General features: G+C 56.2%; 54 protein-coding genes (1 of these 54 cut by a window edge). 14 read left to right on the forward strand and 40 right to left on the reverse strand.

The features are described from left to right. Positions 1 to 47 carry the 5' portion of a phosphoenolpyruvate synthase gene (ppsA, locus tag OKX01_RS10005; RefSeq protein ID WP_094196806.1) on the reverse strand. Its footprint begins 2,320 nt before the window's first position, so 47 of the gene's 2,367 nt are visible here — the first part of the coding sequence; it begins with the start codon at positions 45 to 47; its stop codon lies beyond the left edge, outside the window. A 169-nt stretch (positions 48 to 216) separates the two neighbouring features. On the opposite strand from ppsA, the gene OKX01_RS10010 reads away from it, so the two are divergent. Then, positions 217 to 1,050 carry a pyruvate, water dikinase regulatory protein gene (locus OKX01_RS10010; RefSeq protein ID WP_094196807.1) on the forward strand — a complete coding sequence of 278 codons (834 nt, stop codon included), beginning with the start codon at positions 217 to 219 and terminating at the stop codon, positions 1,048 to 1,050. A 143-nt stretch (positions 1,051 to 1,193) separates the two neighbouring features. On the opposite strand, the gene OKX01_RS10015 is transcribed toward OKX01_RS10010, so the two are convergent. From OKX01_RS10015 to rpsB, 17 genes are all read right to left on the reverse strand, one after another. Then, positions 1,194 to 2,642 carry an amidase gene (locus OKX01_RS10015; protein ID WP_203226755.1) on the reverse strand — a complete coding sequence of 483 codons (1,449 nt, stop codon included), beginning with the start codon at positions 2,640 to 2,642 and terminating at the stop codon, positions 1,194 to 1,196. Positions 2,643 to 2,898: 256 nt separating this feature from the next. After that, positions 2,899 to 3,681 (reverse strand): TrmH family RNA methyltransferase, encoded by a 783-nt coding sequence (locus OKX01_RS10020; RefSeq protein ID WP_094196808.1) that lies wholly within the window; start codon positions 3,679 to 3,681, stop codon positions 2,899 to 2,901. A 10-nt stretch (positions 3,682 to 3,691) separates the two neighbouring features. Continuing rightward, complete coding sequence (rnhB, locus tag OKX01_RS10025) at positions 3,692 to 4,297, reverse strand: ribonuclease HII (protein ID WP_094196809.1); 606 nt, start codon at positions 4,295 to 4,297, stop codon at positions 3,692 to 3,694. Next, positions 4,294 to 5,475 carry a lipid-A-disaccharide synthase gene (gene lpxB / locus OKX01_RS10030; protein WP_238988679.1) on the reverse strand — a complete coding sequence of 394 codons (1,182 nt, stop codon included), beginning with the start codon at positions 5,473 to 5,475 and terminating at the stop codon, positions 4,294 to 4,296. The genes rnhB and lpxB overlap by 4 nt, the downstream gene beginning before the upstream one ends. A 77-nt stretch (positions 5,476 to 5,552) precedes the next feature. Beyond that, complete coding sequence (gene lpxA / locus OKX01_RS10035; RefSeq protein WP_264671709.1) at positions 5,553 to 6,341, reverse strand: acyl-ACP--UDP-N-acetylglucosamine O-acyltransferase; 789 nt, start codon at positions 6,339 to 6,341, stop codon at positions 5,553 to 5,555. A gap of 3 nt (positions 6,342 to 6,344) precedes the next feature. Beyond that, the gene (gene fabZ, locus OKX01_RS10040; protein ID WP_003799758.1) at positions 6,345 to 6,800 is read right to left on the reverse strand and encodes a 3-hydroxyacyl-ACP dehydratase FabZ; all 456 of its coding nucleotides are present in this window, start codon (positions 6,798 to 6,800) and stop codon (positions 6,345 to 6,347) included. A 12-nt stretch (positions 6,801 to 6,812) separates the two neighbouring features. After that, on the reverse strand, positions 6,813 to 7,946 hold the full coding sequence (gene lpxD, locus OKX01_RS10045) for a UDP-3-O-(3-hydroxymyristoyl)glucosamine N-acyltransferase (protein WP_108727528.1): 1,134 nt from the start codon (positions 7,944 to 7,946) through the stop codon (positions 6,813 to 6,815). Positions 7,947 to 7,952: 6 nt separating this feature from the next. Next, on the reverse strand, positions 7,953 to 8,507 hold the full coding sequence (locus tag OKX01_RS10050) for an OmpH family outer membrane protein (RefSeq protein WP_094196813.1): 555 nt from the start codon (positions 8,505 to 8,507) through the stop codon (positions 7,953 to 7,955). Between the two features lie 61 nt (positions 8,508 to 8,568). Then, the gene (gene bamA / locus OKX01_RS10055; protein ID WP_094196814.1) at positions 8,569 to 10,911 is read right to left on the reverse strand and encodes an outer membrane protein assembly factor BamA; all 2,343 of its coding nucleotides are present in this window, start codon (positions 10,909 to 10,911) and stop codon (positions 8,569 to 8,571) included. Between the two features lie 52 nt (positions 10,912 to 10,963). After that, positions 10,964 to 12,286 carry an RIP metalloprotease RseP gene (gene rseP / locus OKX01_RS10060; RefSeq protein WP_264671710.1) on the reverse strand — a complete coding sequence of 441 codons (1,323 nt, stop codon included), beginning with the start codon at positions 12,284 to 12,286 and terminating at the stop codon, positions 10,964 to 10,966. 11 nt (positions 12,287 to 12,297) lie between these two features. Next, on the reverse strand, positions 12,298 to 13,500 hold the full coding sequence (locus OKX01_RS10065) for a 1-deoxy-D-xylulose-5-phosphate reductoisomerase (protein ID WP_264671711.1): 1,203 nt from the start codon (positions 13,498 to 13,500) through the stop codon (positions 12,298 to 12,300). Between the two features lie 39 nt (positions 13,501 to 13,539). Further along, positions 13,540 to 14,394, reverse strand: coding sequence for a phosphatidate cytidylyltransferase (locus OKX01_RS10070; RefSeq protein ID WP_125276767.1), 855 nt, complete (start codon positions 14,392 to 14,394; stop codon positions 13,540 to 13,542). Positions 14,395 to 14,407: 13 nt separating this feature from the next. Further along, entirely contained in the window at positions 14,408 to 15,172 is a 765-nt protein-coding gene (gene uppS / locus OKX01_RS10075) for a polyprenyl diphosphate synthase (RefSeq protein WP_108728713.1), read from the reverse strand. Positions 15,173 to 15,197: 25 nt separating this feature from the next. After that, on the reverse strand, positions 15,198 to 15,758 hold the full coding sequence (gene frr, locus OKX01_RS10080; protein ID WP_094196818.1) for a ribosome recycling factor: 561 nt from the start codon (positions 15,756 to 15,758) through the stop codon (positions 15,198 to 15,200). A gap of 19 nt (positions 15,759 to 15,777) precedes the next feature. Beyond that, positions 15,778 to 16,494 carry a UMP kinase gene (pyrH, locus tag OKX01_RS10085; RefSeq protein WP_094196819.1) on the reverse strand — a complete coding sequence of 239 codons (717 nt, stop codon included), beginning with the start codon at positions 16,492 to 16,494 and terminating at the stop codon, positions 15,778 to 15,780. Positions 16,495 to 16,587: 93 nt separating this feature from the next. Beyond that, on the reverse strand, positions 16,588 to 17,466 hold the full coding sequence (gene tsf, locus OKX01_RS10090; protein ID WP_108727532.1) for a translation elongation factor Ts: 879 nt from the start codon (positions 17,464 to 17,466) through the stop codon (positions 16,588 to 16,590). Between the two features lie 111 nt (positions 17,467 to 17,577). Next, the gene (gene rpsB / locus OKX01_RS10095; protein WP_094196821.1) at positions 17,578 to 18,327 is read right to left on the reverse strand and encodes a 30S ribosomal protein S2; all 750 of its coding nucleotides are present in this window, start codon (positions 18,325 to 18,327) and stop codon (positions 17,578 to 17,580) included. Positions 18,328 to 18,973: 646 nt separating this feature from the next. Between rpsB and map the strand changes: the two genes are divergently transcribed. From map to OKX01_RS10115, 4 genes are read left to right on the forward strand one after another with little or no spacing between them, the layout of a single operon-like run. Continuing rightward, positions 18,974 to 19,777: a type I methionyl aminopeptidase gene (map, locus tag OKX01_RS10100; RefSeq protein ID WP_094196822.1), complete on the forward strand. Its 804-nt coding sequence runs from the start codon at positions 18,974 to 18,976 to the stop codon at positions 19,775 to 19,777. A 3-nt stretch (positions 19,778 to 19,780) separates the two neighbouring features. Then, a complete protein-coding gene (locus tag OKX01_RS10105) occupies positions 19,781 to 22,360 on the forward strand; it encodes a [protein-PII] uridylyltransferase (protein WP_121738969.1) in 2,580 nt (859 codons plus the stop codon). Beyond that, positions 22,360 to 23,073 (forward strand): MarC family protein, encoded by a 714-nt coding sequence (locus OKX01_RS10110; protein WP_094196824.1) that lies wholly within the window; start codon positions 22,360 to 22,362, stop codon positions 23,071 to 23,073. The genes OKX01_RS10105 and OKX01_RS10110 overlap by 1 nt, the downstream gene beginning before the upstream one ends. A 4-nt stretch (positions 23,074 to 23,077) precedes the next feature. After that, positions 23,078 to 23,578 carry a disulfide bond formation protein B gene (locus tag OKX01_RS10115; protein ID WP_094196825.1) on the forward strand — a complete coding sequence of 167 codons (501 nt, stop codon included), beginning with the start codon at positions 23,078 to 23,080 and terminating at the stop codon, positions 23,576 to 23,578. Between the two features lie 78 nt (positions 23,579 to 23,656). Here OKX01_RS10115 and OKX01_RS10120 read toward each other — a convergent pair whose 3' ends face one another. From OKX01_RS10120 to aceE, 8 genes are all read right to left on the reverse strand, one after another. Beyond that, positions 23,657 to 24,169 (reverse strand): ClbS/DfsB family four-helix bundle protein, encoded by a 513-nt coding sequence (locus OKX01_RS10120; protein WP_094196826.1) that lies wholly within the window; start codon positions 24,167 to 24,169, stop codon positions 23,657 to 23,659. A 122-nt stretch (positions 24,170 to 24,291) separates the two neighbouring features. Beyond that, positions 24,292 to 25,776: an amidophosphoribosyltransferase gene (gene purF / locus OKX01_RS10125; RefSeq protein WP_094196827.1), complete on the reverse strand. Its 1,485-nt coding sequence runs from the start codon at positions 25,774 to 25,776 to the stop codon at positions 24,292 to 24,294. 23 nt (positions 25,777 to 25,799) lie between these two features. Further along, the gene (locus OKX01_RS10130; protein ID WP_094196828.1) at positions 25,800 to 26,288 is read right to left on the reverse strand and encodes a CvpA family protein; all 489 of its coding nucleotides are present in this window, start codon (positions 26,286 to 26,288) and stop codon (positions 25,800 to 25,802) included. Further along, entirely contained in the window at positions 26,285 to 27,130 is an 846-nt protein-coding gene (locus OKX01_RS10135; RefSeq protein ID WP_094196829.1) for an SPOR domain-containing protein, read from the reverse strand. The genes OKX01_RS10130 and OKX01_RS10135 overlap by 4 nt, the downstream gene beginning before the upstream one ends. A 38-nt stretch (positions 27,131 to 27,168) precedes the next feature. Next, positions 27,169 to 28,560 (reverse strand): bifunctional tetrahydrofolate synthase/dihydrofolate synthase, encoded by a 1,392-nt coding sequence (folC, locus tag OKX01_RS10140; RefSeq protein ID WP_094196830.1) that lies wholly within the window; start codon positions 28,558 to 28,560, stop codon positions 27,169 to 27,171. Between the two features lie 92 nt (positions 28,561 to 28,652). Further along, positions 28,653 to 30,425, reverse strand: coding sequence for a dihydrolipoyl dehydrogenase (gene lpdA / locus OKX01_RS10145; protein WP_094196831.1), 1,773 nt, complete (start codon positions 30,423 to 30,425; stop codon positions 28,653 to 28,655). Between the two features lie 9 nt (positions 30,426 to 30,434). Next, positions 30,435 to 32,123 carry a dihydrolipoyllysine-residue acetyltransferase gene (aceF, locus tag OKX01_RS10150; RefSeq protein WP_264671712.1) on the reverse strand — a complete coding sequence of 563 codons (1,689 nt, stop codon included), beginning with the start codon at positions 32,121 to 32,123 and terminating at the stop codon, positions 30,435 to 30,437. Positions 32,124 to 32,134: 11 nt separating this feature from the next. Further along, positions 32,135 to 34,843, reverse strand: coding sequence for a pyruvate dehydrogenase (acetyl-transferring), homodimeric type (gene aceE, locus OKX01_RS10155; RefSeq protein WP_094196833.1), 2,709 nt, complete (start codon positions 34,841 to 34,843; stop codon positions 32,135 to 32,137). A gap of 267 nt (positions 34,844 to 35,110) precedes the next feature. Here aceE and OKX01_RS10160 point away from each other — a divergent pair, with 267 nt between their 5' ends. The 5 genes from OKX01_RS10160 to OKX01_RS10180 are packed head-to-tail and all read left to right on the forward strand — an operon-like array spanning position 35,111 to position 41,067. Further along, complete coding sequence (locus tag OKX01_RS10160; RefSeq protein WP_094196834.1) at positions 35,111 to 36,868, forward strand: PAS domain-containing sensor histidine kinase; 1,758 nt, start codon at positions 35,111 to 35,113, stop codon at positions 36,866 to 36,868. Continuing rightward, complete coding sequence (locus OKX01_RS10165) at positions 36,865 to 37,488, forward strand: response regulator transcription factor (protein ID WP_094196835.1); 624 nt, start codon at positions 36,865 to 36,867, stop codon at positions 37,486 to 37,488. The genes OKX01_RS10160 and OKX01_RS10165 overlap by 4 nt, the downstream gene beginning before the upstream one ends. Continuing rightward, complete coding sequence (gene folD / locus OKX01_RS10170; protein ID WP_094196836.1) at positions 37,489 to 38,352, forward strand: bifunctional methylenetetrahydrofolate dehydrogenase/methenyltetrahydrofolate cyclohydrolase FolD; 864 nt, start codon at positions 37,489 to 37,491, stop codon at positions 38,350 to 38,352. 15 nt (positions 38,353 to 38,367) lie between these two features. Beyond that, entirely contained in the window at positions 38,368 to 40,440 is a 2,073-nt protein-coding gene (locus OKX01_RS10175) for a M3 family metallopeptidase (protein ID WP_264671713.1), read from the forward strand. Positions 40,441 to 40,455: 15 nt separating this feature from the next. Further along, complete coding sequence (locus OKX01_RS10180; protein ID WP_094196838.1) at positions 40,456 to 41,067, forward strand: SCO family protein; 612 nt, start codon at positions 40,456 to 40,458, stop codon at positions 41,065 to 41,067. Positions 41,068 to 41,246: 179 nt separating this feature from the next. Here OKX01_RS10180 and fusA read toward each other — a convergent pair whose 3' ends face one another. Then, positions 41,247 to 43,364, reverse strand: coding sequence for an elongation factor G (gene fusA, locus OKX01_RS10185; RefSeq protein WP_264671714.1), 2,118 nt, complete (start codon positions 43,362 to 43,364; stop codon positions 41,247 to 41,249). Between the two features lie 120 nt (positions 43,365 to 43,484). Between fusA and OKX01_RS10190 the strand changes: the two genes are divergently transcribed. From OKX01_RS10190 to OKX01_RS10200, 3 genes are all read left to right on the forward strand, one after another. Next, positions 43,485 to 44,327: an SGNH/GDSL hydrolase family protein gene (locus OKX01_RS10190; protein ID WP_264671715.1), complete on the forward strand. Its 843-nt coding sequence runs from the start codon at positions 43,485 to 43,487 to the stop codon at positions 44,325 to 44,327. Between the two features lie 13 nt (positions 44,328 to 44,340). Further along, on the forward strand, positions 44,341 to 44,700 hold the full coding sequence (locus OKX01_RS18895; protein ID WP_395013829.1) for a hypothetical protein: 360 nt from the start codon (positions 44,341 to 44,343) through the stop codon (positions 44,698 to 44,700). An 83-nt stretch (positions 44,701 to 44,783) separates the two neighbouring features. Then, entirely contained in the window at positions 44,784 to 45,137 is a 354-nt protein-coding gene (locus OKX01_RS10200; RefSeq protein ID WP_094196841.1) for an ArsR/SmtB family transcription factor, read from the forward strand. 133 nt (positions 45,138 to 45,270) lie between these two features. On the opposite strand, the gene OKX01_RS10205 is transcribed toward OKX01_RS10200, so the two are convergent. After that, positions 45,271 to 46,656 carry a dihydrolipoyl dehydrogenase gene (locus OKX01_RS10205; protein WP_264671716.1) on the reverse strand — a complete coding sequence of 462 codons (1,386 nt, stop codon included), beginning with the start codon at positions 46,654 to 46,656 and terminating at the stop codon, positions 45,271 to 45,273. A gap of 129 nt (positions 46,657 to 46,785) precedes the next feature. On the opposite strand from OKX01_RS10205, the gene OKX01_RS10210 reads away from it, so the two are divergent. Next, positions 46,786 to 47,202 (forward strand): MerR family transcriptional regulator, encoded by a 417-nt coding sequence (locus OKX01_RS10210; protein WP_249459341.1) that lies wholly within the window; start codon positions 46,786 to 46,788, stop codon positions 47,200 to 47,202. Positions 47,203 to 47,344: 142 nt separating this feature from the next. Here OKX01_RS10210 and OKX01_RS10215 read toward each other — a convergent pair whose 3' ends face one another. From OKX01_RS10215 to OKX01_RS10270, 12 genes are read right to left on the reverse strand one after another with little or no spacing between them, the layout of a single operon-like run. Further along, positions 47,345 to 48,631, reverse strand: a complete 1,287-nt coding sequence (locus OKX01_RS10215) for a TRAP transporter large permease (RefSeq protein ID WP_094196844.1) — start codon at positions 48,629 to 48,631, stop codon at positions 47,345 to 47,347. 18 nt (positions 48,632 to 48,649) lie between these two features. After that, positions 48,650 to 49,180: a TRAP transporter small permease gene (locus OKX01_RS10220; RefSeq protein ID WP_159063932.1), complete on the reverse strand. Its 531-nt coding sequence runs from the start codon at positions 49,178 to 49,180 to the stop codon at positions 48,650 to 48,652. A gap of 54 nt (positions 49,181 to 49,234) precedes the next feature. Next, a complete protein-coding gene (locus OKX01_RS10225) occupies positions 49,235 to 50,212 on the reverse strand; it encodes a TRAP transporter substrate-binding protein (RefSeq protein WP_159063933.1) in 978 nt (325 codons plus the stop codon). Positions 50,213 to 50,252: 40 nt separating this feature from the next. Next, positions 50,253 to 50,786, reverse strand: coding sequence for a type II 3-dehydroquinate dehydratase (locus OKX01_RS10230; RefSeq protein ID WP_249459343.1), 534 nt, complete (start codon positions 50,784 to 50,786; stop codon positions 50,253 to 50,255). Between the two features lie 27 nt (positions 50,787 to 50,813). After that, on the reverse strand, positions 50,814 to 51,569 hold the full coding sequence (locus OKX01_RS10235) for an SDR family NAD(P)-dependent oxidoreductase (protein ID WP_094196848.1): 756 nt from the start codon (positions 51,567 to 51,569) through the stop codon (positions 50,814 to 50,816). 33 nt (positions 51,570 to 51,602) lie between these two features. Beyond that, positions 51,603 to 52,349: an SDR family NAD(P)-dependent oxidoreductase gene (locus tag OKX01_RS10240; RefSeq protein WP_094196849.1), complete on the reverse strand. Its 747-nt coding sequence runs from the start codon at positions 52,347 to 52,349 to the stop codon at positions 51,603 to 51,605. Between the two features lie 8 nt (positions 52,350 to 52,357). Next, the gene (locus OKX01_RS10245) at positions 52,358 to 53,191 is read right to left on the reverse strand and encodes an alpha/beta fold hydrolase (protein ID WP_094196850.1); all 834 of its coding nucleotides are present in this window, start codon (positions 53,189 to 53,191) and stop codon (positions 52,358 to 52,360) included. Then, positions 53,188 to 54,414, reverse strand: a complete 1,227-nt coding sequence (locus tag OKX01_RS10250; RefSeq protein ID WP_094196851.1) for a CaiB/BaiF CoA transferase family protein — start codon at positions 54,412 to 54,414, stop codon at positions 53,188 to 53,190. Before OKX01_RS10250 ends, OKX01_RS10245 begins: the two co-directional genes overlap by 4 nt. Beyond that, positions 54,411 to 55,217 (reverse strand): IclR family transcriptional regulator, encoded by an 807-nt coding sequence (locus OKX01_RS10255; RefSeq protein WP_080723684.1) that lies wholly within the window; start codon positions 55,215 to 55,217, stop codon positions 54,411 to 54,413. The genes OKX01_RS10250 and OKX01_RS10255 overlap by 4 nt, the downstream gene beginning before the upstream one ends. Next, on the reverse strand, positions 55,214 to 56,359 hold the full coding sequence (locus OKX01_RS10260) for a thiolase family protein (RefSeq protein WP_045929923.1): 1,146 nt from the start codon (positions 56,357 to 56,359) through the stop codon (positions 55,214 to 55,216). The genes OKX01_RS10255 and OKX01_RS10260 overlap by 4 nt, the downstream gene beginning before the upstream one ends. A gap of 1 nt (position 56,360) precedes the next feature. After that, a complete protein-coding gene (locus tag OKX01_RS10265) occupies positions 56,361 to 56,798 on the reverse strand; it encodes a Zn-ribbon domain-containing OB-fold protein (RefSeq protein ID WP_094196853.1) in 438 nt (145 codons plus the stop codon). An 18-nt stretch (positions 56,799 to 56,816) separates the two neighbouring features. Beyond that, positions 56,817 to 57,647 carry an alpha/beta fold hydrolase gene (locus tag OKX01_RS10270; protein ID WP_094196854.1) on the reverse strand — a complete coding sequence of 277 codons (831 nt, stop codon included), beginning with the start codon at positions 57,645 to 57,647 and terminating at the stop codon, positions 56,817 to 56,819. Positions 57,648 to 57,671 lie beyond the last annotated feature (24 nt).

Raw genomic sequence — 57,671 nt, forward strand, 5'->3', positions numbered from 1 at the left:
TCGACGTCCGTCATGCGGAGCTTGTCGAAACTAATTACGTAAGACATAAGTCACCTTGAATAGAAAAAAAAGCGTGTTTGCTTAAGGCAGTGATCCCAACAGCGCTGTCTGTGTGATCTGTCCTAAGCAAACCTGCCTTTCCATACCCCGATCCGAGCGGTAAATGGTAATCTTGCAAATTGTACCGTTTCCCGAGCATTGTGCACGACTTATTCCATGACATCTTCTCCTATTGAGCGTACCGTCTTTGTCGTTTCTGACAGCACGGGCATTACCGCCGAAACTTTCAGCAACTCCGTCCTGTCGCAATTCGCTCAATTCGAATTTCAGGCCGTCCGTATCCCCTTCATCGATACCATCGAGAAAGCCCAAGCTGTCGCTGATCGCATCAACCAATGCGCTCAAGAGCAAGGCCAGCAACCGCTGGTATTCAGCACTTTGGTTGACCCCAAGATGGCGCACATTATTGGCGCGGCCAACTGCACCTTCCTGGATCTGTTTGGTGCCTTTGTACGACACATTGAACGCGCCCTAGGAGTGAAGTCCAGCCGTTCCGTAGGCCGTTCGCACTCCGGTGGCATGTCCAAGCGCTACAACAATCGCATTGAAGCCATCAACTTCAGTCTGGCGCACGACGATGGTCAGTACGTGAATGGTCTGGAACAAGCCGACGTGATTCTGGTGGGTGTATCCCGCTGCGGAAAAACGCCTACCAGCTTGTACTTGGCGATGCAGTACGCCGTCAAGGCCGCCAACTACCCCATCATTCCCGAAGATTTCCAGCGCGGCACCCTGCCCGCCACGCTGGCTCCCTACCGGAAAAAGATTTTTGGTCTGTCCATTCATCCAGACCGTCTGTCTGAAGTGCGTAATGAGCGCCGTCCGGGAAGCAAATACGCCACCATCGAGCAGTGCCGCATGGAAGTGGCTGAGGCGGAACGTTTAATGCGTATGGAAGGCATTCCCTGGCTGTCCACCACCACCAAATCCATCGAGGAAATCTCCACCAAAATTCTGGATGATGTCGGTTTGGACCGCCGCTCTTACTAAGGATCGAACAGCTAGTCCGGGCGATACCCCTACGGGAGTATTCGGACAGCCTCAACATCAAGGCCTGATCTCGGTATCACACCGAACTCAGGCCTGTTTGTTGGCCGCTGCTACGGTGTCAGATCTGCTGCTTTTGTCCGCACTCAATCCAACTTGCCCACCCAAACCTGCGGGTGCTGATCACTCCAGGGCAAGGCTTGCTCCAATTGGCCAGCCAAGCCAAACAAGAGGCATTCCTGGCCATAAGCGGCCGTAAACATCATGCCTATGGGTAAGGAAGTCGCCACATCCTGCCCGGCCGGCACCGACATGGAGGGTGAGCCACTGATATTGGCCAAAGCCGCAAAAGGTGCTTGCTTAAAGACGTGGGCAATCCAGCCCAGGCCATCCACCTGATCCTGTATCTGGTTGTACTCACCCACCCTCATGGGCAGCGCAGGTACGGTGGGAGTCATCAGGACATCATATTTCTGGAAATACGCGCCCAGATTCCGGGAGACCGTATTACGCACGGCGATCGCCCCCAAAAGATCAATTCCGCTAATCTTCTTGCCGTAGGCATAGGCCGCCAACGTGGCCTGTTCCAGATACACCTCATTCACCGGCCGCCCGGTCGCTGCGGCAATGCTGTCTATCCACGCCGCCGTGTTCACATTCCAGAATTGGGCATTGGCGTGTACAAAAGCCTCCCAACTGACGCCGGAATCAAATACCAGGGGTTCGACCTGATGGCCCAGAGACTCCAGCACCGAGGCCATATCAATCGCCTTGCCGGCAATGACAGACTCGGTTTTATCACCGCTGGGCGGGTCCATCATCAACCCGATACGCAAAGCGCCTGGATTTTTCTTCACAGCCGATAGAAAGGTCTGAGGGGGTGCTGCCGTGTAATACGGCTCACCAATACCGGGACGGCTAATCGCATCCAGCAAAGCAGCGCTGTCTCGCACGCTACGACTGACGCCCAGGTGGGCCAGCAAACCGCTCCAGACCTCATCTTGCAGGGGACCGCTAGAGACCCGCCCCCGAGTGGGCTTCAAGCCGAACAAGCCGTTCACAGCCGCCGGGACACGAATAGAGCCACCGCCGTCAGTTGCGTGAGCCACCGGCACCATCCCTGCCGCGACCGCGGCTGCCGAGCCTCCTGTCGAGCCACCGGCATTAAAGGCAGGGTTCCAGGGGTTCAGCGTAGGGCCTACGCAGCGCGCCTCCGTCGTTGTACTGATGGCAAATTCCGAGGTCGTGGTTCGACCCAGGGTGACCAGTCCCGCCTCCTTGTAGAGGCTCATCAAAGTACTGTCCGCATCCATGACCATACCTTGCGCCAGCTTGCTACCCAGCTCGTAGCGTTTGCCCTTCATGGTGATGGCCAGATCTTTAATCAAAAACGGGACACCGTAAAGTACGGAGTCCCGGTCAGCATGGGGGTCAATCTCCCCGTCCCAGCTCTCTACCACCGCATTGATTTTGCTGTTCAATGCATCAACCGCTTTCTTGCCCACCTGACTTAATTCTTGAACACTGATGTGTTTCTTGGCAACCAGCTCAGCCAACGCCAAGGCATCATAGGTCGCGTATTCGCTAAGTTTCATTGTTGACCTCATCTGAAAAAGATTAGGAATCCAACCGGATACAACGATGGAGCGATACAAGGTGACAAAGCGGCCCTCAGGGAGCCGCTAGCAGACAAGCGTCAATGCCCTATGCACTCAATGCTCACGTAGCGATAAGCAGACGCCTTAGTGGATGATTTACTTGATTTTATAAGTGGAGACAAGAGCGACATCAAGAAAGAAGTCACTGACACCGGCTGACTCTTCCCGGTACGGTGCAATCAAGCCGCCAAGACTAGCGGCTGTGCTGACGACGCTGCTCGTACAGACAAAGGGCGGTGGCAATCGCCACGTTCAAGGACTCCACGCCGGGCGCCTGAGGGATGAACAAACACTGATTCGCTTTGGTCAGCAAGGCCGGGCTAACACCTTGCCCTTCATTGCCAAAAACCCAAATTCCCTGGTCGGGCAAGCTGGATTCATACAGGTCCTGGGCATCTGGCCCCAAGGAGGTCACCAGCACCGGCAAGGCAGCTTTTTCAAGCAGAGCCACACCATCGACCTGCTCATGGATTTGAATGGAGAAATGGGCGCCCTGTGCACTACGCAGCACTTTCTGAGACCAGACGCTGGCACAGCCTGGCGTCAGATACACGGCCTCCAACCCCACCGCCACCGCCGTTCGCAAGACGGTGCCCACATTACCCGGGTCTTGAACCTGATCCAGCAAGATGGCACGTTTTGTGGGAGCCGTCCAAACCTGCCCTCGAGGTACGCGAACAATAAAGCCTATGCCCTGCCCCTGACCAACTTGGGATACGGCATTCATCAAGGTTGCATTGAAGGTCACACTGCTATGACCTGGCAAGAAGCGCGCCAGTTCGAGCAACTCGTCCGAGTGGCGGTCCATCTCGAAAACGGCCAGTTCCGGCAAACCTCGGCGCTCCAGCCACATCTGGCATAGATGAATGCCTTCCAACCAAATCAACTGATCGCCCCCGTCCAGCTCGCGTTTATCGTGAGCCAGGCGCTGCACTCGTTTGAACAGCGCATTATCTTTGGATTCAATCAGCCTCATTTTCTTCAACTTACCTAACTAGAGATGCGCGTACCGGCGCGAAACTTCGACGATGCTCGGGGCAAGGCCCGTGCTGAGACAAACGGTCCAAATGCAAGGCCGTCCCGTAGCCTTTGTGCTGATCAAAACCGTATTCAGGATAGTCTCGGTGTAATTCCAGACAGACCGCATCCCGCGCTGTTTTCGCCAAAATGGATGCGGCCGCAATGGCAGCATGGCTGGCGTCACCTTTGATGATGGCTTCTGCCGGGCAGCACAGGCCAGTGGGAATACGATTGCCATCCACCAAGGCTTGCTCAGGTTTGACGCTCAGGCCATTACAGGCTCGTTGCATCGCCAGCATGGCGGCGTGCAAAATATTGATGTCATCAATTTCTGCGACGGTCGCGCTGGCAATTTCCCAGGCCAAAGCCCTTTCCTTGATCAGAACGGCCAAGGCTTCACGCCGTTTGGCGGTCAGCTTCTTGGAGTCGTTCAGGCCTTCAATGGGATTGTTCGGGTCCAGAATCACAGCAGCGGCAAAGACGGGACCGGCCAATGGGCCACGCCCCGCTTCATCCAGCCCCGCCACCAAACCTGCCGAGACATCACTGACCAATAAATCCAGCTGCTTCATGCACGTGCCATATTCAAAATAACCTCGGCCGCCAAAGCAGGCGTGTCCCTGCGCAAGGTCAAATGCATCTCGGTAAAGACTTGCTCGATATGCGCCACATAGCTCTGATCGCTCAAGGCTTTCCAGCACGCTTGCGCCAGTTTCGCTGGCTGGGCATCTTCTTGTAGCAGTTCGGGTACGACAAAATCCCGAGCCAGCACATTGGGCAAACCCACCCAGGGCACATAAGGCCTGTCCTGACCGGACTTCCACCGTATGATGCGCTCCATCATGGGGCTGAGCACATACGAAATAACCATAGGCCGCTTGTACAAGGCAGTTTCCAGGCTGGCAGTACCACTGGCCACCAGCACAGCGTCACTGGCTTCCATCACCGTCCAGGCGGGTGGGCGAACCACGCCTTCCGAATCAGGCTGACGAATACCGACCGTATTGGCATCAATAATGTGTAAATTGCGGATGGGATGCTGAGCCAGCGCTTCCTCAAACTCCTGACGACGCTTGGGATTCACCATAGGCACCAGAATCGTCAGATCCGGATCCTGGTCCTGCAAGATCTGCACGGCCTGCAAAAAGCGCGGTGACAGCATCTTGACCTCGGAGGAGCGGCTGCCAGGCAGCACGCCCAGAATACGACCTGTCTCGGGCAAGCCCAGGCGACAGCGAGCGTCAGCCTTATCCGGCTGCAAGGGAATATTCGCCGCCAAGGGATGGCCCACATAGGTCACCGGAATGCCTTCCTTTTCGTAGATCTCGGTCTCGAAAGGAAACAGTACCAGCATATGGGAAACCGCTTCGCGGATTTTGTGGATGCGCTCGTAGCGCCAGGCCCAGATCGAAGGCCCCACAAAGTGCACCGTCGGCACGCCAGCCTGACGCAAACGATGCTCCAGGCGCAAATTGAAGTCCGGCGCATCAATGCCCACAAACACATCGGGACGCTGACGCAACCATTGATTGCGCATGCCCAAATACGTGGAGACCAGACCCGGAATACGTTTGAGCGCCTCGACGTAACCAAATACCGTCAAGGCGTCCATGGGGTAGTATTGGTGAAATTGCTGGGCGGCCATCTCGGGGCCGCCTATGCCTTCTACCTGCACGCCAGGATTGCCCTGGCGCAGCCCTTGAATGATACGGGCCGCCAGCAAATCGCCAGACGGCTCGCCCGCTACCATTCCTATACACAGATCCCGCTTGGCCCCTGTTTGCCCCGACCCGTCTGAACGTGCCGCTAATGGGCTGGAGGCGCTGCTCATGGTCTGCAAATACCCCGGCTGGAGTCATTCAGAAAGTCGATCATGACCTGTACGGCCGCACGGCACTCAGGCTGCGTTTCCTGCAAGGCTTGCATCTGCTCCACGGCCTGCTCCACCGTCAGCTTGCGACGATACAGCAGCTTGTAGCTTTCCTTCACCGCCGAAATCGCTTCAGCCGGGAAGTTGCGACGGCCCAGGCCTTCGCTATTCACACCGACAGGACGGAAAGGATCGCCTGCACCAATCACGTAAGGAGGAATATCCTGACGCACCGAGCTGGTACCACCAATCATGCTGTGTGCACCGATACGACCGAACTGATGCACAGCCGTCAAACCGCCCAGAATGGCCCAGTCGCCAATATGCACGTGGCCGCCCAGTTGGACGCTGTTGGCGATAATCGTGTGATTGGCAATCTGGCAATCATGTGCAATGTGGGTGTAGGCCATGATCCAGTTATCATTGCCGACACGGGTCACACCGACATCCTGCACCGTACCGGTATTGATGGTGACGTACTCACGAACCATATTGCCATCGCCGATTTCCAGACGAGTCGGTTCACCCGCGTACTTCTTGTCCTGCGGCATGCCACCAATGGAGCAGAAACGGTAGAAATGGTTGTTGCAACCAATCGTGGTCACGCCATCAATCACGCAGTGGGGCCCCACTTTGGTGCCCGCCCCTATCGTGACATTAGGCCCAATGATGCTGTAAGGCCCGACCTCGACATCATCTGCAAGCTGAGCGCCCGCTTCGATGATGGCCGTTTCATGAATACGCATAAACTATTCTTCCAATTGACGGATCGCACACATAATTTTAGCTTCGGCAACCACTTGGCCATCAACCAAGGCACGGCCCGTGTACTTGCACAAGGCGCGGCTGATGCGATCCGCGGTCACTTCCAGACGCAACTGATCGCCTGGCATCACGGGTTTGCGAAAACGCGCGCCATCCACACCAACCAGGTAATAGGCTAGCTTGTTGTCCACTTTGGCGTACGGATCCTCAGGATCGGTAAAAGAGAACAGCGCCGCTGCCTGAGCCATGGCTTCAATGATCAAGACCCCAGGCATAACCGGCATGTGCGGAAAGTGACCCGTAAAAAAGGGTTCATTCATCGACACGTTTTTAATGGCGACGATGCTCTTGCCGGGCACCAGTTCCAAGACGCGATCAACCAGCAGCATCGGGTAACGATGAGGGAGGCGATCCATAATTTGTCGAATGTCGAGTTCCATGTCCTGTCCTGCTTATTTTTGTTTATTGATATGTTCAGATGATTCATTTGCCCCATCAGCCTGCTGACGCTCCAAAGAGCGCAGGCGACGGCGCAAACCGCTCAATTGCCCCAGCACGGCAGCGTTTTTCTGCCAGTCCTGATGCCCAGCAAAGGGATAAACCCCGGTATAACGTCCAGGCTGACTGATATTGGAGGTGACAGCCGTACCGCCAGAGACGTGTACATCGTCACCCAAGACCAGGTGGCCCGAGAGCATCGCTGCCCCAGCGATCGTACAACGCGCCCCGATCTGGGTAGAGCCGGCCACCCCCACACACGCCGCCATGGCCGTGTGCTCGCCAACCTGCACGTTGTGCCCGATCATAATCTGGTTGTCCAGCTTGACGCCGTTGGCCAACACGGTGTCATCCAGTGCACCACGGTCCACCGTGGTATTGGCGCCGATTTCAACATCGTCGCCAATACGCACGTGGCCGATCTGTGCAATCTTGGCCCAGGCACCCTTGCCTTTCACTGGATCCGGCGCAAAACCAAAACCGTCCGCGCCCAGCACTACGCCCGAATGCAAAATGGCGCGAGCACCGATATGCACCTGGTGGTAAAGAGTGACACGCGCATGCAGTAAACAGTCTGGCCCCAAGGTAGAGCCTGCGCCAATCACGCAATGCGCACCCAAACGGGTGCCACGTCCGATCTTGACGCCGGCCTCCACCACGCAAAAGGGCCCGACCGACACGCCCTCGCCCAATTGAGCACTAGGGTCAATCACCGCACTGGGATGGATGCCCTGGGGCAAATCCGCCATGCGCACCTGATCAAAACGCTGAGCCAGCAGCGCATACATTAGATAAGGCTCTGAGCACAAAACCGGAATAAAGGACGGTGTAAAGCCCAGATCCTCGTAGACCTGTGGCGTCAAAATCACCACCGCAGCACGGGTCTGCTCCAGCAGATCCTGCATCTTGGGATTGGACAGAAAGCTGATTTCTTCCGGACCCGCAGAAAGTAAAGAGCCTAGGCCCCGAATCCGGGGCATAGGCTCTTTAATGCCTTCTGGCAGCTTGCAATCCAGTCCGGTCTTGTTGATGGCGTCTATGAGTTCAGACAGCTGTACAGCCTGATCAACGTTCAGCAATACCGGCATAGTGCATCAACCGCCCAGTGCTTTCAGAACTTCCTCGGTGATGTCCACACGTGGGCTAACGGTGACCGCGTCCTGAATGATCAGGTCGTAGCCTTGCGAGTCAGCAATACGCTTGATAGCGGCATCAGCCTGCTCAACGATGGCCGAGAACTCTTCGTTGCGGCGACGATTGAAGTCTTCCTGGAATTCGCGGCGCTTGCGCTGCAAATCGGAATCCAGGTCAGCCAGTTGACGCTGACGCTTCACACGATCGGACTCGGACAAGACAGGAGCATCCTTGTCGAACTTCTGAGCTTGCGAACGCAGGTTGTTGGCCATGCGCTCCAGCTCTTCGTCACGACGCTTGAATTCTGCTTCGATTTTGGTTTGGGCCGCTTTGGCGGGCTTGGAATCACGCAAAATGCGCTCTGTGCTGACAAAACCAATTTTGGTCTGGGCCTGAACAACAGGAGCAGCGGTCATGGCGCCGACACCCAGCGCGGCAGCCAGAACGAGCGCGTTATTGCCACGCGACAAGCTGCGGGCGATGTTTGTAAGTTTTAATGCGATGTTTGACTTCATGAAAAATCTACCTTGCTAATTAGGCTGCAGAATAGTGCAATTGTGCCACTAAACACGAACATCAGAAAGCGGTACCAATCTGGAACTGGAAGGCTTGTTTATCGTCGCCTTCCTTGGCGCGCAGGGCGCGACCATAGGACAACTGCAACGGACCGAGTGGGGACTCCCACGACAAGCCCAGACCTGCAGCGTACTTCCAACCGCATGGATCCTCCGACAAACGGTCAGGACGACCCATTGGGCAACCACCGCTGGTGTTGTCAACTTTACCGGCATCGGCAAAGACGAACCAACGCAACGTACGGTCACGTGAGGCACCGGGGAATGGCAGATACAGTTGAGCGTTGGCAATCATTCGACGCGAACCACCCAGGTAGTCGCCCGTCAAGATATCGCGTCCGCCCAAGGATGCACCTTCGTAGCCACGTACCGACCCGATACCACCGGCGTATACGTTCTTGATCACCGGGAAACTCTTGCCACCGATGCTGCGACCGTAGTCAATCGCCCCGTTCAGAGCCAGCGTGTAAGCACGCCCCAAAGGAATATAGTGCTGATGGCTGGCACGCAGCATGTAATAGCGCAAATCCATCGTACCCATATCAGCCGACAGACTGGTCAAGCTGCCCTTGTTGGGAGCAATCGCGCTGTCGCGAGTATCTTTGGACCAACCCAGGTTGAAAATAAAGGTGTTGGTGCCTTCACCGTACTCGTTTACGTAATCCTGATAGGCACGGGGTGTGTACTGCGGGCTCAGGCGCGAGAGCTTGTTGTGCTCGAAGTTCACGCCCATGAATACACGGTCGTACTCGGAAATAGGCACACCGAAGTTCAAACCGGCACCGATTGCGGTGTTCTGGTAATCACCCCAACCATCATTGGACTGGTAAGGCGTGGTACGACGGTAGTAAATCGAGGTGGTCTTGCTGATGCCGTCACCTGTCCAGAAAGGATTGGTATGGCTGATCACCGCCGCACGGTTCACTTTACTGGTATTGACCTGCAAGGACAGACTGTTACCACTACCGAAGATGTTGTCCTGACTGATACCGGCTGACAGCATCAGCTTGTCAGTCGAACCGTAACCAATACCGAGGTTAACCAAGCCGGTGGGCTTTTCTTTCACGTCCACGTTCACGTCGACCTGGTCAGGCGAACCCGGTACAGGCTTGGTATTCACATCTACTTCATTGAAGTAGCCCAGACGGTCGATACGGTCACGCGAGAACTTGATGGCGTCCGAGTCATACCAGGCCGCTTCCTGCTGACGCATTTCACGACGCACCACTTCATCACGGGTACGGACGTTCCCACCCACCTCAATACGGCGCACATACACGCGACGACCGGGATCGACGTAGAAGGTCAAGTCAGCCGTGTGATTTTCGCGATCCAGCACCGGGTTCGGGTTGGCATTCGCAAAGGCATAACCCAAACCACCCAGATATTCGGTGATCGATTTTACGGTAGCGCTGGTCTTGTCCGAGGAAAACACTTCGCCTTCTTTTTGCTGCACCATCGGCTCGATCTTGTCTTCCAGACCCAGCAGATCACCGGCCAATTTCACGCTGCTCAAGGTGTAGGGCTGGCCCTCGTGAATGGTCAGGGTAATGAAAATGTCTTTGCGATCGGGCGAAATCGATACCTGAGGCGCTTCGGCCGAGTACTCCAGGAAACCACGATTCAGGTAGTAGGAGCGGATACGCTCCATATCCCCTTCCAGTTTTTCGCGGGAGTATTTATCAGTGCCGGTGTACCAGGTCATCATGCCCGAGGTCGTCAGCTCCATCTGATCGAGCAAGTCACCTTGCGAGACGGCTTCCGTACCGACGATGCGGATTTCCTTGATCTTGGCCAAGCCACCCTCAAAGATGTCAAAGCTGACACCGACGCGGTTACGTGGCAAAGGCGTGATGATAGGCGTGATTTCCACACCATACTTGCCCTTGGACAAGTACTGTTGTTTCAGCTCGAATTCAGCACGTTCCAACATGGAACGGTCAAAAACCCGGCCTTCTCCAAAGCCTACCTGGGCCAGGGAGTTGATAATATTCTTGGCGTCGAACTCGCGCATGCCATTAAAAGACACGGAGGCGATGGTTGGACGCTCCTTGACGTTAACGATCAGCACATTGGTGCTGGTGTCAATTTGCACGTCACTGAAAAAACCGGTGGCGTACAAGCGCTGAATCGCGTCTGCCGCCTGCTCTTCCGAGAAGGACTCACCGACCTTGACAGGCAAAGACGAGAACACGGCACCGGGATCGACCCGCTGGATGCCATTGACTTGAATATCGCGCACGACAAACGGTGCAAATGCATTCGCCAAGGCGGGGGCAAGCAGACTTGCCACCAATACGGGCAGAACACGCAACGCAAAAGTAGGTTTCCGGCTAAACGACATCCTGGACAATCCTTGGTCGGTCAAATGGTTGGAAATTGTATGCCACCCGCTCTCAACTGAAAAGACGGGTGATGTCATTAAAAAAAGCAATACTCATCAGCACAGCCAACAAGGCCAAACCCAGCCGTTGACCGACAAGCATCATACGCTCCGAAGCGGGCTTGCCGCGCACGGCTTCGATGGCATAGTACAGTAGATGCCCACCGTCTAGCATAGGTACGGGCAATAAATTCAGTAAACCAATGCTAATACTGATCAAGGCCAAGAAATTCAGGTAGGCAATAAAGCCAATACGCGCTGTCTGACCTGCATAATCCGCAATAGTAACCGGCCCGCTGACATTACGTACAGAGACATCCCCCGTAATCATGCGCCCGATCATCTTCAAAGAGAACCAGAAAGTCTGCCCGGTACGGGTAAATCCGCGCTCCACGCTCTCGATGGGCCCATACCGCACCAAGGTCATGGGCATATCCATAGCCACTTGGGCACCAATACGCCCTTGAGCCTTGGCATCGCTCTGGGGAGTGAGCAGCAGGCGTTGAATTTCACCCTCGCGCAGCACCTCAAGCTCAAGTGTCTTACCCGCAGATTGTTGCACCTTTTGAACGAACGCCGTAATTCCAGGCTCGATCAAATCATCCAGCCGGAGAATAAGGTCGTCTTTTTTCAGACCTGCTTGTTCGGCTGCCGTATCTTTAAACACTTCTTGGACAACGGATCGGGCCGGGCGTAACATCAGCCCAGCCTTGGCCATCAGGTCCTGCCCGTCCGGCAAAATCTCGCCAGCCGGTAATGTCAGGTAACGATTTTCTTCTCGTCCCAGCAGGTCCTTGACTCCCACTTCAAGCTCGCCGCCCGAGGACAAGGCATCCATAAAGGCCCAGCGCGCCTGCAACCAGGAATCCACAGGTTTGCCATCCACCGAGACCAGACGATCCCCAGCCTGGAAACCGGCCTGAGCCGCTGGCGTGCCTTCTGGGACGGGACCGATTTGCGCGACGGGCTCCTGGGCTCCTAACAACCCTACAAAGGCATAAATCACCACCGCCAGAATCAGGTTGGCCATTGGACCAGCCAGCACAATCGCGGCACGCTGTCGCAGGGGCTTGTGATTGAAGGACTCGTCGATCTGTGCCTGCGTTGCATGAGCAGGCGGATCATTTTGCATGGCGACGTAGCCGCCCAAAGGAAGAGCAGAGACAGCCCATTCGGTGCCGTTCTTGTCGAAACGACGGTACAGCACCTTGCCAAAACCGATAGAAAAACGCTCTACACGCACGCCGCAACGACGAGCCACCCAGTAGTGGCCAAGCTCGTGAAAAGTCACCAGCACGCCCAAGGCTACCAAGAAAGCCAGAACCGTGAAGAGCATGTTAATTCCTGTTAAATACGCGCAGAGACTCTGCAGTAATCCAGCGCCAGCGAACGGGTCTCGCTATCCAGCTCCAACACCCCTTCCAGGGCCTCTAAGGCCTGGCTGGCACGGCCATTGAGCCTATCCAGACAATGCTCAATCACCGCCGGAATCTGAGTATAGCCAATCTGCCTTTCCAAGAAGCGGTCTACGGCAATTTCATTGGCGGCATTCAAAGTCACGCAGGCAGCCTGACTGCTGCGCAAAGCATCATAGGCCAATCGCAGACAGGGAAAACGCACAAAATCAGGCTGTTCAAAGTCCAGGCGACCCATTGTGGCCAGATCCAACAAGCCTACGCCGCTGTACAAGCGTTCCGGAAAGCCCAGACCGTAGGCAATCGCCGTGCGCATGTCGGGCTGCCCCAATTGCGCCATCACCGAGCCATCTATGTACTCAACCATGGAGTGAATCACGCTTTGCGGATGCACCACCACATCAATCTGCTCAACGGGCACCGAGAATAACCAATGCGCCTCAATAACTTCCAGGCCTTTATTCAGCATAGTGGCTGAATCTACCGAAATTTTGCGGCCCATGCTCCAGTTGGGATGCGCACAGGCTTGCTCGGGGGTCACCTCATCCAGCTCGGCCAAGCTGCGCGAGCGAAACGGTCCACCGGAAGCTGTCACCAAGAGACGGCGTAGAGCAGCCACAGGCTGACCGGGCTCCGCAGGTAACTCACCGGCCAGACATTGGTAGATGGCGCTGTGTTCGGAGTCGATAGGCATCAATTGCGCCCCGCCCTCTTGCACGGCTTGCATGAAGATACGGCCCGCAGCGACCAGCGCTTCTTTATTGGCCAGCAACACCCGCTTGCCCGCACGAGCCGCAGCCAGGGCCGAAGGCAGACCTGCTGCCCCGATAATCGCGGCCATCACCGTTGTTACGTGTGGGTCTGCCGCCGTATCGGCCAGAGCTTGGGCACCTACCCGGATCTCGGGCAAGACACCACCCTGCCACGCCGCCAGAAAGCGGCTACGCGCGGCTTCATCAGGCACCAGAACAACCCGGGCGGCACTGTCACGAGCTTGCTGGGCCAGCAGCTCCATACGAGTGTGGCCGCTCACGGCATAAACCGCCATCCGCTCCGGATGACGAGCAATCACATCCAGTGTGCTGATACCAATAGAGCCAGTGGCCCCTAACACACAAACATGCTGGAAACTCATGAGTTCTTCCTTGACGCAAACACTTAGTTCCACGCAGGACTAAAAGAGCCATGCCCCACTTAACAGCAAGGCTACGGGAGCAACCGGCAGCAAGGCGTCGATACGGTCGTAGACTCCACCATGGCCGGGCAATAATTGACTGGAATCTTTCACAGCGGCACGGCGCTTGAGCAAAGACTCGAACAAATCACCTACGATCGACAAGGCCGCCAGGGCAACACCCAAAACAGCCGTGGCAACCCACCCCCAACGTTGCTGCACGTCGGCACCAAAGCTGCCTGCCCAATTTGCGCTTATCACCATCCATACCGCCGCAGCGGCCATACCGCCAACCGCTCCAGCCCAGGTCTTGCCGGGACTGACACGCGGGGCCAGTTTGGCCTTACCAAAAGCACGACCCGCGAAGTAGGCCGCGATATCCGCCGCCCAGATCAGAACCAATAGGGAGAGCACATACACAATGCCCTGCGTGTACAAGAAAAGAGACAGGCTGGCCCACGCGACCAAGGGAGCCAGCACACCCATCACACTGAGCAAAACACCTTGAGCTCGTTGTGTGGCCTGACCCTGCAACACCAGCCCTGTCGCACCAACGATCCACCATGCCGCCATTAACGGCACCAGGGCACGGTACACCAGATCAGCCGCCTGCTCTTGTGGACCTGTGTCATACCAGTACACGCTTAGCCACAACATCAAGGCACCGTTAAGCAAGGCCAAGGGCCATGCCCAACGCTGCTGATCCTCAGACAGACTCAGACGCTCCCACTCCCAGCACGCCAACGTACTCATCAGCACAAAGATGGCCAACAAGGGCCAGCGCACGGGGGCAAGCATGGCCGCGCCCAGAATCACCAGCAAGATCAGGGCGGTGATGACTCGTTGTTTCAACATAGATAAGGCTCCGTCAAGGCGCGGGGCTACCCTGCACCTGGGCACTGGTGCGCCCAAAGCGCCGCTCGCGCCCACGATACCACTCGAAGGCTTGTTCCAGCTGCGCCCGGTCAAAATCCGGCCAGTACACGTCTGTAAAGTACAGCTCGGTATAGGCCATCTGCCAGATCAAGAAATTGGAAATGCGACGCTCTCCACCCGTGCGAATGAACAAATCCGGCTCGGGGGCATAAGACATCGCCAAATAGGGGCTGAACATGGCCTCATCCAACTGCTCAGGATGATCGACCAAGTCAGGATTAGCGGCCAGCGCCTTTTGGGTCGCTTGCAAAATATCCCAACGACCGCCGTAATTGGCGGCAATCGTCAAATGCAAGGTGTCGTTATCGCGTGTTTTTTCCTCTGCATCGGCAATCAGCCCACGCAGTTCATCGCTAAATGCGGACAGTTCGCCAATAACATGAAGTCGGACGCCGTTTTTTTTCAGTGTTGCCACTTCTTTTTGCAGCATCTTGACAAATAGCCCCATCAACAGGGAGACCTCCTCGGGAGGACGTCGCCAGTTCTCGGAACTAAAAGCAAACAGGGTCAAATAACGCACGCCGAGCTCACCACAAGCCTCGACAATGCGCCGCACGGTCTGCACACCCCGCAAGTGCCCTGCCGTGCGTGGCAAAAGACGACGGGTCGCCCATCGTCCATTGCCGTCCATGACAATTGCCAGGTGGCCAGGAACCTGACCGTGTTCCGGAATAGTTTGGGTAGAACTGAAAGAAATCACCTAGCCACCTGTGCAAAAGCCGTTAGACCGTCATGATCTCGGCTTCTTTTTGGGCGATCAGCTTGTCGACTTCAGCCACATACTTGTCGGTCAGCTTCTGGATTTCATCCTGGGCGCGACGCTCGTCGTCCTCGGAAATCTCCTTGTCCTTGACTTGCTTTTTGAGCGTGTCATTGGCATCCCGACGCAGGTTGCGGATCGCAACCTTGGCATCTTCACCTTCACCGCGCACCACTTTGGCCAGATCGCGACGGCGCTCTTCGGTCAAGGCAGGCATGGGCACACGAATGCTCTCGCCCATCGAGATGGGGTTCAGGCCCAGCTCGTTGTCGCGAATGGCTTTTTCAATGGGGCCAGCCATATGCTTTTCCCATACCTGCACATTCAAGGTGCGAGCGTCAACCACCGTGATGTTAGCCACTTGGCTGACAGGCACCATGGAACCGTAGTATTCGACCTGAACATGATCCAGCAAGCCTGCCGTAGCGCGGCCAGTACGAATCTTGGCCAGGCCCGTCTTGAGAGACTCCAGGGACTTGCCCATACGGTTATCGGTCGATGCTTTAATCTCGGAAAGACTCATGGACTAAATTCCTATAACTTTAAACGTGAACCAGGGTGCCCTCGTCCTCGCCACAAACCGCACGCGTCAAAGCACCGGGTTTGTTGATCGAAAACACCTTAATCGGCAGTTTCTGATCGCGACACAAGGCGAAGGCCGTGGCGTCCATCACTTCCAGACGACGCACAATGGCCTCGTCAAAGCTGATGCGCGAATAACGGGTCGCACCGGGATCCTTATTGGGATCGGCACTGTAGATGCCGTCAACCTTGGTGGCTTTCAGTACGATTTCCGCCCCCACTTCGGCGCCGCGCAAGGCCGCTGCCGTATCGGTGGTAAAAAACGGATTGCCCGTACCGGCTGCAAAAATAACAACTTTGTTTTCTTCCAGGTAACGCAGTGCCTTGGGACGAATGTAAGGCTCCACAACCTGTTCAATATTCAGGGCAGATTGCACACGGGCATCCAGGCCACGGTGCTTCAAGGCATCTTGCAAGGCCAGCGCGTTCATGACGGTGGCCATCATGCCCATGTAATCGGCTGTCGCACGATCCATGCCCTGGGCACCTGGAGCGATGCCGCGAAAGATATTTCCCCCGCCAATCACGATAGCCAGTTGCACCCCCAACTGGGCAACCTGGGCGATCTCCTCCGTCATGCGAATGATTGTGCTGCGATTAATACCGAACGAGTCCTCACCCATCAGCGCTTCGCCGGAGAGCTTTAACAGGACACGTTTGTAAAGAGGGGTAGTCATGGGTGGGATTCCAAGTGACGAAGACAGAAGAGAGTGTAAAGCAGCAGGGCAGGCACCGCCACTACGGTGCCTGCCCTGAAAAAACCAGCTAGATTAGGCTTGGCCGGCAGCAGCAGCTACCTCAGCGGCGAAATCCTCAACACGCTTTTCAATGCCTTCACCCACAACGTACAGGGTAAAGCCAGCGATCGATGCTTTTTTCTCGTCCAGCATTTGCTGCACGCTTTGCTTGTCGTTCTTGACGAAAGGCTGGCTCAGCAGAGTCACTTCTTTCAGGAACTTGGCAACAGCGCCGTCAACCATTTTGGTGACGATGTCAGCAGGCTTGCCCGATTCAGCCGCTTTCTGAGCCGCCACGGAGCGTTCGGCTTCGATTTCAGCAGCGTCAACACCGGAAGCGTCCATCGCTTTAGGACGAGTCGCAGCAATGTGCATGGCCAGATCCTTGCCCACTTCTTCGTCGCCACCGGCGAAATCAACCAATACGCCGATTTTGCCACCGTGAACGTAGCTGGCCAGTTGGCCGGCTGTTTCGTAGCGCTGGAAGCGACGGATCGAGATGTTTTCACCAATCTTGCCAACCAGAGCAGCGCGCACGGTCTCGACATTGCTGTCGGCCAGTGGCAGTTCAGCCAAAGCGGCCAGATCTGCTGGGTTGTGCTTGGCAACCAGTTGTGCGACGTCGTTGATAAAGCCGATGAAGTCATCGTTCTTGGCAACGAAGTCGGTTTCGCAGTTGACTTCAACAACGGAACCGGTCTTGGCATCGTCAGCAATGTAAACAGAAACCAGGCCTTCAGCGGTAACGCGGGTAGCTGCTTTGCTAGCCTTGCTGCCCAGCTTCACGCGCAAGATTTCTTCAGCACGTGCCATATCGCCGTCGGCTTCGGTCAGTGCTTTTTTGCATTCCATCATGGGCGCGTCGGTTTTCTCGCGCAATTCTTTAACCATCGATGCGGTGATTTGAGCCACGGTTTTCTCCAATTCTGTAGAACGTGCCCCGGCAAGCCGGGGCGATACGAAAGGTCACTGTAGCTGTCTGCCATGACAACTGATGGTGTCTGGCAGACAGCGGTGAACCTGTTACTCCTGGGTGTCAGCCTGAACTTCGACGAATTCTTCGTCAGCGGCGATTTCTTCAACCAGACCGTTCAGGTTCTGTTCGCGGCCAGCCAACACGGCGTCAGCCATGCCACGGGCGTACAGAGCGATAGCCTTGGCCGAGTCATCGTTACCAGGAATCACGTAATCCAGACCTTCTGGCGAGTGGTTGGTATCAACCACGGCCACAACGGGGATACCCAGCGTGCGGGCTTCGGCCACAGCAATCTTGTGGTAGCCGACGTCGATCACGAACAGGGCGTCAGGCAGGTTGTTCATGTCCTTGATACCGCCGATGGCCTTGTTCAGCTTTTCCAGTTCGCGCTCGAACATCAAGGCTTCTTTCTTGCTCATGGTTTCCAGACGGCCTTCAGCCATCTGACCTTCCATTTCTTTCAGACGCTTGATGGAAGTCTTGACCGTTTTGAAGTTGGTCATCATGCCACCCAGCCAGCGGCTGTCAACGTAAGGCATACCGCAACGCTCGGCCTCAGCAGCCACCAGTTCGCGAGCAGCACGCTTGGTACCGACGAACAGCACGTTGCCGCCACGAGCAGCCAGTTGACGCACGAATTTGGTTGCTTCTTCGTACTGAACAACCGTTTTTTCCAGGTTGATGATGTGGATGTTGTTACGCTGGCCGAAGATGAACGGAGCCATCTTGGGGTTCCAGTAACGGGTTTGGTGGCCAAAGTGCACACCAGCTTCCAGCATTTCACGCATTAAAGACATAAAGTTCTCCAAGGGTTTGGTCTTGTAACTGCCCGGTATCCGGTAAGGGCCGCAGCCTGTGCTGCATTCCAGACACCCCGAGACGGACAGTCACGCGATTTACTACATACAACATAAAAAACGTCGCCCGACATGAGCGTACGCCTGCACTGCAACGGACCCGCGCCTTTGAGCAGACAAGAAATCTGCCGTCAAACCCGGGCCTGAAACTTTTCTGGCTACTGCCTGCATGCAGCGCACCGCTTGCAGGTGTATCCTAGGGGATTGCCTGGTCAGCATCTGTTGAACAAGAACCGGGCTGCTGCCCATGTTGCTTTTGCAACGCTTGTAATCGTGCTGACCCTGTATTCGTTGTGAATTCTGCGTGTTTTTGCTGGCTCGCAGCGCCCTGAGGCGTTTTTTTCAATCTTGGAGCAAACTGTCCTGACCCCTTGCTTTACTCATCCGCCCTGAAGATTCAGAAGGCCTGAGAAAAGCCGGTCAAACCAGGAAAACCTAGATTTAATGCGGTAAACAGCGTCTTGCGCTGCCTTACACCACCTTGCTTGGACAGCCGCCAGATCGTCCCAAACGGGACTGTGCGTAACTGCAAAATTCACAAAAGCCTATAATTCTACTATTTTTCAATAGACCTGTTCAAGTTGCTATGAGTATTCTCGTCACAGACCCCACTGATCTCGAAAAAATGCGCACTGCTTGCCAGACGGCGGCATCCATCCTTGACTACCTGACCCCCTTTGTCAAAGCAGGCGTCACGACTGGCGAATTGGACCGCCTGTGCATGGAGCGCATCAATGAACTAGGGGTCAAATCAGCCACCGTGGGTTACGCGCCCCCTGGCTACCCGCCCTTTCCGGGCTCTATCTGCACCTCCGTCAACCACGTCATCTGTCACGGCATTCCTGGCGATAAAGTGTTGAAAAACGGCGATATTCTGAACATGGACGTCACCATTATTCAAGATGGCTGGTTTGGTGACACCAGCCGCATGTTCTACGTGGGTGAACCCAGCATCCTGGCCCGTCGCCTGACTGAAACCACTTACGAATGCATGTGGTTGGGCATCGATCAGGTCAAGCCGGGCGCAACCCTGGGGGATATCGGCCACGCTATTCAGCAACACGCTGAAAAACAAGGCTTTTCCGTGGTACGTGAATATTGCGGACATGGCGTGGGCCAAAAATTCCACCAGGACCCGCAAGTGCTGCACTACGGCAAGCCCGGCACAGGCGTAAAACTGGAAGCCGGCATGATCTTCACCATTGAACCCATGATCAACGCGGGCCGTCGCGAACTGCGCACCCTGGCAGATCAATGGACCGTCGTCACCCGCGACCACAGCCTGTCAGCCCAATGGGAGCACGCCATACTGGTGACCGATACCGGCTATGAAGTACTGACCGTCTCGCCCGGCATGCCTGCCCCTCCAGCCATCATCAACAAGGCCTGAACCATGTCCTTCCTGGCCCAGCTTCGCGACAGAATTGCTTGCCGCCGGGCCCAGGTCTACGAGCGCTTCAGGCAAGACCTGCATTGTGATCGTCTGCTCAAAAGCCTGTGCCAGATTTGTGACCAAGGCCTGCGCGAACTCCTGGACCGTTACCCCCTGCCCCGCCAAGCCAGCTTGGCGGCCTTGGGCGGGTATGGTCGCGGGGAACTGTACCCGCACTCGGATGTGGATCTACTGATTCTGTTGCAGCGTGAACCAAACGCAGAGGACATTGACCGCATCCAGGCATTGGTCGCCGCCTTATGGGATATCGGCCTGGCCCCCAGCCACAATGTGGCCACACCCGCCCAATGCCTGGAACAAGCCAGCCAGGACATCACTACCGAAACCGCCATGCTGGAAAGCCGTTGGTTGGCAGGCTCCAGGTTATTGCTGCGCCATGCCCAACAGCAACTGCAAAGCCAGATGGACCCGCAAGCCTTCTTTCTGGCCAAGCAGGCCGAGCAGCAGCAGCGTCATGCCCATTTGCAAGACACGCCCTACTCCCTGGAGCCCAACTGCAAAGAGTCGCCTGGCGCCTTGCGTGACTTGCAAGTGCTGCTCTGGATGGCCAGGGCAGCCGGTTTGGGGCGCACTTGGCTGGACGTCGCGCAATCCGAGCTGCTGACCGAATCCGAGCTCAATGCCCTGCAACGGGTCGAAGCAGCCTTCAAGCGCCTGCGCATTGAACTTCATCTACTGACAGGCCGCGCCGAAGACAGACTGCTGTTTGATCTGCAACCACGTCTGGCGGAAATCTACGGCTTCCAACCCACGGCCACCCGACGTGCCAGCGAACTGCTGATGCAGCGTTACTACTGGGCCGCCAAGATTGTCAGCCAGCTCAATCTGATCCTGATGCGCAGCATTGAGGAACACCTGTTTCCACAAACCGATCAGGAACCGCTTGTCCTGGATGAACACTTCCAGATTCATCATGGACAGTTGGAATTGCGTCAAGCCAATGGCTTCGAGCAAGACCCCTCTCTGATCTTTGTCGCCATGCTGCATTTGCAGCAACAAGCTAGTTTGCGCGGCCTGAAAGCCGATACGCTGCGCGCCTTGTGGCACGCCCGCCGCCTGATCGATGCCACCTTCCGGGCCGAGCCCCGAAATCGACGTCTGTTTCTGGAAATTCTCCAACAGAACAAAGGCATTGTGCACACTTTGCGCTTGATGAATTTGCTCAACCTGCTGCCCCGCTACCTACCTGTCTTCCGGCGCGTGGTCGGGCAGATGCAGCACGACCTGTTCCATGCCTATACCGTGGACGAGCACACGCTGAAAGTCATACGCAATCTACGCCGCTTCACCATGGCTGAGCACAGCGAGGAGCTGTCCATGGCCAATCAGCTAATGAGCGGTTTTGATCGCCACTGGCTGCTGTATATTGCCGCCCTTTTTCACGACATTGCCAAAGGACGCGGTGGGAATCACTCCGAATTGGGTGCCCAGGACGCATTGGCCTTTTGCCAGGATCACGGCCTGATGCCCGTAGATGCAGAACTGGTGGTGTTTCTGGTCCGAGAACACCTGAGCATGTCTCAGGTCGCACAAAAACGCGATTTGAGCGACCCGAATGTGATTTTCCAGTTCCTACAAACCGTAGGCACCGAACGCCGGCTAACCGCCCTGTACCTGCTCACCGTAGCCGACATTCGTGCCACCAGCCCAACCGTCTGGAACTCCTGGAAAGGCAAGCTACTGGAGGATCTGTACAACCTGACCTTGGCCGCGTTAGGGCGCGACGTCAAGGACGGTGTCTCCGTGCTGGATCAGCGCAAACGTGACGCCGCCGGTGAAATACGTCTGGCCGGTCTGCTGGACGATGCTCGTGAAGACTTTTGGCAGTGGCTGGACAAGCCTTATTTTCTGCGTCATGACGCCAGCGAAATCGCCTGGCACACGATCCAGCTCTACCACCAGTCCCACAGCCTGACTCCTGTTGTGCGCATACGTCCCGCCGGACAAACCGACGCGCTGCAGGTACTGGTCTATACCAAAGACGCCAGCCGTCTGTTTTTACGTATCTGTCGTTACTTTGACAGCCAGGCCGTCAGCATTCAGGACGCACGCATCTACACGACTCGCCACGGCTGGGCACTGGACAGCTTTGTCGTGATGCTGCCCGCCTACGACCATGCCCTGCGGCGTGATCCCTTGCTGATCGAAACCGAGCTGTGCCAGGCACTACAGCAGGACTGGATCCCCAACGAGCATGCTCACGATCCCTATCGCGACATACGTTCGCGCCGGGCCAGAGTATTCCCCATTCAGCCCACCGTGGATCTGCGCCTGGATGAGCAAGGCCAAGACTGGATTTTGACCTTAAGTGCTACAGACCGGCGCGGTTTGTTGTACAGTCTCGCCCAAGTATTCGAGCGCCACGGCGTACGACTGCGCTCAGCCAAAGTCATGACTCTGGGCGACCGCGTGGAAGACGTCTTCATCCTCAGTGGCGCCGCACTGGAACACAACCGTCATCAATTGCGCCTGGAGCGCGATGTACGTTTGGCCCTCTCTCAACAAACCTCCGCGTCTTAATGGAAATCTCCTCTGTCTTTGCCGATGTCAGTCGCAGCTTCTTGTTTGCATTGGCCACACTCTTGCCCATGCTGAACCCGCCTGCGGCCGCCCCCATCTTTCTGACCCTGACCGAAGGGGCCAGCGTGCCCGATCGCGCCCGACTGGCCAAGAAAGTTGCCATCAACATTTTCATCATGCTGGCCATCGCTATGGTGGCAGGCAATATTGTGCTGAATTTCTTTGGCATCTCCCTACCCATCATTCGTATTGGCGGGGGCTTGCTGGTGATTGGCACCGCCTGGCGATTGATCAACGCCTCGGACTTTGATGCGGCACACGCCCAGAACATGGCCGAGTCCTATTCCTGGGAACAAATTCGCTCCAAGGCCTTCTACCCCTTGACCTTCCCCATGCTCTGCGGCCCCGGCTCCTTGTCTGCTGCGCTGACGGTAGGGGCGACCTTGCACGACAACTCGGTCGCCGGCACCATGAGCAAGCTGGCTGGCGCACTGCCCGCTATTGCGGCGGCCAGTTTTATTGTGTTTCTGGCCTTACGTTTTGCATCCCAATTTCTGTACAAACTGGGCAAGAATGGCACCGCTGTCGTGATGCGCCTGTCCGCCTTTATTCTCTTGTGCCTGGGCGTGCAGATTACCTGGGCAGGTTTCCACGAGCTTTTCCTGGGTTTGCTACAGGAAGCCTCTACCTTTCATTCTTTAAGTTCCTCTTGATACCATGGCCGCCTCTTCCCGCCAATCCGCTGCACCCTATTATCTGATCGCCCTGCTCGCCTTCTCAGGCGTAGGCATTGCGCTGCTCTCTCAGCACGTATTCAGCATCCCGCCTTGCGCCTGGTGCGTGCTGCAACGGCTGATTTTCATTGTGCTGGGCGTATTCAGCCTGATCGCAGGTGTGCTGCAGCAACTTGGTCACCCACGCAGCTCCACCATAGCCAGCCTGCTGGGTTTGGCCACAGCGGTAGGCGGTATTGTGGCTGCCTGGTATCAGGTCTCTGTGGCGCAACACCTGTTCAGTTGCGACCAGACCTTTGCTGACCGCTTCATTACCCAATCTGGCCTGGAAAGCGGCCTGCCCTGGTTATTTGGCATCTATGCTTCCTGCATGGACGCCCGTCAACCGCTGCTGGGAATCGAATACGCCTACTGGAGCCTGGCGTTGTTTGTCATTCTGGGCCTGGGCTTGCTGCTGACCTTGTTCAAGCGTCGTGGTGCTTAGCATTGGCGGCCATATGTTTCAGGCATGGCGTGACAGCTCGGCCAGACCGTGCGCCAGCACGCCAAGAACATCGAATTATCAGGTGATGGCGTTCGCTTTCTTCCACTTGCGCAACCGCAACCGTGCATTGGCATAGGGTGACGATGTATTGAACTGGATCATCCGGCCTTGGGTGTACCTCTCATACCAAGGCATGCCATACAGCGAAGCATCGTTTTCCTGCTCGACGAGCGCGACAATGCGAGCATGTACATCCGCAAATAGCCGCAGCAAGTCAGCGTAGGCCACGCCTGCATAGTCGGCATAAAATTTTTGCGCCAGTCTGCCTAACTCGCTCCACGTATAGCCGGTTTCAGGGAAATCGACCGGTCGTCCCTTTGATTTGCCATCACACCATTTCAGCACCAACAGATTCCATCCGATCAAATAAGCCACCAGATCGGACACACTCATCTGTGTGCCTTGTCTATGCCCCGGCAGCGTCGCGTCTCGGGCATGCTCCGCTGGCACACTGGCAAGGTCGGCCATCAGTTTCTGATAGGTGGTACGAATCGCATCCAGCAATTCCTGCTTGTTCTGTGGCACCGCCATACCGATCCTCTTTACGCTACGACGAAACTTCCGATTAAAACACCCCAAAGCTTGGACTGGCGTCCAGCTTTGGGGTGTAGCTCAGAAAAGCAGATTTTCTATTCAACTAAGCGGTTAAGCGATCAATCCGTCACGTCCGGCACTTCACGACCGCTTTTGCGGCCTTCCGCCAGCAAATTCAGATAAGCCTCGTCCACATCACCCGTCACGTACTCGCCACTAAAGCAGGAGGACTCAAAACCGGCAAAACGTGGATTCAAATCGCGCAGGGATTGCTCCAGATCGTGCAGATCCTGGTAGACCAGACCATCCACACCGATTTCCTTGGCAACCTGATCCACATCACGCCCCGTGGCAATCAGCTCGGACACGGTAGGCATATCAATGCCGTATACGTTCGGAAAACGCACAGGTGGCGCTGCCGAGGCAAAGAACACCTTGTTCGCACCGGCAGCACGAGCCATGTCCACGATCTGCCGGCTGGTTGTGCCACGCACGATGGAGTCATCCACCAACAGCACGTTCTTGCCCTGGAACTCCATTGGAATGGCGCTCAGTTTCTGACGCACAGACTTCTTGCGCACTTCCTGGCCGGGCATGATGAAGGTGCGACCTACATAGCGGTTCTTGATGAAACCTTCGCGGTAGTTCAGATTCAGATGAGCCGCCAGCTGCATGGCCGATGGACGGGCCGAGTCAGGAATAGGCATCACCACATCAATATCAGCCAGACGCAGATTCTTGGCAACGTTCTCGGCCAGGTACACACCCATCAACAAACGCGCGTCGTACACCGACACACCATCGACCGTCGAATCGGGACGGGCAAAGTATACGTATTCAAAGACACAGGGATTCAGGCGCGGGTTCTCGGCACACTGGCGGCTGCTGAGATTGCCATCCAGATCAATGATGATGGCCTCGCCGGGCTCCACATCACGAACCAGCTCAAAGCCGCAACCGGTCAAGGCCACGGACTCGGAGGCAACCATCCACTCCTCGCCCTTGGGGGTCACGTTGCGGCCCAGGCACAAAGGACGAATCCCGTTTGGATCGCGAAAGGCAACCAGACCAAAGTTCGCGATTTGTGAAACCACAGCGTAAGCGCCACGAGCACGACGGTGCACGGCGGCCACGGCGTCAAACACCTCGTCCTGAGACAGCTCAGGACCGGTAGCAGCACGTTGCAGTTCGTGCGCGTACACATTCAGCAGAACCTCGGAGTCCGAGTTGGTGTTGATGTGGCGACGGTCAATGGTAAATAGCTCTTCACGCAGTTCACGCCAGTTGGTCAGATTACCGTTGTGAACAAAGCTCAGGCCAAAGGGGGCATTGACGTAAAACGGCTGCGCCTCCTCCACGCTCTGGCTGGAGCCTGCAGTGGGATAACGCACGTGGCCAATACCACTATTGCCTGGCAAAGAGCGCATGTTGCGAGTACGAAACACGTCCCGCACCAGGCCAAATGCCTTGTGCATGCTGAAGAACTGGTCGTGCCAGGTCGCCAGCCCCGCTGCATCCTGCCCGCGATGCTGCAGCAAGAGCAAACTGTCATAGATCAACTGATTTACAGGGCTGCGCGCAACAACCCCTACAACTCCACACATGATTGGTTCCCGTTAGTGTGTTCTCAATAAGGCAGCCATTCTGCCAGAGACGGCGGCAGCATGGCCTTAATCGATTGCACCGCGCGGATCGCAGGCTCGGCCAACTTAGCCTGCTCCCACCACGGTTCTTTCGGTAAATCGGTATGTCCGGCCAGGATGACCAGAATCAGCACCAGCAATACCCCGCGGGCCAGCCCAAACAAGCCACCCAGCCCATGATCGGCAGGTGTCAAACCCGTTTGTTCTATCAGGCTGGCCAGCAGCATGTTCAACAAACCCACCAGCAACAAGACCATAAAAAAAACGGCTCCGTAGGCCAAAGCCGTACGTAATAAGCCGTTTTCTATCCAGACTTGTATCCAACCTGATGTGCGTGGCCCCCACCAGATTGCGGCCATGAAAGCCAGCAAATAGGCGCTGAGCGAAAGAACTTCCTTGATCAATCCGCGTATCAGGCCCAGCAGGCCTGATACGCCCACAATTCCAAGGACGATATAGTCGAAGCTGCTCACTTAGCCGAGATAAAACTGTTCTCGTAACCGAGCGAGCGCAAGCGGGCCTGAGCTGCCTGAGCCGCTTCACGGGTGGGGAATGGTCCCACACGCAAACGATAGGTTGGCTTGCCACCGCTTTGTGCCGTTTCTACATAGGCATTGGTCACACCGGCCGATACCAGCTGATCACGACGCGACTGGGCATCGTTCTGGTTGGAATAGGCGACAATCTGCAAAATGAAATTGCCTTGCTGCGCTGCGGGTTTGGTGGCAGCTGCAGGGGCAGGCTTGTTGGGTACACGGCCTTCGAGCAGGGCCAGCGCATAGGAGCCATCATCCGTACGGCCGTTTTGGGCAGGCGCTGGAGCAGGCTTGGGTTTTTCAACAGGTTTAGGCTTTTCGACCGGTTTGGGCTGCTCTGGAGGCGTTGTCACCGGCGGTGGTGCTGTCGGCGTGCTTGGCGTGGTCACATGAGCAGGATCCGTTTCAAGGCCGGGATTGACCACAGCCAGACCACCATTTGTGCTGGTGGAGGGATCAGTCACCGGTGGCTCGTCGGGCTGCTCGATAACAGGCGTTGGGGTGTTCTCTTGCACGACTAACTCGCCAGGGCGAGTTTGCGCCGCGCCCTGCCCCGTTGTCTGACCAATAGGGCCCAAGGCCAGAGATTGCTCGGGCTCGGGTGGCGTTTTGTCGGCAGTCAGCATAGGCACCAGCACAACCACGGCCAGAACCAGAGCCAACGCACCGATCAGACGGCGGCGAGCCCGTCCACGCAGTTCCGATAATTGTGAGTCGCTAGAAGCACTAGCGCGGCGACCCGACGATGAGGAAGTATCGTTACGTGAAAATAAACCCATGAGCCCCAGACCTATGAAATAAGCAGTCTTACCGATATTCAGGAAGATGAACGGTCGTTTGCGGCTTCAAGTATCGGCCCTACTGTCGCAAACGAGCCAAACACAACAATTCTATCATTGTCACTGGCCTCTTTTAATGCCGCCTCGTAAGCGAGCCGAGGACTGTTGTAACTGGATACGACTGCTGACGCTTTACTGACCGAAGCCCGTGCAACAGGTCGAACGCCCGGGCGATGTGAACTGGATTCGGCCTCGGGGGCCAGAACATCGTCAGGCGTCTGACCACTGGCCAGAACGGTGTGCACATGATTGGCCAATTCCTCGCCCGACATGCTGCGTGGTCCTTCCAAACTGGCGCACATCCAATGATCGATACGCGTGGCCATGCGGGCAATCACGCCATCCACATCCTTGTCCTTGTACATGCCCACAACCGCAATCGTCTTGGGGTAAGGCGGCATATTGTCCAGATTCTGCGCCAAGGCCGCCGCCGCATGCGGATTATGCGCCACGTCAAAGATCACGCAAGGCTGACCAGGCTGAATCTGGAAACGGCCAGGCATGTGGGCACGCAGCAAACCGGCGCGTACCGCTTGCGCAGGCACGGCCAAGCGGGGATGCAAGGATTCCAGCGCAGCCAATGCTGCAGAAGCATTAAGCAATTGGTTTGCGCCACGCAAGGCCGGGTAAGCCAATGCAGCGCGGCGCTGATTACGGCCACCGTAGGCCCATTGCTGACGGTCGCCGGAATAGTTGAAATCTTTGCCAAACAGCCACAACTGGGCACCAATCTCCTGGGCATAATCCAGCATGGTCTGTGGCGGCACGGGATCGGCGCAAATGGCGGGACGATCCGCACGGAAAATATGAGCCTTTTCCCAAGCAACCTGCTCTCGGGTATTGCCCAGGTATTCAGCATGATCAATATCAATGCTGGTAATGATGGAACAGTCCGCATCAATGATATTGACGGCATCCAGTCGGCCACCCAAACCCACTTCCAGCACCGCGACGTCAACGCGCTGCTCCTGGAACAGCAACAAGGCCGCCAGCGTGGAGAATTCAAAGTAAGTCAGTGTCAGGTCGCCCCGGGCTTCATTGATACGGGCAAATTGCGCCGTAATCTGGGCATCCTCGGCCATCTCGCCATTTAAACGAATGCGCTCGTTGTAGCGCACCAGATGCGGAGAGGCATACACACCCACCTTGTAGGCCGCCGCCAGCAAAATCGCTTCCAGCATGGCGCAGGTCGAGCCTTTGCCGTTGGTGCCGCCCACCGTGATAACGACGGAATCCAATTTGATGTTCAGACGTTGGGCAACCTCGCGAATCCGGCCCAGGCCCAGATCAATGGCCGCAGGATGCAAAGTTTCCAAATAGGACAGCCAGTCACTCAGCGAGGAGTCGGCTTTCAGAACAGGATGAGTCATGGACAACACCAATTACAAAATAAAAACGGCAGGCGCTGATGATAGCACCTGCCGTGATCCAATACGCCTTAACTATCAGGCCAATACTGGTATTACTTGCGACGGGCTGGCGGCAAGTCCGTGCACGTCCCTTCGGCAACGGCAGCCGCCTTGCTGACCGACTCGCACAAGGTGGGGTGCGGGTGGATGGATTTGGCCAGATCGACCGGGTCCACACCCATTTCGATAGCCAGCACCAGCTCGCCAATCAGCTCGCCCGCATTGGTGCCGACGATACCGCCACCCACAATACGGTGGGTTTCCGCATCGAACAGAACCTTGGTAAAGCCTTCATCACGGTTGTTCGCAATTGCGCGACCGGATGCAGCCCAAGGGAACACGCCCTTCTCGACCTTGATACCGTCTTTCTTGGCCTGATCTTCGGTCAGACCCACCCAGGCGATTTCCGGATCGGTGTAGGCCACCGAAGGAATCACACGAGCATCAAAGAAGGATTTTTCGCCGGCGATGACTTCAGCAGCCACGTGAGCTTCGTGTTCGGCCTTATGTGCCAGCATGGGCTGGCCCACAATGTCGCCAATCGCATAGATATGCGGCACGTTGGTGCGCTGTTGCTTGTCAACCGGGATGAAGCCACGGTCTGTAACCTGCACACCAGCTTTCTCGGCACCGATCTTCTTACCATTGGGCGAGCGGCCCACGGCTTGCAGAACCAGGTCGTAGCGCTGTGGCTCGGCCGGAGCGTTCTTGCCTTCGAAAGTTACCCAGATGCCGTCTTCGCGGGCTTCGGCAGCCACCGTGCTGGTTTCCAGCATCATGTGGTCAAAGCGATGCTTGTTCATCTTCTCCCACACCTTGACAACGTCGCGGTCTGCACCCGGCATCAGGCCGGTTTGCATTTCCACCACGTCCAGGCGTGCGCCCAAAGCCGAGTACACCGTACCCATTTCCAGACCGATGATGCCACCGCCTACAATCAGCATGCGCTTGGGCACAGACTTCAGTTCCAGCGCGCCGGTAGAGTCCACCACGCGTGGATCGTCAGGCAAGAATGGCAGTTTTACCGACTGACTACCGGCAGCAATAATGGCCGAACCGAACTTGATCACTTTCTTGGTGCCGTCGTTGGCGGTCACTTCGATGTGATTGGGGTCCAGGAACTGGCCATTACCGACCACAACCTGGACCTTGCGGCCCTTGGCCATACCGGCCAGACCACCGGTCAGCTTGCCGATGACCTTGTTCTTGTAGTCGCGCAGCGCATCGATGTCGATTTGCGCTTCGCCGAACTTGATGCCGTGTGTGGCCAGGGACTTGGCCTCCTCGTAGACCGCCACAGTATGCAGCAAGGCCTTGGAAGGAATACAACCCACGTTCAGACACACACCACCCAGAGTGCTGTAGCGCTCGACCAGAGCCACTTTCAGGCCCAGATCAGCCGCACGGAAGGCCGCGTTGTACCCGCCTGGGCCAGCGCCCAGAACAAGCACATCCACGGAGTCATCCGCAGCACCCTGATGGCTGGCCGCCTGCGGAGCAGGTGTCGAGGCCGGAGCAGCAGCGGCAGGCACAGTTGCCTGCGGCGCTTCTTCTTTGGCGGGTGCCGCAGCGGGAGCCGCTTGGCCTTCCGCTACTTCGATCTTGGCAATGGCCGAACCCTGGGAGACTTTGTCACCCACCTTGACCAGCAATTCCTTGATCACCCCCGCCTGAGCGGCAGGGATTTCCATCGAGGCCTTATCGGACTCCACGGTGATCAGGCTTTGCTCGAGCTCGACCGTATCACCGACCTGCACCAGCACTTCGATGACATCTACTTCACCGGAGTCGCCGATATCCGGGACCGTCAGATCAATCAGACTCATGACAACTCCTTACAGTGCAATACGACGGAAGTCGGCCAGCATCGTTGCCAGGAAGGCATTGAAACGGGCAGCCGAGGCACCATCGATAACGCGGTGGTCGTAAGACAGGGACAGCGGCAGCATCAGGCGTGGCGCAAATTCCTTGCCATTCCAGACGGGCTGCATGGAGGAACGTGACAGACCCAGAATGGCCACTTCGGGCGCATTGATAATGGGTGTGAAATCCGTACCACCAATACCACCCAGCGAGGAAATGGTGAAGCAACCGCCTTGCATCTGGGCTGCGCTCAACTTGCCATCGCGGGCCGCAGCAGCCAGTTCGCCCGTTTCACGAGCGATATCCAGAATGCCTTTCTTGTCGGCATCACGAATGACCGGCACAACCAGACCATTAGGCGTATCCGCCGCAAAACCGATGTGGTAGTACTGCTTGAGCACCAGATTGTCGCCATCCAGCGAAGCGTTGAATTCGGGGAATTTCTTCAGGGCCGCCACGGCAGCCTTGATGACAAAAGCCAGCATGGTGACACGAGCGCCGGACTTCTTGTATTCCTCGTTCAGCTCTTTGCGAAGGGCTTCAAGAGAGGTAATGTCAGCCACTTCGTTATTGGTGACATGAGGAATCATGACCCAGTTGCGATGCAGGTTGGCACCCGAAATTTTCTTGATGCGCGACAGAGCCTGCGTTTCGACTGGGCCAAACTTGGCAAAATCAACCTTGGGCCAGGCCAGCACATCCAGACCGCCGACCTGAGCCGCCGTACCGGCTGCAATAACCGGAGCAGCGCCGCCAGCCATGACTTGCTTCACAAAGCCACGCACGTCGTCAGCCGTAATACGACCTTTATCGCCCGAGCCATGAACCTTGGCCAGATCCACACCCAATTCACGCGCAAATTTACGCACACTCGGTGAGGCGTGGGGCAGATTACGTAATGAGCCTTCTGCTTGGGCAAAGGCAGCCGTAGGCGAGACACGCTCTGGAGCCGGTGCGCCGGCACCGACCACGACCGAGGAGCTGGCCGCAGGCACAGCAGCGGCAGCGGGAGCGGCAGGAGCGGATTCAGCTTTAGGAGCAGGAGCGGCTTCGGCCTTGGCCGGTGCAGCGGCAGCACCTTGCACGGTCAGTTCCAGAATGTCGCTACCCTGGCTGACCTTGTCACCCAGCTTCACTTTGATGGCCGTGACCACGCCAGCATGGGAGGACGGCACCTCCATGGAAGCCTTGTCCGATTCCACGGTGATCAGGCTTTGGTCCACTTCGATAGTGTCACCCACTTGAACCATGATTTCGATTACGTCCACATCACGGGCGTCGCCGATATCAGGTACTTGAACCGTTACTTGCTGTTCACCACCCGCCGCAGCGGTTGCGGCGGCGGGCGCCGCTTCAGCCTTGGAAGCAGGCGTGGCCTCGGCCTTGGCAGGCTCAGCGGCAGGCGCTGCCTGCGCACTTTCGGCGGCTTCCAGTTCCAGAACCAAGCTGCCTTCCTTGACCTTGTCACCCAGTTTGACCTTGATGGACTTAACCACGCCAGCGTCAGACGATGGGATTTCCATGGAGGCCTTGTCGGACTCCACCGTAATCAGGCTTTGCTCGACCTCAATGGTCTCGCCTTCCTTGACCAGGATTTCGATCACTTCGACAGCGTCGTCAGCACCGATATCCGGGATTTTGACTTGAATAATATTGCTCATGATTCAGTCCCTTATGCGTGCTGCGGGTTGGCCTTGGAAGGATTGATGCCGTATTTGGCAATCGCCTCGGACGCTTTGCTGAACGGAATCTTGCCTTCTTCAGCCAGCGCGCGCAGAGCAGCCAACACCACGAAGTGACGATCAACCTCAAAGTGCTCACGCAGCTTGAAGCGGTAGTCGGAACGACCAAAGCCATCGGTACCCAGCACTTTCAGTGTGCGGTTCTTAGGCACGAACGGACGAATCTGGTCACCGAAGGCCTTGATGTAGTCGGTAGAGACCACAATAGGACCGTCGGTGTTTTGCAATTGGGTCGTCACGTACGGTACAGGCAGATCCTTGCCTTCCGGATTCAACAGAGCGGCACGCTCGCAATCCAGACCATCACGACGCAGTTCAGTAAAGCTGGTGACACTCCAGACATCGGAGCCAATGCCCCAGTCTTTTTCCAGCAGATCTTGTGCCGCGATCACTTCGCGCAAAATCGTACCCGAACCCATCAGTTGAACACGCAGCTTGCTGTCCTTGGCAACCGACTTGAACTTGTACATGCCACGCAGGATGCCGTCTTCATCGCCTTCGACCAAACCAGGCTGAGCGTAGTTCTCGTTCATCAAGGTGATGTAGTAGTACACATCTTCCTGGTCCTGCACCATGCGCTTCAAACCATGCTGCATGATGACAGCCACTTCGTGAGCGAAGGTGGGGTCATAGGATATGCAGTTAGGAATCAGCGAGGACTGAATATGGCTATGACCATCTTCGTGCTGCAGACCTTCACCGTTCAGGGTGGTGCGACCGGCGGTGCCGCCCAGCACGAAACCACGTGCCTTCATATCACCGGCTGCCCAGGCCAGATCGCCAAAGCGCTGGAAGCCGAACATCGAGTAATAGATGAAGAACGGGATCATGATGCGGTTGTTGTTGGAGTACGACGTGGCCGCCGCAATCCAGGAGCTAAATGCACCCTGCTCGTTAATCCCTTCCTGCAACAACTGACCGTTGGCCGTTTCGCGGTAGTACATGACCTGATCTTTATCGACCGGGGTGTACTTCTGGCCTTCAGGCGCGTAAATACCGATCTGACGGAACAGACCTTCCATACCAAAAGTACGGGATTCGTCCGCCAGGATAGGCACAGCACGAGGCCCCACCTGTTTGTCGCGCAGCAAAGTATTGAGGAAACGGACAAACGCTTGCGTCGTGGAGATCTCACGGCCTTCGGCAGTGGCTTCCAGCATGGGCTTGAACGCGTCCAGTGTCGGCACGGTCAACTGTTCGTCCGCCTTGTTGCGACGCTTGGGCAGGTAGCCACCCAAGGCTTGACGGCGGGCATGCAGGTACTGCATTTCTGGAGAGTCTTCCGCTGGCTTGAAGTAAGGCAGCTCTTCCAGTTTGTCATCAGGAACCGGGATGTTGAAACGGTCGCGGAATTCGCGTACGGCGTCCAGATCCAGGCTCTTTTGTTGGTGCGACGGGTTCTTGGCTTGGCCCACGTGGCCCATGCCGTAGCCCTTGATGGTCTTGGCCAGAATAACGGTAGGCTGACCTTCGTGCTTGGTGGCGGCATCAAATGCAGCGTACACCTTATGAGGATCGTGACCGCCACGGTTCAGGCGCCAGATGTCCTCGTCGCTCATGCGGCTGACCATTTCCAGCAGCTTGGGGTGCTTGCCAAAGAAGTGCTCGCGAACGTAGGCGCCATCATTGGCTTTGTAGGCCTGGTATTCGCCGTCCACGGTTTCTTCCATGACCTTGCGCAGGATGCCTTCCTTGTCGCGGGCCAGCAAGGGATCCCAGTAACCGCCCCAGATCAGTTTCAGCACGTTCCAGCCAGCACCACGGAAGGTCCCTTCCAGTTCCTGGATGATTTTGCCGTTACCACGTACAGGGCCATCCAGACGCTGCAGGTTGCAGTTCACGATGAAAATCAGGTTGTCCAGCTTTTCACGTGCCGCCAGACCAATGGCGCCCAGGGATTCGGGTTCGTCCATCTCGCCATCGCCCAGGAACACCCAGACTTTACGGCCGCTGGTATCAGCAATGCCACGGGCATGCAGGTACTTCAGGAAACGGGCCTGGTAGATCGCCATCAATGGGCCCAGGCCCATGGATACGGTGGGGAACTGCCAGAATTCGGGCATCAACTTGGGATGCGGGTAGGACGGCAAGCCTTTGCCATCGACTTCCTGACGGAAGTTGTTCAACTGCTCTTCGGAGATGCGGCCTTCCATGAAGGCGCGGGCGTAAATACCGGGCGAGGAGTGGCCCTGGAAGAACACCATATCGCCGCCGCGATCTTCGGTTTCAGCGTGCCAGAAATGGTTTTGACCGCAGCCGATCATGGTGGCCAGCGATGCAAACGAGGCAATGTGTCCGCCCAAACCACCGCCATCGGGAGGAGTTTCGCGGTTAGCGCGCACGACCATGGCCATGGCGTTCCAGCGAATGTAGGAACGGATACGCTCTTCGAGCACCAGGTTGCCGGGGTGGGCAGGTTCCAGACCGGGAGGGATCGTGTTCTCATAAGCCGTGTTGGGCGAGAACGGAATGTGAGCGCCGGAGCGACGGGCCAGATCGATCAGCTTTTCGATCAGATCATGGGCACGGGCCGGGCCTTCACGGTCCACCACCGCCTCCAGGGCGTCAAGCCACTCTTTTGTTTCTAGGGCTTGGTCTTGACTGACCTGAGCCGAACTATTGTCTTGGGTTGAGGACATATAGTGTCTCCATATATGTGGTAGTAGTCCGGTCTTGTTCGACGCTGAGCCGCCCCTCTAAGAAGAAGTAAAGCGATCCTGACCGAAGCGGGTATTGCGGACTGTGAGCGTTCAAGGCGGGGTACGCCTGCACCAAACCATTCTAGGAAAGAACACAGAAAGGCTCAAGCAAAATTTCATTTTATGGTATGTGTTTTCATAATACGAAATATCACTAAAAAAAATAGCCCTACATTACAATCCAGCCATACTTCTTTTCTTGCTGTTATGGCTACTCATCCCAAAAAGTCTCTGATCCCTTCAACCTTTTATGATCAGGCTAAGCAGAATCGGCGTGGATTCTATTGGCTGACACCGGTTGTCGTGCTGTTTCTCTACCTCTGTGTCATGGGGGTATTCCTGTGGCTGCAGCGTTTGCAAAACGATAGCGTCATGTTTGTGACCATCGATCAGGAAACGCGCCAGCAACGCCTGATGATGGTAATTCTGGCCCTGTCTCTGGTGATTGTGGTCAGCTTGCTGGCCCTGTGGCGCTATACCCGCTTTCGCACCCACGCCGAAGCCGCCCAGACTGCCGAGACCGGTTTCCGACGCGCCATGGAGAACTCCATGTCCACGGGGATGCGCGTGTTTGACATGCAAGGCCGCATTGCCTATGTGAACCCGGCTTTTTGCCGAATGATTGGCTGGAACGAAGCCGATCTGGTGGGTCGTACCGCCCCCTTCCCTTACTGGTTACCCGGCCGCCATCAACAGCATCAGGAAACCCTGGATCTTTTGCTGTCGGGCCGAACACCCAGCAGCGGTCTGGAAGTGGAGGCTCAGCGCCGTGATGGTTCGCGCTTTACGGCCCGTATGTATGTTTCGCCCTTGCGTGCTCCCAATGGAGAACAGATTGGCTGGATGACCTCCATGACAGACATCACCGAGCCCAAGCGCATTCGCGAGGCCCTGACTGCGGCGCACGAGCGCTTCATGACGGTGCTGGAAGGTCTGGATGATGCCATCTCCGTGGTGGCCGATACCTCCGACGGTCTGGAGCTGCTGTTTGCCAACCGCACCTACCGTCGCTTCTTCGGCGCCCAATCCAATGGTCACGCTGAATTGCTGGGTGGCCGCCTGGGCCGCTTCACCGATGAAACCGTTGAGATTTACTCCGAATCGGCGGCCCGCTGGTTTGAAGTTCATCACCGCATGCTGGCCTGGACCGATGGCCGCCGGGTACGCCTGCAAGTGGCGCGTGACATTACTGATCGCCGCAAGCACGAAGAAGCCTCACGCATTCAGCAGGAAAAAGTTCAGTTGACCAGCCGCCTGACCACGATGGGCGAGATGGCCTCCTCGCTGGCACACGAACTGAACCAACCACTGACCGCCATCAATAACTACAGCATGGGCGCTGTCGCCATGTTGAAATCTGGCCGCTACCAGCCTGAAACCCTGCTGGCTGCACTAGAGAAGGCTGCCCAGCAAGCCGAACGTGCGGGCAAGATCATCAGCCGCATTCGTGAATTCGTGAAGCGCAGTGAGCCACGCCGCGTCCGCGTCAAGGTCATGCGTATTGTAGAAAATGCCGTCGGCTTTGCCGAAATCGACGCCCGCAAGCGCCAGATCGAGATTGAACTGAGCATTCCGGACCCCGTCCCTGACGTCATTGCCGACCCCATTCTCATAGAACAGGTATTATTGAATCTGCTCAAAAATGGGATCGAAGCCATGGAGCACAGTGAACATCATGTGCTTCAATTGGTGATTACCCAACAGGAATCGCTTTTGGAGATGGCCGTCATCGATCGCGGTCATGGCTTGAAAGACCCCGAGCGCCTCTTTGAACCGTTTTACAGCACCAAGTCCGAAGGCCTTGGGATGGGCCTGAACATCTGTCGCACAATTATTGAATCGCATCACGGCCGCCTATGGGCAGTCGGCAATCCAGAGGGTGGAACGATTTTCCGTTTCAGCCTACCTTGTGCGGCACCTGATGTAGTGGACACCCTTGATAACAAACTGGAGATACCCGAATGACCAGCCCGCAAATGCCATGCACCATTTACGTAGTCGATGACGACGAAGCCGTACGGGACTCCTTGCGCTGGCTCTTGGAAGCCAATGGCTACCGGGTCCGCTGCTTTGCATCGGGCGAAGAGTTTCTGGGCGCCTACGATCCTACCCAGGTCGCCGTCCTGATTGTGGACGTGCGCATGCCCGGCATGAGCGGCCTGGAGCTTCAGGAAGCCCTGATCACTCGTAAATCGAATATCCCGATTGTGTTCATTACCGGCCACGGTGACGTGCCCATGGCCGTGAGCACCATGAAGAAAGGCGCGATCGACTTTCTGGAAAAACCCTTTAACGAAGCCGATCTGCGCACGATTGTCAGCCGCATGATCGAGCAAGCTACCGCACGTGCCTCGCAAGCGCAGGCACAGAAAAGTCAACAAGAAGTCCTGGGCCGCCTGACAGCGCGCGAGCAGCAAGTGTTGGAACGCATTGTTGCTGGCCGCCTGAACAAGCAGATTGCCGGGGACTTGAATATCAGTATTAAAACTGTCGAAGCGCATCGCGCCAATATCATGGAAAAACTGGAAGTCACTACGGTTGCCGACCTCATGAAAATCGCCCTCACCAAGTCCGAGGATGCGTAAATGAGTGCTCGCATTATTGATGGAAAAAAGCTGTCCACCGCTATCAAGGCGGACGTTGCAGAACGCGTTGCCAAACTGAAGCAAGCCCACGGCATTCAAGCTGGTTTGACCGTGGTACTGGTCGGAGAAGATCCGGCCTCCCAAGTCTATGTACGCAACAAGGGTCTGGCATGTGAAGCCGCCGGCCTGAAATCCGATATCATCCGCCTGCCGGCCAACACCACCGAAGCCGAGCTGCTGGCCCTGATCACTCGTTTGAATCAGGACAGCTCGGTACACGGCATTCTGGTTCAACTGCCCCTGCCCGCCCATCTGGACGAGCACAAAGTCATTGAAACCATTGCGCCCCACAAGGACGTGGATGGTTTTCACGTCAGCAATGCCGGCATGCTCATGACGGGCAAACCCCTGTTTGCCCCCTGCACGCCCTACGGCGTCATGAAGATGCTGGAGTCCGAAAACGTGACGCTGCGTGGAGCAGAGGCCGTCGTCGTGGGCGCCAGCAATATTGTGGGCAAACCCATGGCCATGCTCTTGCTGGCTGCGGGCGCGACCGTCACCCTCTGTAATTCCAAAACGCGTGACCTGGCCGCCCAGACCCGCCGTGCCGATGTGCTGGTTGCCGCCGTAGGCCGCCCCGGCATCATTACTGGCGATATGGTCAAGCCCGGTGCGGTGGTGATCGACGTCGGTATCAATCGTGGCGCCGATGGCAAACTGTGTGGTGACGTGGATTTTGCCAGCGCCAGCGAAGTGGCCTCAGCCATTACGCCCGTACCCGGTGGCGTGGGTCCCATGACCATTGCCATGCTGCTGGTCAATACCTTGGAAGCGGCCGAACGCTCGGCCAACATCAGTCTTTAAATTAATCAACGGTTTATGACGACAAATCCCTTACTGGTTCCTATCGACAGTCTTATTGACTATCCCGCCATCCAGCCCGAGCACATCGAGCAGGCGGTGGACCAACTGCTGGCCTTGGCCCGCCAAGCCATAGACACAGTCTCCAACGACGATAGTGAACCCAGTTGGGACAATATCGTCGAGCCCATCACCGACGCCACCGAAACCTTGTATCGCGCCTGGTCGGTGGCCGGTCACCTGAACTCGGTCATCAATACGCCCGAGCTGCGTGCGGTGTACAACCAGTGCCTGCCACGCATGAGCGAGTTCTCGACCTGGGTAGGCTTGAACCGTCCTTTGTTCCTGCGTTACCAGGCTCTGGCTGACAGCCCGGCCTTTGCCGCCCTGACGCCCCAGCGCCAACGTATCATTACCCTGGCCTTGCGCGATTTCCGCCTGAGCGGTGTGCAACTGGAAGGTCAGGCACGTGAAGACTACGCCCGCATTTCCGAAGAGCTGGCGCAAACCTCGCAACAGTTCTCCGAGCATGTACTGGATGCCATTGATCAGTGGTATTACCTGGTCACTGACCAGACCGAGCTGGACGGCATCCCGGACGACGTGCTGGCCGCTGCCCAACGCGCTGCGCAAGAAAACGATCAGCAAGGCTGGCGTCTGACGCTGAAAATGCCTTGCTACCTGCCTGTCATGCAATACGCTCGCAACCAGACCTTGCGTGAGCTGATGTACCGGGCCTACACCACCATTGCCTCCGAACAAGGCGATGCCCAATTTGATAACTCCCAGGCCATTGAAACGTTGCTGGACCTGCGTGCCCAGGAAGCCAACCTGCTGGGTTTTGCCAGCTACGCCCATATGCGTCTGGAAACCCGCATGGCCGACACCCCAGAACAGGTGATGAGCTTCTTGCGTGATCTGGCCGCCAAAGCCCGTCCCTACGCCCGCCAGGATCTGGACGAGCTGCAAGCCTTCGCTCAACAAGAACTGGGCCTGGAAACCCTGCAAGCCTGGGATGTACCGTTCAGTGCCGAGCGCCTGCGCGAACAGCGCTACGCCTATTCGGAAGACGAGGTCAAACAGTACTTCACGGAACCTGCCGTTCTGAGTGGCCTGTTCAAAGTCATCCAGCGTTTATTTGACGTAACCTTGCGTGCCGTCGATATCCCAGCCTGGCATCCTGCCGTGCGCCCTTTTGAAGTGATTGCCTCCGATGGCAAGGTCCTGGGTTATCTGTACATGGACCTGCACGCCCGTCAAGGCAAACAAGGCGGCGCCTGGGTCGATAGCGAACGCAGTCGTCGCCGTCTAGGTGAAACGCTGTGTCTGCCGATCGCCTACCTGGTGTGCAACTTTGCCGAACCTCAGCCTGGCCGCCCTGCGCTACTGACGCATGATGATGTGATCACCCTGTTCCACGAATCCGGCCACGCCCTACACACGCTGCTCTCGCGGGTAGACGATCCGGCTGCCTCGGCCTTCTCCGCCGTGGAATGGGACGCCATCGAGCTGCCCTCGCAGTTCATGGAAAACTTCTGCTGGGAATGGCCCGTCGTGCAGATGCTGACTGCCCACGTGGAAACCGGCGAGCACCTGCCCCGTGCGCTCTACAACAAGCTGAACCTGGCCCGCAACTTCCAAAGCGGCATGCAAATGGTGCGTCAGCTGGAATTCTCCCTGTTTGACATGCTGATCCACTCGCGTGACAGCGGCCTGAGCATTGATGCCGTCATGGAAATTCTGGATCAGGTTCGCCAGGAAGTCGCCGTGCTGTTCCCGCCTGAGTGGCACCGTTTCCCGCATCAGTTCTCGCACTTGTTTGCGGGTGGCTATGGCGCAGGTTACTACAGCTACAAATGGGCCGAAGTCCTGTCCGCCGATGCCTACTCGGCCTTTGAGGAAAAAGCCTATACCCACTCGGATGGAGCACGTGATACCCTCGACAGTAATACGGGCCATCGCTTCTGGCGCGAGATTCTGTCCGTAGGGGGCGAGCGCCCCGCTGCCGACTCCTTCCGTGCTTTCCGTGGCCGCGACCCTTCGATTACCGCCCTGCTCCGTCACAGCGGGCTCACTCCAGAGCCAGCCTAAACCCAGAGGACGTCCATGACACCCAGCCCAGTAAGGCCCATTCTTGTCTTGTTTAAACAGTTTGGCCTGACACTGGCGCTGGGCCTGTTCCTGCTAGGCAGCGCTGCCGCTGCCAATCTGCATCCCGTACGCGGCTTCCTGCCCGATCTGCGCTTTTCCCTGCAAGCCGCTGGTTCCAAAACACTCACCCAGGATGACTTCAAAGATAAAGTCGTCATGATGTTTTTTGGCTATGCCAGTTGCCCGGATATCTGCCCCACCACCTTGGCCCAGCTTGGGCTGGTCATGGAAGAACTGGGTAACGATGCCGAACAGGTACGCATCATCTTTGTCAGTGTGGATCCCCACCGCGATACGCCCGACTCCCTGGCCCGTTATATAGCCGCCTTTGACGGCAAGCACACGACAGGGCTGACAGGCTCTGAAAAGCAGATTGCCGATCTGGCCCGTCGTTACCGGGTCGCATTCCAGATTGAAAAACCCGATCCCAACGCGCCCGAGAACTACGAAGTCTCGCACAGCCGTGGTGTGTATATTTTCGATCAGCAAGGCAGGGCGCGGTATCTGGCACCCGACACCGAATCGGTGCAGGTTCTGGCGGACGGGGTACGCAGTCTGCTGAACTAAGCAGGCTTGGCCCTGAATCAAACCGCACATCAGACTGGCCAGCAGCAACAACAACAACAACAACAACAACAACAACAACAACAACAACAACAACAACAACAACAACAACAACAGGCAAAGCATCAGGGGCGGGGGTTCCCGTGCCTGGTTAGACACAGGAAAACCCGCCCCCTTTGTCATCAGCCTCCCTGTCGTGTGCTCTGACGTTCTGCCACCAGATCCTGCACCATGGACCTGGGCACTTCCGCGTAGCGTTTGAACTCCATGCTGTACGTTGCACGGCCCTGGGACATGGAACGCAGCGTGGTGGCATAACCAAACATCTCGGACAAAGGCACTTCCGCCTTGATCAGCTTGCCCGCCCCCACCATATCATCCATACCCTGAACCATGCCCCGACGGCTGGACAGATCACCCATCACATTGCCGGCATAGTCTTCAGGCGTTTCCACTTCCACCGCCATCATAGGCTCCAGGATCACGGGTGAAGCCTGTTTGGCCGCTTCCTTGAAACCGAAGATCGCCGCCATCTTGAAGGCTTGCTCGGACGAGTCCACGTCGTGGTAGGAACCGAAGGTCAAGGTGACTTTCACATCCACCACGGGATAGCCCGCCAGCACACCACTGTTCAAGGCCTCCAGCACACCTTTTTCCACTGCCGGAATGTACTCACGCGGAACCACCCCGCCCTTGATGGCATCGACGAACTCAAAGCCCTTGCCCGCCTCTTGCGGCTCCAGGGTGAAGACCACATGGCCGTACTGTCCTTTACCGCCGGACTGACGCACAAACTTGCCTTCGACATCACGCACGGTCTTGCTGATGGTTTCGCGGTAGGCCACTTGCGGTTTGCCCACATTCGCTTCCACACCGAACTCGCGCTTCATGCGATCCACAATAATCTCCAGATGCAGCTCGCCCATACCGCCAATAATCGTCTGGCCCGATTCCTCGTCCGTGCTGACACGGAAAGACGGATCTTCAGAAGCCAGACGCGAGAGCGCAATCCCCATCTTTTCCTGATCGGACTTGGCCTTGGGCTCCACGGCCTGACGAATCACCGGCTCGGGAAACTCCATGCGCTCCAGCGTGATGATGGCCAAAGGATCACACAAGGTTTCCCCTGTGCTGACCTCTTTCAGGCCAACACAGGCGGCAATATCACCCGCATGCAGTTCATCGACCTCATGTCTGTCATTGGCATGCATCTGCACAATCCGGCCAATACGCTCTTTCTTGCCACGGCCCGGAATATAGACGCTATCCCCCTTGGCCAGCACACCGGAATACACTCGCACAAAGGTTAGCTGGCCGACATACGGGTCCGTCATCAGCTTGAATGCCAATGCTGAGAACTTCTCATTGTCGTCAGATTGGCGAGTGACGATTTCACCGGCCTCGTCCAAACCCTGCACAGCGGGCACATCCACAGGGGAAGGCAGCAGCTCCACCACCGCATCCAGCATGCGTTGTACCCCCTTGTTCTTGAAGGCCGAACCACACAGCATGGGCTGAATCTCTCCGGCAATGGTGCGCAAGCGCAGGCCCAACGTAATCTGGGCCACGCTTAAGTCACCCGTTTCCAGGTACTGATTCATCAGCTCTTCATTGGCCTCTGCCGCCGCTTCCAGCATGCGCTCGCGCCACTGTTTGGCCGGGGCCTGCAGATCATCAGGGATGTCCTCAAAACTGAATTTCATGCCCTGAGAGGCCTCGTCCCACACAATCGCTTTCATCAAGCGCAAGTCGATCACGCCTTTGAAGCCATCTTCAGCCCCCATAGGGATCACCACAGGCACAGGATTGGCCTTGAGTCGATCCACCATCATCCGACGTACGCGAAAGAAATCCGCCCCCACACGGTCCATCTTGTTGACGAAAGCCAGGCGCGGAACCTTGTACTTGTTGGCCTGACGCCAAACCGTTTCGGATTGCGGCTGTACCCCGCCGACAGCGTCATACACCATGACCGCGCCGTCCAGCACGCGCATGGAACGCTCCACCTCGATGGTGAAATCCACGTGGCCGGGGGTGTCGATGATATTGATACGGTGCTCGGGCAGCGAGCCATCCATGCCTTGCCAAAAGCAGGTCGTGGCCGCCGAGGTTATGGTGATGCCACGCTCCTGCTCCTGACTCATCCAGTCCATGGTGGCCGCCCCGTCATGCACTTCCCCCAGCTTGTGACTGACGCCGGTGTAGAAAAGAATGCGCTCGGTTGTCGTGGTCTTGCCGGCATCAATATGTGCCGATATACCGATGTTCCGATAGCGAGTAATGGGGGTATGGCGGGCCATGATAATTCCCTTGAAGTCCTTATACCTTGCGCAACAAGGCAGTTGGGCTCCTGTTTATTTCAGTGGTTGATAATCATCTAATAGTACGCCTACAATCGTACTATTAACAAGGAATTTTCTGTGCACCACTTATCTCAAGAACACTCAAAGTCATCCCACTGGATTGCCACCTGGACCGCCAGCACCCAACCGCTCTGGGGCGAAGAACTACCTTTCCCAAACAATATGGCAGCGCTAAGCGGCCAACAAACGGTGGCCTTGAGGTTGCGCGTCAGCTTGGGTGGGAAGCGTTTAAGACTGCTTTTTTCCAACGAATACGGCACACAGCCACTGATTCTGGGCCCGGTCAGTGTGGCACTTGGCTCGAACACACAGAAGCACCAGACACTACTGTTTTCCGCTCAACCACAGGCCGTTATTGCTGCGGGTAAAACGTTGCTCAGTGATCCGCTCGAGCTGGATATCCCCGATTTGGCCAGCCTATTTGTACGCTTCTATCTGCCCCAGCGTTGTCCCGTGTCCAGCTTTCATTGGGATACGAGGCGTACTGTCACCCTCCTGCCCGGCAACCAGACCTTGGTCGAGCACGTTGATTCTTGCACAGGCACCGAGATCACCGCCCTGCCTGTACTCAGCGCCGCCTGGGTCGAAACCAGCACAAACCGCAGCGTGGTGGCCGTCATTGGGGACTCTTTGGTTGATGGCAATGGCGTATCCATCGATAGTGATCAACGCTGGACAGATCATCTGGCAAAACACTTGGTGCCGCATGGCGTCGCAGTCGTCAATGCAGGGCAATCTGGCTCCCGGCTGCGACAAAATGGCATAGGCATAAGCGCCAAGATCCGTTTTGAACGTGATGTCTTAAACGTCCCTGGCATCCGACTGGGCATCCTCCAGGTCGGCCTAAACGATCTGGGTTGGCCGGGCACGCCGCTGGAACCGGACACAGCCCCCCCCTAGCGCAGCAGTTCTGATTACGGCCTATCAAGACCTGATTGCTCAAGCCCATGCCAAGCACATCCCACTAGTAGGACTGACCTTAACGCCCTTCAAGGGAGCCTTTGGCGGCTCACCCTTCGATGCCTTCTTCACCCCAGAGAAAGAAGCCATCCGACAAGCGCTGAATACCTGGATGCGTAGCAGCCAGGAATTTGATGCCCTTATCGATCTGGACACGTTGCTACGCGATCCGCAAGACCCGCAACGCCTGCGAGCGGCTCTGGATGTGGGCGATCACCTGCATCCTCATAATCATGGCAATCAATTAATTGCCGAATCCATCTCCATAAAAACGCTGCTTTCGCTACTGCAGCGTTCAGAAATCACAGCATAAGCAGTAGCAAGGGCGACTAATAGGCAGGAGACGGTACGTGGACACAGGTACAATCACTGCGACGAATCAAGACAGGACTTTACATGCTTCCCAATCATCCCGAGCGCGCACAGATTCGCTTGGAAAATGTGCTCACGGCCCTGGGCAATCCTTTGCGCCTGGCCGTTGTACGCGCCTTGGCCTCGGAAGGCGAACGCGCGTGTGGCTCGCTGCTGCAAGGCCAAACCAAATCCACCATGACCCATCACTGGCGTGTATTGCGCGATAGCGGCGTGATCTGGCAACGACCCTCTGGACGGGAAAACCTACTGTCTCTACGTAAGGACGATCTGGAGGCACGCTTTCCCGGCCTGCTGCATTCCTTGCTAGGCGCACTGGAACATGACCCGGTAACCGAGGCGACCACCGCGCAACATCTGCAAAACGCCGCTAAATAATAAAAATGCCCTGAAAATCAAACTGCCCGCCCAAGGTCGGATCAGCATCCAAGCTTTGGCGGGCAGTTCAAATACAGGATCAAGATTCCCGGGGCAAAAACCCGAGAACGAAATCAACCCCATTCAGATGAGCTTACTTGCCTCGCAAGGCAGATTGAGCCTGACGCAAGGCCGTACGCAGACCCTCTTCCAATACAGGATGATAGAACGGCATCGCCAGCATCTGATCCAGTGTCAGCCCCATCTGCAAGGACCAGGCCAACAAATGAGCGATATGTTCGGCTTGAGGCCCGACCATCTCGGCCCCCAGGAACTTGCCCTCCTTGTCTGCATACACATGCAGCAAGCCACGGTTGACCAACATCACGCGGGCACGGCCCTGATTGCCAAAATTCACACTACCCGTCACTGCACCTTCTGGCAGCGACTTAAAGGGTGTGCCAACCACGGCCACCTGCGGATCACTGAACACCACCGCCATGCGGGCACGACGCGCCATAGGCTCGTCCTGGCCATTGCTGGCGGCCTGCAAGGCGGCCAGACGACCATCATCTGCTGCCTCATGCAAGATAGGTGCGCGCTGGTTCACATCGCCCGCCAGATAGATAGCGGTGCCTTTCAATTGCAAGCTGTCCAGGTCAAAGACCACCCGCCCTTTGCTATCCCATTCCGCAGGCGTATTTTCCAGCCCTAGATTATCCAACTGAGGTTTGCGGCCTGCCGCCCCCAGTACATAGTCGTAGTCCTCGACCAACTCCTTGCCATTCACCTGCAAGCGCACGCGCGCCTTGCCATTGACGACTTCACTACCCAATACAGCTACGTCGGCACGAATGTTCAGTTCCTGACTGAAGATTGCCCTTCCCGCTTCACGCACTTCGGGATCGGAAAGCCCGGCCAGACTCTGGCTACGGTTGATGATGGACACCTTCACGCCCAAGCGCGCCAGCGCCTGGCCTAGCTCCAGACCAATGACACCGGTGCCCACGACCAGCACACTTTCCGGTAGATCCGTCCAGTCGAAAACCTCTTCGTTACTGATTAACAAAACCCCCAGCGGCTCCAGCTCCTTGGGGCGCACCGGCGTGGAGCCCGTAGCGATAATCACGTGTCCTGCAGTGATACGGGTATGGTCGTCCACTTCCAGCACATGCTCGGACACAAAGCGGGCATGGCCACGCACTTTGTCCTGGGAATCAAAACCTTCCACATCGTCCACCACAAACTGCACAAAGCGATCCCGTTCGCGGCGTACGCGGTCCATAACCTCTTTGCCTTCAATGCGGATACTGCCATCCACGTGAACACCAAAGGGAGCGGTATGGCGGGCATGATGGGCGGCATCGGCCGCTGCAATCAGCAACTTGGATGGCATGCAGCCAACGCGTGCGCACATGGTGCCATAAGGGCCTGATTCGATCATCAACGTTCGTTTGCCGGCTCGTTTGGCCGTACGATACGCTGTCATACCTGCTGTCCCTGCTCCAATGACGGCAACATCACACTGAATTTCTTTCATCACCACTCCTTGAGTCCATACTCAGGCAATCAGGGGCCTGATGACCTACCTGACGGCCCGCTCTACAATGTGCAGAATTGACTCTTTCAATCATAACGCAGTCCCCTTGCACTGCCCCAAGGAAAGCCCATGCTGATTAGTGAAGCGGCCCGCGTAACCGGCCTGACACCCAAGATGATTCGGCACTATGAAGATCTGGGACTCTTGCATAGTGACCGTGCCCCCAATGGCTACCGCGTCTACCAGGATCAGGATCTGGATACCTTGCACTTTATTGTTCGTGCCAAGGATTTGGGCTTCAATCTGGCGGACATTCAGCAGTTGACCAGCCTGTGGCGCGACCAGCAACGTCCCAGCAGCGAGGTCAAGCAACTGGCCCAGGCACATATCAAGGATCTGGAAAGCCGCGCGGCTCTGCTGCTGGACATGGCGGCCAAGCTGCGCGTGCTGGCTGAGCAATGCCAGGGCGACCACCAGCCGGATTGCCCGATTTTGGATGGGTTAGAGGGCGGTCATTGTTCCAGTTCGGTTCAGAAACCAAGTTAGCCGTGGGCTCATCCAGACCCATGCGACGCTTGTGGGCCTTCCCTGCCCGGACCGGTTAACAACAGGACCACTTTGAAAAAAAACCTCCCAAACCTTCATCAAGGTCCGGGAGGCAGCCGCCTTTTACCTACTTATACGTATCCTAAGAGCCCGCAACCAAATTAGGCAGCCACACCGACACTTGTGGGAACAAGGTCAAGAGAAGCAGTACCAGCAAAGCTGTTAACAGGAAAGGAGCAATACCCACCACACCACGCTCTAAAGAGATGCGAGCCAGCAAGGACGAAATATTCAAACACAAGCCCGCGGGCGGGGTAATCAAACCGATGCACAGATTCACGACAGTAACCACAGTAAAGTGCGTAGGATCAATACCCAATTTCATCGCAATGGGGTAAAGCACAGGAATCAGCATGACCAAAGCGGCATTGGTCTCCAGAAACATACCCACGATCAGCAACAGCACATTGACGAACAGCAGGAACACGAGCGGGTTGCTGATGTTTTCCAAGACAAAGGCGGAAATGGCCTCCGGAATGCTGACATAAGCCAACAACCAACTAAAAACACGTGCTGCTGCAACGATAATCATGATCACGGCGGTGGTATGGGCTGCGCCGACCAAACTATCGACAAAGACTTTCCAGGTGATCTGACGGTACACAAACGTACCGACTATCAGAGCATAAATCACCGCCATAATAGCGGCTTCGGTAATGTTGAAAATACCGCTGCGAATACCGCCCAGAATAAAGATCGGCAGCAGCAAGGCAAAGGCCGAGTTCTTGAATGTCGTCCAGATTTCCTTGCCCGAAGCCTTGCCTTGCGTGGGGAAATTATTGCGCTTGCTGATCCACCAGCTCAACACCAGCATGGACAACATATAAAGAGCACCTGGCACCACTCCAGCCAGAAACAACGTTGTGATGGATTGGCCCGTCAGAACAGCCACGACAATAAAGGGAATAGAGGGCGGAATAATGGGGGCCACCACGTTCGCTGCCGCAATGACGCCGCCCGCAAAACCGGGGGGATAGCCCGAGCGGATCATGGCCGGAATCATGATACGGCCCAAGGCGCTGGTATCTGCCACCGCCGAACCGGATATCCCGGCAAACATGCCAGAGGCCAGCACGCCGCTCATGGCCAAGCCCCCTTTGAAACGACCTAACAAGGCATTGGCAAAATCCAGCAGTCGGCTGGTCAAGCCACCGGAAGTCATCAAGCTGCCAGCCAATACAAAAAACGGGATAGCCAGCAAGGAGAAACTGTCCAGTCCGCTGAACAATTGCTGGGGAACCGCCATCAAACTGATATCACCCAGCACTACCAAAGCAGCCAGAACGCCCGCCGTGATGGCAAAGCCGATCGGCATGCCAATCAGCATGAGAATGAGCGTCAGGAGGGTAATTAAGGTTACGGTGATCATAAAAAGTGTTTTCCGTACTTAGGGATGCTCATCGGTACTGCCAGATGTCCAATCGGACTGACTGCCCAAGCGAATCAAGAGCAAAATGACGACACACAAGCCCATCCCTAGCCACAGGGACGCATAAACCCAAGACATGGGAATGTCCATCGCCGCCGATAGCTGAACCGCATTGATTTGCGCAAATTCCCAACCGTAGTAGGTCATGCTGAGCAGAGTCGCCAACATCAAAAGGTCGCGAATAATCAATACGCGCCGTTTGAGTTTGCTCGAAAGGTAATCTAGCAAAATGGTGACAGTGACATGACCACCACGGCGCAATACAGCCGCACTGCCCAGCAAGGAAATCCACACCATCAAGAAGCGAGCGACTTCCTCACTCCAGGAGGACATATCTTTCAGGACGTAGCGAGAGAAGATCTGCCATGCAATAACCGCACACATCACAAACATCATGCTGCCGATAATCCAGTCCAGCGCCTTTTCAATAACAGACGCGCTTTTATCGGCCCAATTTTCTGTTTTGGTCGGTACGTTGTTAGTTGTCATAACTTTTACCTGTGGGGTCGGGACATGCGGGTGACACATGTCCCGATTTTTTCATTATTGAACGGCGCGGATTTTATCCAGCCAAACCTGCAGCTCGGGGAACTCTGCATCCATGGCTTTAATCTTGGTCGCAAAGGCTTCGCGGTCAACGGCGTTAAATGCCATGCCTTTTCCGATCAGGAACTGCTTCATGTTTTCCTCTTCCGCTATCATGCGATCTGTGGCCTCTTGCATCACACGCTCGCCCTCTTCCTGCAAAATCTGCCGTGTCTCTTCGGGCAGTTTTTTGAAGTAGGCGTCCGAATAAATCAAGGTCATCGCGCCGATGGTGTGCTGAGTTTCAGCCACGTTCTTTTGCACCTCGAACAGATTGACGTTCTTGATCACTTCCAGGGGGTTTTCCTGACCATCGATCATGCCGTGCTGCAAGGAGGTGAACAGCTCAGCCATGCCCATAGGCACCGGACTGGCACCCAGCGTGGTCCAGGTGCTGCGATACATGCGCAGTGGCGGGACACGCATTTTCAGGCCGTGCAAATCGTCCGGGTTTTGAATCACACGGTTTGAAGTCAGGTAGCGAGCGCCACGATAGGCTGCACCCACCAGCTTGAAGCCGCTTTCCTTGGCGATCTGCTCATACAGCGCTTGGCCAACCGGGCCGTTGTACACAGCACGGTAGTGATCCATATCGCGAATCAGGTAAGGATAAGCTTCGACACCGGCTGACTTGGCGTAACGGTCCAACGCCCCCACACTTTGCAGCACAATGTGATTGGTGCCCATGCGCAAGCCTTCGATGGACTGAGGCCAGTCACCTGTCAAGCCGTTGGCATCGATATTGATTTTGATTTTCCCACCTGAACGCTCTTCAACAGCCGCTTTAAAGCGCTCTGCTGTTTGTCCCCAGTGATCCTGGACAGCATAAATATGTGCAAACTTCAACGTGACCGGTTTGATTTCTGCCTGGGCGGCAACGCTGCTGAACAAACCGACTGCGGCAAAAATGGTAGCAAGTAGAGAAAACTTTTTCATGTCTTCCTCCGTATTAATCGTTATATGAGATAAAGAGAAACTACTGACCCGAAGGTCGCCCCAGGAAGCTCTGATCATCCAGAGCCAAGGTCAAGGCGGTCAGCGCAGCCAGGTAGCTGTAATGACGCATGCCCATGCAAATGCCAGTAGCGGTATGGGTAAAACTGGATTGAATACTGCCACCGCCCAGACCACGGGCAGCGCCAGCACCGGCCGCAATATTCGAAAAATGAACTTCCATCACGGGCAGCTCCGTGTCTTCCAAGGCATGGCGTACGCCCTCGCCAATGGTGGTCAAGCCTGCGGGGTTAATAAGGTAACCATCGACCCGATGAGCGGACTCGTGGATGTACTCCAAAATATCGCCCATGTGATTGGACGAAAAATTCTCTACCTCTACACCCAACTGCTCACCAAAGTTGCGCACACATCCCTTGAGCTCGTCCAGGGACTGAATGTTTCCATAGACTTTTTTGCTGCGCTTACCCAGGCTCGACATGTTCGGGCCATCAATCACAGCGATAAGGTGTTTGCGGTTGGAAGAACGGGTGATGGTGAAGTTATGTGCACTCATGCTCGGAAAGCCTCTTGCCAAGTGGGATTAGTTAAAACGCAGACCAGCATCCACGTTCAGTGTCTGACCCGTGATGTATTTGCTTTCATCGCAAGCCAGGAACATGGTGGCGCCAATCATGTCGCTGACATCCCCTTTACGTTTCAGGGTTTGGGCAGCGATGATGGCGTCCCATTGCTCTGGACGAATGGTGTCGCGTGGCACTTCGGTCACAATGCCGTGCGGACTGATGGCATTGACATTGATGCCGTACTCACCCAGCTCGGTAGCCAGGGCGCGGGTCAAGGCGACAACCGCCCCTTTTGAGGCCACGTAGTGCGCGTAGTTCGCGCGGCCCGTGACCACAACGCTGGAAGAAATATTGATGATCTTGCCGCTTTGCTGTTGCTTCATGAAAGGCGATACTGCCTTGGCGCAGTTAAAGACACCACGGGCATTGACGCCCATCACAAAGTCCCACTCGTTGGCATCGATTTCTTCAAATGGTTTCATTTTCAAAGTCGAGAAAACGGCCGCATTGTTAATCAGAACGTCCACGGTGCCAAAGGCTTTGACCGCCTGCGCAACCATCTCGGCCGTGCTCTTGTCATCGGACACGTCGACCTTGACGGCCAGTGCCTGACCATTTTCTGCCTGAATTTCTGCGGCAACCGCCTGTGCTTTGTCGATGTTCAAATCAGCGACCACCACTGCGGCCCCGGCCTTGGCAAATTCTTGCGCGTAGGCACGACCAATCCCTTGGCCCGCTCCGGTAATAATCACTGTTTTATTTTCAAATCTCACGATAGTTCCTTATTGGTATGGGTATGAATGTGTTCAGGCAGGCATACGTAAGGTAGCCATACCACCATCAATATTGATGACGGTGCCGGTGTAAGACAGCGCCCCCGGGTGGGCAACGTGGGCAACCAGGCGGGCAACCTCTTCGGGCTGTACCATTTGGCCAGTAGGCTGACGACGGTGAAACTCATTGCGCTTGGCCATCGGATCGCTAGCGCGCTTGGCCAGCTCGGTCATGAAAGGGGTGTCTACGGTGGCGGGGGCAATGCCCACTACGCGAATCTGCTCGGCAATCAAATCGGCGGCCATCGCCAGCGTCATGGACTGGATCGCCCCTTTGCTCGCTGAGTACAGCGCGCGCTCGGGTAAACCATTGATCGCCGTGCAGGAAGACATATTGACGATCACGGCATTTTTCGACTGACGCAAATACGGCAAACACGCACGCGTACTACGCATATAGCCCAGCACGTTGATGTTAAAAATGCGCAGCCAGTCTTCGTCGCTGCCATCTTCTATCGTGCCCACAAAGCTCACACCGGCGTTATTGATCAAGACATCAATGCCGCCCTGTTCTTGGGCAAACCCGGCCAGCGCCAAATTCAAGGACTCCTGATCGGTCACATCGGCAATCAAGGCCGTGGCCCCTTGAGGGATACCCTCAGGCTGACGGTCAATCCCCCCCACAATGGCACCCAACTCCAGCAGGTGCTGGCATACAGCCTGGCCGATGCCGGCGGCAGCACCCGTGACAACCACGATTCGGCCTGTAAAATCTGACATAACGGTTCCTAGCAAAAATGTGTGTTTCCAGATGCCTTGAAGTGCGCCAACAGCAAATCAATCAAGGTATCGGGCGCAGTCAGTGGCAACATGTGCCCTGCCCCATCAATAATGTGTAGCGCGGTCTGTGTCTTGCCGGCTTTGTGCAAAGTATCCAGGATGATCTGCATGGCACTGGCGGGCGTAGACAGATCCTGGCTGCCCGTCAGCAGCAAAGTGGCCGGCAAGTGCGCCGCTAGGTCGCCATACCCGGAAAACTGGGCAAGACTTTGCCAACTGCTCAGCAATGTCTTCACCGGAACCAGGCGTAGCTGTTGCTCTGCGTACTGCATGGCTTGGGCTAGCTCAGGACTGGGTTCCAGACCACCAAACCAGCGCTGCATAGTGGTCTGCACAATGGTTTGACGGCTCTCGTGCTGTATGGCCTGGGCACGCTCACCAAATACCGCCAAACCCATCGGCGGGCTGGCGATAATGCTCAGGCTTTGCACCTTCTTGGAAGAACTCTCGGCCAACCTGGCCGCCGCCAGGGTTGCAATCACCCCACCAATCGAATGCCCCAGCAAATGAACCTTGTCACAACGACAGGACTCCACCACCTTGACGGCATCGTCCACCAAGGTATCCAGGTCGAAATGCGATAGCGCGACAGCCGAGCCATGACCTCGCAGGTCGTAGCTCAGACACGGGTAATCGGCAGCCAAATAGCTGAACAGTGCGTCAAAGGAGCACGCATCGACTCCGATGGAGTGCAAGGCAATGACACACTCATCACGGCTCGTGCCCTTGTCCACCGCGAGCAAAGAACCCGAATAATGAAGCCTGCTCAATGGGTTCGTCATGCTTGGCTACACGTGCTGTTCAACAAAACGCCTTTACTTTGTAAAGACGACACAGCTTCAGCAGACAGGCTTAACCACTCACCCAACACGCGCGCATCATCCTCGCCCTTCTTAGGAGGGAACCGAGATGGAGCCGCTTCGGCGCCCACGAATTTGATGGGGTTTCCAACGACCTCAATGCTGTGGTCTTCATTTTGAAGCGCCAGAATCATGCTGCGCTCTGAAGTGCGCGCATGCGCCAATGCCTCTGGCACAGACTGGATCAAGGCAACCGGCACGCTATGCTCTTCCAATAAAGGAATCCAATGCGCAGCCGCTTGTGTCGCGAAAGCGCTTTCAAGCAGCTCCCACAAGGCCTGCTTGTTTTTCAGGCGGCTGGCACCAGTCTGGAAACGCTCATCGTCAATAAGCGATTCCAAACCCAGCACACGACACAAGCCTTGCCACATTCTCTCGGTATTGGCCGTCACCACAAACTCACGGCCATCTCCCCCTCGAAATGAGCGATAAGTAGGAATAGAGTCATGCTTGGCCCCTTGAGGCGCGGGCGTCACATCTGCAATCAAGGCATAGGCACTTTGATAGGACAGCATGGCCAACTGGCAATCCAGCATCGCCACATCCACAATCCGACCTTTACCAGTACGCTCCCTGTCAGCCAAGGCGGCATTGATAGCGATAGTCGCGTACAAACCAGCCACCGTATCACCGGCTGGAATACCCAAACGTACGGCGGGTCTGCCCTCTTCGCCCGTCAGGCTCATGACGCCTGACAAGGCTTGCACAATCATGTCGTAAGCAGGTTTGTCACGATCCGGGCCGGTTTGTCCAAAACCACTAATGGACGCCCAGACCAGGCCGGGGTGTTCTTCACACAAGGCCTGTGGGTCCAGGCCCAGACGGGCTGCCACACCGGGGCGGTAATTTTCCACAACCACATCCGCTTTCAGGATCAGTTGTCGAACCAGGTCCAGCCCTTCAGCGGTTTTCAGATTTACCGCCAAACTGCTTTTATTGCGGTTGATACTCAGATAGTAGGCACTATCCTCACCCACAAAATGGGGGGGAATACTGCGACTGGAGTCACCTTCCGGTGCCTCGATCTTGACCACTTCAGCCCCCAGATCCCCCAGCACTTGTGTGCAGAAGGGACCGGACAAAAAGGTAGTGAGGTCGATGACCTTATAGCCTGCCAGGGGCTGAGCGGTAGCGGTATGACTCATAATTTGGTTTTTCTATGTCGGTATCCGAACATCTCGGACAGTTTTTCGGCATGATGAATAACGGCAGCGGTAATGGCGCTCAAACCTGCACTGGGCACACGGGTAGTGGGCATGGTCAAACAAATACAGCCCACAATGCCGTGGTTATCAAAGACTGGTGCAGCAACCCCGCGTGCATCGGGCAACTTCTCGCTCATGCTGTGGGCATAGCCGTTCTGGCGCACTTCGCTCAGCTCTGCCAAAAGCGACTCCAAAGCAGGCAAAGGTGCATCTTGCGCCGGAGAGGTCTCGGCCTTGGCATACACACGCTCTATCGTGTCCTGATCCAGATACGCCAAAATAGCCTTGCCGGAAGCCCCCCAGACCAGGGACATGGGTTTGTGCAAATCAATCTGATATTGCAGCTTGTGCTCGCCTCGTGCGATGGCGGCAAAACTCATGGCCGACTCGCTGACGGCATACGTGCCAAACAGGACAGTCTCGTTGAACTCGGAAGCAATCTCGTCCAGAGATTTTTGTGCCAAGGCAGGCTTGGATTCAGCGCTCATCACTTGCGCCGCTACTCGATAAAATTCAGGCCCAATGCTGTACAAACCACTTCCACCACTGACCACCGCAACAAAATCATCTTTGCGCAGCAGATTGAGCAAGCGGTGAGCCGTTGAAGGGGCCAGGCCCATTTGCTCGGACACTTGCTTGACGGTTACCGGGCCATTGGACTCCGCCAAGACAGCCAATAGCTGAAGCGCACGGCTTACGGTTCCGGTTGAACTAGTAGAGGTGGACGTGTTTTGTGTGGTCATATCTGGGCTTCAAAAATATGGATTGCACAAGCACCATGATCAAGGCCCGCAATACCGCCACCCGTGACGTGAGTCATGGCGTAGCGAGCATCAGGAACCTGACGTTCTCCGGCCTGGTGTGTCAGTTGCCAGTACATTTCCACGGCTTGGGCCACACCGCTTGCTCCCACTGGGTGACCCTTGGCCAGCAAACCGCCACTGGGGTTCACCACCACGTCACCGCCGTAGGTGCTGCGGCCATCCAGCAGGAACTGAGCGGACTGTCCGACCTCACACAATCCTAGTGCTTCGTAATAAATAAGTTCGGCGATTGTAAACGCGTCATGCAGCTCAACCGCATCCAGATCCTGGGCTGTAATCCCCGCCATCTTGTAGGCATCGCGGGCAGATTCCGCCGAAATCTCGGGACGAGTCATATCGCGAAAACCGCTGGTCGCCTGACCGGAATGCAGCACCGACGCAGCGACCCGCATGGCAGGTTTCTGCAAGCGTTTCAAGGCACGCTCGGACACCATGATCAAGGCCGCCGCGCCATCCCCCGTAGGGCAACATTGCAGCAAGGTCAGTGGGTCACAAATAGGACGTGATGCCAGCACCTGCTCCACGGTCAGTGGATCGCGATACTGTGCATAGGGATTATGTTTACTGTGTGTGCGAGCCTTGATGGAGACCTGCGCCAGAACTTCTGGCCCCAGATTGCGTTCATGCAGGTAACGACGAGCACGCATGCCATACACCGCAGGCATCACCAAACCTTGCTGGACTTCGGGATCTTCCTGCACCAGAGGCAAGGTGCCTCCGCCAAACTGCGTCAGCTTGTCCACACCGATCACCAGCACGATGTCGTGTCGGCCAGCCTGGATATCTTTCCACGCCAAGTGAATAGCTGTGGCCCCACCCGAGCAAGCGTTATCGCAATTGACGACAGGCACTGTACCAATACCGATTTCCTTGACCAGACGCTGTCCCGTCAACATGCCACCAAAGGCGTGGCCGCAAACAACAGCATCAATATCCTGAGCCTGTACACCGGCACTGGCCATCGCGTTCAGGATTGCAGGCAAGGCCAAACCGGTATAGCTGGATTCTTTATGACGAGCCATGGGAATCATGGCCGCGCCGACTACATATGCTTCACTCACCTTACTTCTCCGCCGACACAGGAGTTACAAACCAGTCATTGCCATCGGTGGCAGTACTGACAGGCATATCGCAATACAAGGCACTCAGGTCTTCACAACGTATGTGTGCCAAAACACGAACTCCGTTAGGAAAATCCACATAACCCAAGGTGTAAGGCGTGGGACGCGACGCGGAAACATAAATGGTGGAAAAACTGTAGAGCTTTCCAAATGGGCCAAAAAACATGTCTTGCATGTCGCGAGCACCCGTTTCCATACACACGTCACGGACGGGAAAAGCCTTGCTGCCGCTGGAACGGCTCTGGCTGCCACGCAACAAGACCGCGCCATCTTCAACAACAAACTGGCTAGCCTGGTCTAACGCAATATCTCGTATCGGCTGTGCATTTGCACCGAAAGCCATTGCCGTCGGCAGCTCAGTAGATTCAGTAACTGGCATGAATTAATCCTTGCAGCATTAATTAACTTGATTCCAAAAATTCTCAATTTGCAGTGCGAAGGCTTCGGGCACTTCAACCGGCGTTGTGTGACCGGACTGCTCAAATACCGTATGTGTGCTGTCTGGAAGCAAGCTGTGCATATGCTCCATATCAGCGGGCTTTTTAGCTCTGTCCAAAGCACCGCTGATCAACAAATGAGGGGTGCTATTGCCTGCCAAAAGGGACTGATAGTCAGGACGGGCAAACACGCCATTGACTGAGTTGGCAATGCTGGGAGGCAAGTGTGTGAAGTAGTCGCGCCACTGCTCCTGCTGAGCCTGAGCAGCAAGGTCTGTGCTTGCCAGAAAGGCGTCTCCAAACATGGTTTGCAGCAAGGCCGAGACATAGGGCGCACCGCCATCTCGACGCAGTTGCGCTTCCAGTTGGTCAAAGCGCTCTTTCTGCTGTTCTGCCATCGAGGTGCAGCAAGACAGGACAGCAGAACGGACCAACTGAGGTGCGCACTGCATCAGCTCCTGAGCCACATAACCTCCCATCGAGCTACCCACTACATGCAGAGAAGAAAGCTGCAGCGCTTGGGCCAGGAACGCGTAGTCCTGTGCCAACTGATGCATGGTGGCGGGCTTCTGGCCTGCGGTGCTCAAACCCTGATTACGATGATCCGGGCAAATAATGTGCCATTCGTTTTGCAACGCCTGAATCACGGGCAGGAACATACCGCCATTGAAAAACAGGGAGTGCAGCATGAGTACGGATGGACGAGATGCGCTGGGCTGCCCAATTTCTACGTAATGTAGTTCGGCCCCATCGGGAAGCATCAGGTGCTGTGTGCGAACTCGTTTCATCATTTCCCTGTTAATATTCCGTTTAAC

Source organism: Alcaligenes sp. SMD-FA (genome assembly GCF_025960365.1).
In the GTDB taxonomy this organism is placed as follows: Bacteria; Pseudomonadota; Gammaproteobacteria; order Burkholderiales; family Burkholderiaceae_B; genus Alcaligenes; species Alcaligenes aquatilis.

Excerpts from the sequence above, each read along its gene's own strand:
- OKX01_RS10010 (WP_094196807.1), top strand. The coding sequence starts at position 217 with ATGACATCTTCTCCTATTGAGCGTACCGTCTTTGTCGTTTCTGACAGC.
- OKX01_RS10015 (WP_203226755.1), bottom strand. The coding sequence starts at position 2,642 with ATGAAACTTAGCGAATACGCGACCTATGATGCCTTGGCGTTGGCTGAG.
- OKX01_RS10020 (WP_094196808.1), bottom strand. The coding sequence starts at position 3,681 with ATGAGGCTGATTGAATCCAAAGATAATGCGCTGTTCAAACGAGTGCAG.
- rnhB (WP_094196809.1), bottom strand. The coding sequence starts at position 4,297 with ATGAAGCAGCTGGATTTATTGGTCAGTGATGTCTCGGCAGGTTTGGTG.
- lpxB (WP_238988679.1), bottom strand. The coding sequence starts at position 5,475 with ATGGTAGCGGGCGAGCCGTCTGGCGATTTGCTGGCGGCCCGTATCATT.
- lpxA (WP_264671709.1), bottom strand. The coding sequence starts at position 6,341 with ATGCGTATTCATGAAACGGCCATCATCGAAGCGGGCGCTCAGCTTGCA.
- fabZ (WP_003799758.1), bottom strand. The coding sequence starts at position 6,800 with ATGGAACTCGACATTCGACAAATTATGGATCGCCTCCCTCATCGTTAC.
- lpxD (WP_108727528.1), bottom strand. The coding sequence starts at position 7,946 with ATGCCGGTATTGCTGAACGTTGATCAGGCTGTACAGCTGTCTGAACTC.
- OKX01_RS10050 (WP_094196813.1), bottom strand. The coding sequence starts at position 8,507 with ATGAAGTCAAACATCGCATTAAAACTTACAAACATCGCCCGCAGCTTG.
- bamA (WP_094196814.1), bottom strand. The coding sequence starts at position 10,911 with ATGTCGTTTAGCCGGAAACCTACTTTTGCGTTGCGTGTTCTGCCCGTA.
- rseP (WP_264671710.1), bottom strand. The coding sequence starts at position 12,286 with ATGCTCTTCACGGTTCTGGCTTTCTTGGTAGCCTTGGGCGTGCTGGTG.
- OKX01_RS10065 (WP_264671711.1), bottom strand. The coding sequence starts at position 13,500 with ATGAGTTTCCAGCATGTTTGTGTGTTAGGGGCCACTGGCTCTATTGGT.
- OKX01_RS10070 (WP_125276767.1), bottom strand. The coding sequence starts at position 14,394 with ATGTTGAAACAACGAGTCATCACCGCCCTGATCTTGCTGGTGATTCTG.
- frr (WP_094196818.1), bottom strand. The coding sequence starts at position 15,758 with ATGAGTCTTTCCGAGATTAAAGCATCGACCGATAACCGTATGGGCAAG.
- pyrH (WP_094196819.1), bottom strand. The coding sequence starts at position 16,494 with ATGACTACCCCTCTTTACAAACGTGTCCTGTTAAAGCTCTCCGGCGAA.
- rpsB (WP_094196821.1), bottom strand. The coding sequence starts at position 18,327 with ATGTCTTTAATGCGTGAAATGCTGGAAGCTGGTGTGCACTTTGGCCAC.
- map (WP_094196822.1), top strand. The coding sequence starts at position 18,974 with ATGAGTATTCTCGTCACAGACCCCACTGATCTCGAAAAAATGCGCACT.
- OKX01_RS10105 (WP_121738969.1), top strand. The coding sequence starts at position 19,781 with ATGTCCTTCCTGGCCCAGCTTCGCGACAGAATTGCTTGCCGCCGGGCC.
- OKX01_RS10110 (WP_094196824.1), top strand. The coding sequence starts at position 22,360 with ATGGAAATCTCCTCTGTCTTTGCCGATGTCAGTCGCAGCTTCTTGTTT.
- OKX01_RS10115 (WP_094196825.1), top strand. The coding sequence starts at position 23,078 with ATGGCCGCCTCTTCCCGCCAATCCGCTGCACCCTATTATCTGATCGCC.
- OKX01_RS10120 (WP_094196826.1), bottom strand. The coding sequence starts at position 24,169 with ATGGCGGTGCCACAGAACAAGCAGGAATTGCTGGATGCGATTCGTACC.
- purF (WP_094196827.1), bottom strand. The coding sequence starts at position 25,776 with ATGTGTGGAGTTGTAGGGGTTGTTGCGCGCAGCCCTGTAAATCAGTTG.
- OKX01_RS10135 (WP_094196829.1), bottom strand. The coding sequence starts at position 27,130 with ATGGGTTTATTTTCACGTAACGATACTTCCTCATCGTCGGGTCGCCGC.
- folC (WP_094196830.1), bottom strand. The coding sequence starts at position 28,560 with ATGACTCATCCTGTTCTGAAAGCCGACTCCTCGCTGAGTGACTGGCTG.
- lpdA (WP_094196831.1), bottom strand. The coding sequence starts at position 30,425 with ATGAGTCTGATTGATCTGACGGTCCCGGATATCGGCGACTCCGGTGAA.
- aceF (WP_264671712.1), bottom strand. The coding sequence starts at position 32,123 with ATGAGCAATATTATTCAAGTCAAAATCCCGGATATCGGTGCTGACGAC.
- aceE (WP_094196833.1), bottom strand. The coding sequence starts at position 34,843 with ATGTCCTCAACCCAAGACAATAGTTCGGCTCAGGTCAGTCAAGACCAA.
- OKX01_RS10160 (WP_094196834.1), top strand. The coding sequence starts at position 35,111 with ATGGCTACTCATCCCAAAAAGTCTCTGATCCCTTCAACCTTTTATGAT.
- OKX01_RS10165 (WP_094196835.1), top strand. The coding sequence starts at position 36,865 with ATGACCAGCCCGCAAATGCCATGCACCATTTACGTAGTCGATGACGAC.
- folD (WP_094196836.1), top strand. The coding sequence starts at position 37,489 with ATGAGTGCTCGCATTATTGATGGAAAAAAGCTGTCCACCGCTATCAAG.
- OKX01_RS10175 (WP_264671713.1), top strand. The coding sequence starts at position 38,368 with ATGACGACAAATCCCTTACTGGTTCCTATCGACAGTCTTATTGACTAT.
- OKX01_RS10180 (WP_094196838.1), top strand. The coding sequence starts at position 40,456 with ATGACACCCAGCCCAGTAAGGCCCATTCTTGTCTTGTTTAAACAGTTT.
- fusA (WP_264671714.1), bottom strand. The coding sequence starts at position 43,364 with ATGGCCCGCCATACCCCCATTACTCGCTATCGGAACATCGGTATATCG.
- OKX01_RS10200 (WP_094196841.1), top strand. The coding sequence starts at position 44,784 with ATGCTTCCCAATCATCCCGAGCGCGCACAGATTCGCTTGGAAAATGTG.
- OKX01_RS10205 (WP_264671716.1), bottom strand. The coding sequence starts at position 46,656 with ATGAAAGAAATTCAGTGTGATGTTGCCGTCATTGGAGCAGGGACAGCA.
- OKX01_RS10210 (WP_249459341.1), top strand. The coding sequence starts at position 46,786 with ATGCTGATTAGTGAAGCGGCCCGCGTAACCGGCCTGACACCCAAGATG.
- OKX01_RS10215 (WP_094196844.1), bottom strand. The coding sequence starts at position 48,631 with ATGATCACCGTAACCTTAATTACCCTCCTGACGCTCATTCTCATGCTG.
- OKX01_RS10220 (WP_159063932.1), bottom strand. The coding sequence starts at position 49,180 with ATGACAACTAACAACGTACCGACCAAAACAGAAAATTGGGCCGATAAA.
- OKX01_RS10225 (WP_159063933.1), bottom strand. The coding sequence starts at position 50,212 with ATGAAAAAGTTTTCTCTACTTGCTACCATTTTTGCCGCAGTCGGTTTG.
- OKX01_RS10230 (WP_249459343.1), bottom strand. The coding sequence starts at position 50,786 with ATGAGTGCACATAACTTCACCATCACCCGTTCTTCCAACCGCAAACAC.
- OKX01_RS10240 (WP_094196849.1), bottom strand. The coding sequence starts at position 52,349 with ATGTCAGATTTTACAGGCCGAATCGTGGTTGTCACGGGTGCTGCCGCC.
- OKX01_RS10245 (WP_094196850.1), bottom strand. The coding sequence starts at position 53,191 with ATGACGAACCCATTGAGCAGGCTTCATTATTCGGGTTCTTTGCTCGCG.
- OKX01_RS10250 (WP_094196851.1), bottom strand. The coding sequence starts at position 54,414 with ATGAGTCATACCGCTACCGCTCAGCCCCTGGCAGGCTATAAGGTCATC.
- OKX01_RS10255 (WP_080723684.1), bottom strand. The coding sequence starts at position 55,217 with ATGACCACACAAAACACGTCCACCTCTACTAGTTCAACCGGAACCGTA.
- OKX01_RS10265 (WP_094196853.1), bottom strand. The coding sequence starts at position 56,798 with ATGCCAGTTACTGAATCTACTGAGCTGCCGACGGCAATGGCTTTCGGT.
- OKX01_RS10270 (WP_094196854.1), bottom strand. The coding sequence starts at position 57,647 with ATGATGAAACGAGTTCGCACACAGCACCTGATGCTTCCCGATGGGGCC.